We start from the raw sequence: 50,124 nt of genomic DNA on the forward strand, positions 1-50,124 counted from the left end.
CATGGCCATTCCTTCACGGCTTCCTGCCACAGCCAGGCCAGCAGCGGCGCCTCGCCCACGGCGCGGGCGCGCGGGTCGCGGGTGTAGGGGTAGCCGCTGGCGTGGTCCATGGGGTCGTTCAGGCTGAAGTCCTTGGGCGCGCCGTCGGGCTCGTGGAACAGCGCGGAGTTGAAGCCGCGCGCGTGCACCTTGCCGCTGGTGGCGCGCGCCACGATGAACTCGGCCAGCGCGGTGCCCAGCAGGCGGCCGGCGGCGCTGTCCACCGGGTAGTGCACGCCGGCCACGGTGCGGTTGACGGCGATGCGCGCGGCCAGGCGCTGCAGCTGCTCGCGGCTTTCCTGGCCATTGCCGGGGTGGCGGGCGGTGGCGGGCATGCCGGCGTCCAGCAGGGCCTGCAGCAGGTTCGCGGCCAGGAAGGCCTCGGTGGCGTGTCCGCTGGGCCAGGCGCCGTGCCCCGGGGTGGGGATCATGGGTTGGATCTGCGGCGAGAACTCCACCGGGCGGGTGGTGGAGAACATGAACTTGAAGCGCTGGATGACGCTGGACGTGAGGTTCAAACCGACCTCCAGCAACTGCAGCGTGTACTTGTGCCGGTGCGCGGTGAGGCCCACGACCGAGCCCCAGAACGGGATGGGATAGCCCATCTGCTCGGTGATCTCCAGCGAGCGGTCGCTGCGCAGGTCGGCGTAGGCGGCGACGAGCGAGAGCTGCTTCTTCAGCAGGGCTTCGTCCGGCCCTTTGAGCGTCACCAGCGGCTGCGGGCGGCCCTGGCGGGCGTATGTCAGTTCGGCGCGGTACTGGCGCGCATTCGTATCGAAGCTCAAGCCCTCCATGAGCTCCGAGCCGATGGCTTGCACGCGTGGGCCGTTGTCCCAGCGCTTGAGGTTGGCCGGGTCGTTGAACGCCGGCCATTTGATGCGCAGCACCGGGCCTTCGTAGGGGCCGACGATGGCGGCGCGCGAGAGGGTGAGGGCGTCGGCGGACGCCAGGGCGCCTGGGGCGTTGCCCCCGAAGCCGCCGCTGAACCCGCCGCTGAACCCGCCGCTAAAGCCGCCGCTGAATCCTCCGCTGAATCCTCCACTCATTGCTTCTCTCCTTCCTGCTGGTTAATTGAGGCCTAAGGCTGACAAAACTTTTGCCGTGCGCTGACGAGTCGGGCTCACAGTTCCCGTCTGCAGATACGTGGCCAGCGTGAGCGACGGCTGAAGCTGTTTGACCAGCCCGAACATCTCGCGCGCCCGCTCGATCTGGCCCAATTCGTAGTGCGCGGTCATCAGCGTACGAATGGTCGGCAGGTGGTATCTGTTCTTCTTCAGCGAGCGTTCGCCATGCTGGATGGACTTCTCCAGCTCTCCCGCGCCCAGGTGGCTGGCGGCCAGCATCATTTCGAAGTAGTAGCGCTGTGGGTCCAGTGGAGACAACTCCAATGCCCGGGAGGCCTCGGGAATGGCATCCGCCGTATTGCCCCACATCGTTGACCAGACGCACCGGTACAGCCAGGCCATGGGGTCGTTGGGATTGGCGTCTGTGGCGGAGAAGAGCAATCGCTGGGATTCGCCTATGTTTTCGCCCAGGTGACACAGCGCGTGGCCCTTGATGGCCATGGCCAGCGAGCTGTGCGGTTCCAGATCGAGTGCGCGGTCGGCCACGCTGACCGCCTCGCGAAAGGCATGGGCGGGCTCCGCCGTCAGGCCCTGCACCACCTGCATGATGTGCCACTTGGACAGCCAGGCCCAGGGCGTGGCGACGCGCTTGTGGCGGTCCACCACGGCCTCCAGCAACTGCTGGCTGCGCTGCAGGTCGCGCGGCGTGGAGCGGTGCATCAGCGTGATGCCGCCCAGCATCAGCGCGTTGCTGTCGAGCTGCGGCACCGGCAGCACCAGGGTGCGCTGCACCATGTGGTGCAGCAAGGCCTCGGAGCAGGCCTCACTCAGCTGGTGGATCAGTTGGCTCTCGGTCTGCAGCAGGTCCATCACCTCGCCGGCCAGGCGATCGGCCCAGACCACCTCGCCGCGGCGGTTGTCGCAGAGCTCGGCGTTGATCACCACCTTGTCGCCGTAGCTCACGTAGCTGCCGCTGAGCGTGTACGCGGCCTCCAGTCGCTGGCCGACCTCGGCCGCCGTGGCCTGGCGGCCGCGGAAGGCGCTGGTGGACAGGCGCGAGATCACCCGCAGGTCGGGGCTGCGCGAGAGCTGGGTGATCACGCCGTCGGCCAGCAGGTCACCGATGACGAACTGTTCGGCGACGTGGCTGCGCGTCTCGAAGGGCACCACCGCGATGCTGGGACGGAAGTCGCTGGTGGCGGCCTCGGGCGCGGGCATGCGCGGCACCGCGCCCTGGGCGGCAACGGGCGTCACCGTCCAGGTGCGCACCGGCTCGGGCCAGTGCTTGAGGTAGCTCTCGCCGCGGTCCTGCACGTCGGCGTCGATGCCGACCACGATGGCGTCGTACACGCTGGCGGTGACCACGGTCTCGCCTGGTGCGGCCAGGTCGGCCACACGCGCCGCCAGGTTCACGCCCTGGCCGTAGATGTCGTTGTCGTCGATGTAGAGCTGGGTGGCGTTGAGTCCGGCGCGCAGGTGCAACTGCTGGGCCGCCGGCAGGTTCTGGTTGGCGCTGTCGAAATGGCGGTGCAGCGCCATCGCGGCGCGCACCGCCTGGGCCGGGTGCTCGAACTCCGCCAGCAGGCCGTCGCCCAGGCTCTTGACCAGGCGGCCACCGTGCGGGGGTAACACCTCGGTGGTGGCGTGGTGCACGAAGCCGCGCCACAGCCGCACCACCTGCTCCTCGTTGTGCGCCATCAGCCGCACCGATTCCACCAGGTCGATGACGAGCACGGTCTTGTGTTGCACCGGCGGCAGCTCGACGGCCTGGCCATGGGGTGGCGAGGCAGGCTCGGGGGAGGAGGGCGCGGGCGAGGGGACCATGCAAGCGGATGTGACAAACAATTCAGTTTCGCACAATCGAATTCGTGCGATGGAGCCAATGCCCGATGAACGAGCAGAAACGACAAAGCCGACGGGACGTCGGCTTTGTCGGGTTCACCGCCGTGTCACGGGCGGTTGGGGGATCACTTGAGGTGATCGTTGACCAGTTTGGTCATCTCGAACATGGACGCCTGGGCCTTCTTGAAGATCTCCTTCAGCTTGGCGTCGGCGTTGATCATGCGCTTGTTGACCGAGTCCTGGAGCTTGTTCTTCTTGATGTAGTCCCAGACCTTCTTGGTCACTTCGGTGCGCGGCAGCGGGTTGGCGCCCACGATGGCGGCCAGGGCGGCGCTGGGGGTCAGGGCCTTCATGAAGGCGGCGTTGGGGGTGCGCTTCTTGGCGGGGGCCTTCTTCGCCGGGGCCTTTTTGGCCGGGGCGGCTTTCTTCGCCGGAGCGGCCTTCTTGGCCGGGGCGGCCTTCTTCGCCGGAGCGGCTTTCTTGGCCGGGGCGGCCTTCTTCGCCGGAGCGGCTTTCTTGGCCGGAGCGGCCTTCTTCGCCGGGGCCTTCTTCGCGGCGGCTTTCTTCGCAGTTGCCATGGTGGATGTCCTTCTAGAAGTTGATGTGTTCGCTTGCGGAAAACGCGCTCTCACACAAGCGACATGATGCTAATGGAGTTGCACGCGGCTTCCAAGGAGGAAGACGCGGTTTTGCGAGGGGTGTCCAGGGGGAAACCGCGCTTTTTGGCGCGGAAAACAACACTCCTCGGGGGTGTGCGGCCCGTGGGGCGTTCCAGTGGGGCGCCCAGGCGCGCGCCCGGTGGGTTTGTCTCGACAATGCGCGCGAGTCGAAACCCCTCTGTGCGGAGCCCGCCATGAACACGCCTTCCCCCGCCACCTGCGATCTTTGCGACGCCCACAAGTCGGACGACAGCGGCGCCTTTCGGGTGCTGCCGCCGGTGTGGCGGCACTTCGGCGCGCGCCGCCGCTTCCACGGGCCGGTGAGCACGGTGCAGTGCTTCGAGGACAACTCGCTGGTGAAGGCGGCGGTGGAAAGCGCGGGCGAGGGACGGGTGCTGGTGGTGGACGGCGGCGGCTCGCTGCGCCGTGCGCTGCTGGGCGGCAACCTCGGCGCGGCGGCGGCGCGCAATGGCTGGGCGGGGGTGGTGATCGACGGCTGCGTGCGCGACGTGGCCGAGCTGGCCGGCAGCGAGGTGGGCATCTGCGCGCTGGCGCCGGTGCCGCTGCCGACGCAGCGTCGGGGCGAGGGGCAGCGCGACGTCGCCGTGCGGGTGCAGGGCGTGTGGGTGCGCCCGGGGGACTGGCTCTACGCGGACGAGGACGGGATCGTGGTGGCCGCGACCGCGCTTTAAGCGGCCAGGCCCTTCCAGAGCATGTACGCCGCGAGCGCGTACAGGATGCCCGCGAACACCCGCCGCAGCGTGGCGATGGGCAGCGCGTGCGCCGCCCGCACGCCCAGCGGTGCCATCAGCACGCTGGCACTGGCGATGACCACCAGCGCCGGCGCGTAGATGTAGCCCACCGAACCGGCCGGCAGCCCGCTCACGCCCTGGCCCGAGACCACGTAGCCCAGTGCGTTGGCCAAGGCGATCGGAAAGCCCAGCGCGGCGCTCGTGGCCACCGCGTTGTGGATGGGCACGTTGCACCAGGTCATGAAGGGCACCGAGACGAAGCCACCGCCCGCGCCCACCAGGCCGGACAGAAAGCCGATGACCCCGCCCGCACCCAGCTGGCCGGCCGTGCCCGGCATGGTGCGCGTCGGCTGGGGCTTGCGGTCGAGCAGCATCTGTGTGGCCGAAAAGCCCACGAAGAGCGAGAAGAACAGCGCCAGCCACGAGCCCTTGAGCAGCGCGAACACGCCCAGGCTGGCCAGCGCCGCGCCCAGCACGATGCCCGGTGCCAGCCGCTTCACGATGTCCCAGCGCACGGCGCCGCGCTTGTGGTGCGCGCGCACGCTGGAGATGCTGGTGAAGATGATGGTCGCCATCGAGGTGGCGATGGCCATCTTGACGGCCAGGTCGGGCGCGACGCCGCGGCCGTTGAGGATGAGGGTGATGAACGGGACCATCAGCATTCCGCCGCCGATGCCGAGCAGGCCCGCGAGGAATCCGGTCCCCACGCCGAGCAGCGCGAGCTCGGCGATCAACAGGGGTTCAAGTGGCATGAAAAGGTGTCTGCAAGTGAGCGCCGGGTCGTTGGCCTGAACCGGGGTTCAGGTGGGCAAGGGCAGCGCGGCGTCGGGTTCGTCTGACGCGAGACGCTCGCACCAGCCGCGCAATGTACCAAGCCCGGGCTCAATGAGCATTGGTTCAAGGACATGAGAACCCGGCACACACTGCAGACAGGGTTGATTCTAGAAGCACCGGGAAAGCCCTGCGGACCATCGGTCGGTGTGGCCGCGCGCGCTGATGGGCGGCGGCGGATTCACGCGGCGTTCGTCAGAGCAGCCGGCCGTCCTTGTCGAGCGTCTGATCGAGCCGGCGCATGAGGTCTTCGACGCGCGAGAGCGTCTGCGGATCGATGGCGTCCTGCTCGAAGCTGCCACCGGCCTCGGCGAAGGCGCTGCCTTCGGCCTGCGCGAAGGACGAGGCCTGGAACTGCTGCTGCTCGGCCTCGCGCTCGGCCTCCTTGCGCTCCAGTTGCGACAGCTCGAACGCCAGGTTCAGCGAGGCCAGCACGGCGATGCGGTCGCGCGCCTTGACCTTGCCCGCGTCGCGGATGCGGCACATGGCGGTGTCCACGCGCTCCACGGCGTCGAGCAGCGCGGTCTCGCCACCGTCGGGGCAGGACAGCAGGTAGCTCTGTCCCATGATCTGCACCTCGATCTGCTTGAAGCCGGGCCGGTTCATGTGCGCTCCTTGCGTTCTTCGGCGCTGGCGCCGGGCAGCCGCTCCAGCAGCGCGTCGATGCGCGCGCGCGCCGCCATCAGGCGCGACTTGAGCGAGTCGCGCTCGGCCTGCAGCGCATGCACCTGCTCGACGAGCAAGGCATTGGTGCGTTGCAGCTCCTCGTGGCGCAGCAACAGCCGCTCCACCTTGTCGGTGATCTGGTCGATGGGCGAGGGCGCGGCCATGGTCTTTGCGTGGCGAAGGGCGTGGGGCATTGTAGGCGTCACCAAAGGCTTTGCTTAGAATCACGGGCGTTGGTGCTCGCGGCGTGGTTCACGCGCCGCGGTTAAACGGGAAGCAGGAGGGCGCGCTGCCAGCGGCGGCGAACCTAACCTGCGCTGCCCCCGCAACGGTAAGCAGACGAGATGGCCGGCGGCCCCAAGCCGCCGGATGCTCTGCCACCCTCACACCGCCACTGGCCGGCGCCCCGCGCGCCGGCTGGGAAGGCGAGGGTGGTTGGTCTGCCAGCCCGGATACCGGCCAGCGAGGTGGCGGTGCGTCTTTGGGCGTGCCGCCGTGATGCCCATGCACCGTCGGGGAAGGCGGTGAGGGCGTGCCACCGCTTGTTCACCATGAAAATCCCCGCCCCGCGCGCGCCCCAGGCCGCGCTCCCGCTGGCCCTGCTGGCCGCCTTCGGCGTGTCCGCGTCCCACGCCCAGACCGCTCCCGACGCCACCCTCAAGGAAACCGTGGTCACCGCCACGAGGGTCGAGACCCGCAGCGATGAGCTGCTCAGCGACGTTGTCGTCATCGACGCCCAGGCCCTCGAGCAGGCCGCCGGCCGCACGCTGTCCGAGGTGCTGGTGCGCCAGGCCGGCCTGCAGATGAGCGCCAACGGCGGCCGCGGCAAGCAGACCGGCCTGTTCGTGCGCGGCACCGAAACGCGCCATGTGCTGCTGCTGGTCGACGGTGTGCGCTACGGCTCGTCCACGTCCGGCACGCCCAACTGGGACAACATCCCGCTCGGCCTGATCGACCGCATCGAGGTGCTCAAAGGCCCGGCCTCGGCGCTCTACGGCAGCGACGCCGTGGGCGGCGTGGTGCAGATCTTCACCAAGGGCGGCGTCAAGGGCTTCCACCCCGACGCCCGGATCACCGTCGGCAGCGAAGGGCACCGCGAGCTGGCCGCCGGCCTGCGCGGCGGCACCGACAGCTTCACCTACAGCCTGGGCCTGAGTTCCCTGAGCGAAGACGGCTTCTCCTCCACCAACCCGCGCATCGGCGCCAACTACAACCCCGACCGCGATGGCGTAAAGCAGGACAGCGTCTCGGGCTCGCTGCGCTGGCGCCTCGGCGAAGGCTGGTCCACCGACCTGAACTTCACCCAGGCCGACGGCGTCAGCCGCTTCGATCAGGGGCCAGGGACCTTCGATGCCCGTTCCAAGGCGACGACGCGCGTGCTCGGCTGGGGCCTGGAGCGCCAATGGTCCACCGACTCGCGCACGCGCCTGAACGTCTCGCGCAGCGACGACGACACCGACAGCTTCGGCGCCCCCGGCGCGCCCTCGGTGTTCGACACCTCGCAGACCCAGATCACGCTGCAGCACGACTGGAGCACCCGCCTCGGCACGCTGCTCGTGGGCGCGGAGTCGATCAAGGAAGCGGTGTCGGGCACGCAGGCCTACGCGGTGAACTCGCGCACCACCGACGCCGTCTTCCTGGGCCTGACCGGCGGCGTCGGCCAGCACCTGTGGCAGGCCAACCTGCGGCGCGATCAGAACTCGCAGTTCGGCGGCGCCACCACCGGCTTCGCCAGCTACGGCTACCAGCTCACGCCGAACTGGCGCCCGCACATCGCCTACGGCACCTCGTTCAAGATGCCGTCGTTCAACACGCTGTACTACGTGTCGCCGTTCTTCACCGGCAACCCGACCACGCAGCCCGAGCGCGGCAAGAACAGCGAGATCGGCCTGACCTACACCCAGGGCCTGCACGAGGTGAAGCTGACCCGCTTCGACAACCGCGTGCGCGGCTTCATCACCCTGCAGCCAGCGGTGGCCAACGTGCCGCAGGCGCGCATGCAGGGCTGGTCGCTGGGCTACACCGGCGAGGCCGGGGCCTGGTCGTGGTTCACGCAGCTGGAGCTGCTCGACGCCCGCAACGTCCGCACGCGCCAGAAGCTGCAGCGCCGCGCCGACGAGACCCTCAGCGCCGGCCTGGACCACCGCTTCGGCGCCTGGCGTTGGGGCGCCTCGCTGCAGTTGGTGGGGGAGCGGTTCGAGAACGCCGCCAACACCATCCGCCTGCCCGGCTTCGGCACGCTGGACCTGTACACGCGCTACGCCATCAACAAAGACTGGTCGCTCGCCCTGCGCCTGAACAACGTGGGCGACAAGGACTACCAGACCGCCAACGGCTACAACCAGCCGGGCCGCGCGGCCTACCTCACCCTGCAGTGGGCGCCCCAGCGATGAGGCACCAGGCAGCGGCCATCCTCGTGGCGGCCCCGGCCTCGGGCCAGGGCAAGACCACCGTGGCCGCGGCCGTGGCGCGGCTGCACGCGCGCGCCGGGCGGCGCGTGCGCGCCTTCAAGTGCGGGCCCGATTTCCTGGACCCGCACTGGCTCGCGCTGGCCAGCGGCCACCCGGTGCACAACCTGGACCTCTGGATGACCGGCGAGGACGACGCCCGCGCCCGCCTGCACGAGGCGGCGGGGCAGGCCGACCTGATCGTGGTCGAGGGCGTGATGGGCCTGTTCGACGGCGAGCCCAGCGCGGCCGAGCTCGCGCGGCGCTTCGGCCTGCCGGTGTTGGCGGTGATCGACGCCTCGGCCATGGCCGGCACCTTCGGCGCCCTGGCCTTCGGCCTGCGCCACTTTCGCGCCGGCCTGCCCTGGGCCGGCGTGCTGGCCAACCGCGTGGCGGGCGAGCGCCATGCCCAGCTGCTGCAGGACGCCCTGGGCGAGGACCGCGACAGCTGGCTGGGCGCGGTGAACCGCGACGCCGCCTTCTCGCTGCCCGAGCGCCACCTGGGCCTGACCGTCGCGTCCGAACTGCCCGACGCCCTGGCCCGGCTCGACGCCGCCGCCGACGCGCTGGCGGCCACGCCCCTGGGCGGCATGGACCGCGCCGCGCTGGCGCGCTGGACCGTCTCCTTCGAGGCCCCCGCGCCGCGCCCCGACCCGGGCCGCCCGCTGGCCGGCCGCACCGTCGCCGTCGCGCGCGACGCGGCCTTCTGCTTCATCTACCCGGCCAACCTGGACACGCTGCGCGGGCTGGGCGCCGAGCTGGCCTTCTTCTCGCCGCTGGCCGACGAGCCCTTGCCGCCCTGCGACGCCGTCTGGCTGCCCGGCGGCTACCCCGAACTGCACGCGGCCGAACTGGCCGCGAGCCAGCGCTGCCGCGCCGGCCTGGCCGCGCACCTGCAAGCGGGCCGGCCGGTGTGGGCGGAGTGCGGTGGCATGCTGTTGCTCATGGACGAACTGCGCACGCACGAGGGCGGCGCCCATGCGATGTGGGGCCTGCTGCCCGGACAGGCCGCGATGCAGCCGCGCCTGGTCGCGCTCGGGCCGCAGCGGCTGGACCTGCCGGCCGGCGCGCTGCGCGGCCACACCTTCCACCACTCGCGCACCGAATCGCCGCTCACGCCGATCGGCCGCACGGTGCCCCAGCGCGGCGGCGCGGGCGAGGCCCTGTACCAGGCCGGTGGCCTGCGCGCGAGCTACTTCCACGCCTGGTTCCCTTCCAGCCCGGCGGCCACCGCCTCGCTGTTCCTGCCGGAGGCTTCTGCATGAACACCGCCCGACCGCCCGAAGGGGCTCGCAGCGCTGCGAGCCGCGCGGAGGTGTTCCTGTGACCACCGCCACGCTCGGCCCGCAGCGCATCGTCTGCCTCACCGAAGAAACCACCGAATGGCTCTACCTGCTGGGGCAGGAGGCGCGCATCGTGGGCATCTCGGGCTACACCGTGCGCCCGCGCCGCGCGCGCGAGGAAAAGCCCAAGGTCAGCGCCTTCCTGAACGCCAAGATCGACAAGATCCTGGCGCTGGAGCCCGACTGCGTGTTCGGCTTTTCCGACCTGCAGGCCGACATCGCCTCGGCGCTGATCCGCGCGGGTGTGCAGGTCACCGTCTTCAACCAGCGCAGCGTGGCGCAGATCTTCGACATGCTCTACCAGGTGGCCGCGGTGGTGGGCCAGGCCGAGCAGGGCCTGGCCTGGATTGCGCGCACCCGGGCGCGGCTGGCGGCCATCGCCGAGGCGGGGCGCGCCCTGCCGAGCCGACCGCGCGTGTACTTCGAGGAGTGGGACGAGCCCTGCATCAGCGGCATCCGCTGGGTGTCGGAGCTGGTCGGCATCGCCGGCGGCGACGACTGTTTTCCCGAACTGGCCCTCATGCCGCTGGGCAAGGACCGCATCATCGGCGAGCCCCAGCGCATCGTCGATCGCGCGCCCGACATGGTCGTCGGCTCCTGGTGCGGCAAGAAGTTCCGGCCCGAGCGCGTGGCCGCTCGGCCCGGCTGGCAGGCCGTGCCCGCCGTGCGCGACGGCGAACTGCACGAGATCAAGTCGGCCGACATCCTGCAGCCCGGCCCGGCCGCGCTCACCGACGGCGTGGAGCGGCTGCACCGTCTCGTGATGGACTGGAGCGCGCGCCATGGCTGAGACCATCGCCCGCAGCGAATTCATCCTCGGCGGCCAGCGCAGCGGCAAGTCGCGCCGCGCCGAATCGCTGGCGCGCCGGTGGCTGGACGCCGGCGCCGGCCGCGGCGCCGTGCTGATCGCCACCGGCCAGCCCTGGGACGAGGAGATGCGCGCGCGCATCGCGCAGCACCAGCGGGAGCGCGCCGAGCGCGTGCCCGGCATGGCCACGGTGGAGGCGCCGCTGGCGCTGGCCGAGGCACTGGGTGAACACGCGTCGCCCGACACCTTGGTGGTGGTGGACTGCCTCACCCTGTGGCTGACCAACCTGCTGATGCCGGCCCAGGGCGGGGCCGCCGACCCCCAGGCGCCCACGCAGGCCCTGCTGGACGCCATCGCGGGCGCGCGCGGCCCCGTGGTGCTGGTGGGCAACGAGATCGGCCTGGGCGTGATCCCTCTGGGCCGCGAGACCCGCGCCTTCGTGGACGCATTGGGTCGCCTGAACCAGGCGGTGGCCGGCGCCTGCGAACGCGTGACCCTGATGGCGGCGGGCCTGCCGCTGACCTTGAAAGCCCCGCGATGAAGCGTCTCGCCTTGCCCTTGCTGCTGGCCCTGTGGCTGGCCCTGGCCAGCGCCGCTGCCCCGGCGCACGCCAGCGAGATCCGGGTCGTCGACGACCGCGGCGTGGCCGTGAGCCTGCCGCGCTCGCCGCAGCGCATCGTCTCGCTGCTGCCCTCGCTCACCGAAACCGTGTGCGAGCTGGGCCAATGCCACCGCCTGGTGGGCGTGGACCGCTACTCCAACTACCCGGCCTCGGTGCGCGCGCTGCCGCAAACGGGGGGCGGCATCGACCCGAACATCGAGGCCATCGTCGCGCTGCGGCCCGACCTGGTGCTGGCGGCCACGTCCTCGCGCGGCGTGCCGCGCCTGGAGTCCTTCGGCCTCAAGGTGCTGGCCCTGGAGCCGCGCACCGCGGCCGGCGCGCAGCGCGTGATGGGCGTGCTGGGCCAGGTGCTGGAGGTGCCCGACGCCGAGCGCGTCTGGCGCGCCATCGACGCCGGCGTGTCGGCGGCGGCGTCCTCGCTGCCGCCGCCGGCGCGCGGCCTGCGCGTGTACTACGAGGTCAGCACCGGCGGCTACGCGGCCGGGCCGGGCTCCTTCATCGGCGAGCTCATGGACCGCCTGGGCGCGCGCAACATCGTGGGGCGCGAGCTGGGCCCGTTCCCGCGCATCAACCCCGAGTACGTGGTGCGCGCCAACCCGGACCTGATCATGATCGGCCAGCGCAACGTCGCCGGCCTGGCGCAGCGCCCCGGCTGGCAGGGCATGCGCGCCTTGCGCGAAGGCCGCGTCTGCGTGTTCAGCGCCGACGAATCCGACGTGCTGGTGCGCCCCGGCCCGCGCATGGCCGAGGCGGCGCGCATCATGGCGCGCTGCATGGCCGAGAAAGGCGGGAAATGATCCACCCCCGCCGCGCTTTGCGCGACCCCCTCAGGGGGGCGACACCTGCGGCCCGGCACAGCCGGTTCCGCGGTGTCCCTGGCTTGGGGGGGGCTCTGCTGCTGGCGGCGCTGTTGCTGTTGCTGCTGGGCGCGGGCGTGGGCAGCACCGGCTTCGACAGCGTGCTCAACGCGCGCCACGACGCGGTGGCCTGGCAGATCCTGTGGGACATCCGCCTGCCGCGCACCCTGGGCGCCTGGGTCGCGGGCGCGCTGCTGGGCCTGGCGGGCGCGGTGGCGCAGGGCCTGTTCCGCAACCCGCTGGCCGACCCCTACCTGCTGGGCAGCGCCTCGGGCGCCGCGCTGGGCGTGGCCATCGCGCTCGCGCTGTTCGGCGCCTCCACCCTGGCCACGCCCTGGCTGGTGCGACTGGGCCTCACCGGCGCGGCCTTCCTGGGCGCGGTGCTGGGCGTGGCGCTCACGCTCATGCTGGCCAAGGGCGTTCAACAGACGCTGCGCCTGCTGCTGGCCGGCGTCATCGTGGGCGTGGTGCTGGGTGCGGCGCGCGACCTCATCACCATCGCCGAGCCCGACGTGCTGCAGGCCATGCAGGGTTTCATGCTGGGCAGCACGGGCTTCGTGGGCTGGTCCGCCTGCGGCGTGATGGCGGCCATGCTGCTGCTGGCGCTGGGGGTGTCCGCCGCGCTGGGCCGCGTGCTGGACGGCCTGGCCCTGGGCGAGGCCACGGCCCTGAGCCTGGGCCTGCCGCTGGGCGCCGTGCGCGTGGTGCTGGTGGCCGTGCTGGCCCTGGCCACCGGCGCGGCCGTGGCGCAGACCGGCCTGATTGCCTTCGTGGGCCTGGCCGCGCCGCACCTGGTGCGCTCGCTGGTCAAGACCACGCACGCGCGCCTGGTGGTGTTGAGCGCCTTCATGGGCGGGCTGCTGCTGATGGCGGCCGACGTGCTCGCGCGCTGGGTTATCGCGCCGCAGGAACTGCCCGTGGGCGTGCTCACCGCGGTGCTGGGCGGCAGCTACCTGCTGTGGCTGATGCACCGGCGCCGCCGGCCGGGGGGAGGGCTGTGAGCCCCCTCGCTCCACCGCTGCGCGGGTCGCTGCCCCCCGAGGGGGCTGATCCGGCTTGGGGCGGCCGGGCGCCGGATGGTGTGAGCGCCGCGCTGCAAGCCAAAAACATCGGCGTGTCGCTGGGCGGCGTCGAGGTCCTGCATGGCATTGAGCTGAGCCTGCCCGCCGGGCGCTGGACCAGCGTGGTCGGCCCCAACGGCGCGGGCAAATCGACCCTGCTCAAGGCCCTGGCCGGGCTGCTGCCGCACAGCGGCCAGGCCGAGCTGCTGGGCCGGCCTTTCGCCAGCTGGCGCGGCCGAGAACGCGCCCGCCGCCTGGCCTGGCTGGGGCAGGGCGAAACCGGCGCCGAGGACCTGAGCGTGTGGGACGTGGCCATGCTCGGCCGCCTGCCGCACCAGCCCTGGCTGGCCGCGCCGTCCGAGGCCGACTGCGCCGCCGTGGAGCAGTCCCTGCGCGCCACCCAGGCCTGGGACTGGCGCGAGCGCGCGCTCGGCGCGCTGTCCGGCGGCGAGCGCCAGCGCGTGCTGCTGGCGCGCCTGCTGGCGGTGAACGCCGACGTGCTGCTCATGGACGAGCCCCTGGCCAACCTGGACCCGCCGCACCAGGCCGACTGGATGCAGCTCGTGCGCGGTCTCGTGGCCCAGGGCAAGACCGTGGTGAGCGTGCTGCACGAAATCGGCGTGGCCCTGCACGCCGACCAGATGGTGATCGTGGCCGCCGGCCGCGTGCGCCACCAGGGCGCCTGCGACGCCGCCGCCACCCACCGCGCGCTGGAAGCCGTGTTCGACCAGCGCATCGCCATCCACCCGCTGGGCGACCAGTGGGTGGCCTTGCCCCGTTGATTGTTTCCTGGAGAAGCCGATGCAGATCGAAGCCCCCCCCGTCGACCGCGACACCCCCAAGCCGCAAGGCGAACGCCGGGGCCTGGTCATCGTGCACACCGGCAACGGCAAGGGCAAGAGCACGGCCGCCTTCGGCCTGGCGCTGCGCGCGCACGGGCGCGGCAAGGCGGTGAAGGTGTACCAGTTCATGAAGGTGCCGTCGGCGCGCTTCGGCGAGCACCGGCTGTTCGAGCAGCTGGGCGTTCCCATCGAAGGCCTGGGCGACGGCTTCAGCTGGAAGAGCCGAGACCTGGAGCACTCGGCCGAGCTCGCGCGCGCGGGCTGGGCCAAGGCCGAAGCCAGCATCCGCTCGGGCGAGCTTTTCATGGTGGTGCTCGACGAAATCATGTACCCGCTGCGCTACGGCTGGGTGCCGCTGGACGCGGTGCTGACCTGCCTGCGCGAGCGCCCGGCCGCGGTGCACGTGGTGCTGACCGGGCGCGGCGCGCCGGCCGAGCTGGTGGAGCTGGCCGACACGGTGACCGAGATGGCGCTGGTCAAGCACCACTTCCAGGCCGGCGTGCCGGCGCAGCGTGGCATCGAGGACTGATGAAGCGCGCCGAATGACCACCACCACCGAACTCATCGTCTGCACCACCTGCCGCCCGCCCGGCGCGTCGCGCGAGGGGCTCGCCGCGGGCGAAGAGCTGCTGGACGCCGTGTGCTGGGCCCAGGCGGACGGGCCCGCGAGCGCCATGGCCAGCGTGCGCGTGCGCGGCGTGGCCTGCCTCGGTGGCTGCTCGCGCGCCTGCACCGTGGCCCTGCAGGCACCCGGCAAGGCGAGCTACCTGTTCGGCGACCTGGCGCCCGACGCCGAGACCGCGCGCCAGGTGCTGCAGTGCGCCGCCCTGCACGCCGCCACCGCCGACGGTCAACTGCCCCGCCAGGCCCGGCCCGAGCGGCTGCGCGGCGGATTGCTGGCGCGGCTGCCCGCCCCGCTGGCGGCGAGCGAGGCATGAGGGCGCGCGCGGAGGGCGCCGGGTGATGGTGGTGTTCGGCCCGTTTCCCGCGCTGGTCATTCCCCTGGCGCTGCTGCTGGCGCTGGCGCTGGACCGCGCGCTGGGCGAGCCGCCCGCGCGCTGGCACCCGGTGGTGGGCATGGGGCACTACCTCGGCTTCATGGGCCGGCGCATGGCGCCGCGGGTGGGCGCGCCGCCCCGGCCGGCGCGGGCCTTCGTCGGCGGCGCGCTGGCCTGGTGCCTGGGCGCGCTGGGGGTGTTGGCCCTGACGCTCGCGCTGAACCGGCTGGTGGCTGGCTGGGCGGCTTGGGCGCAGGCGCTGGCGCTGGGCGCGCTGCTCAAGCCCCTGCTGTCGTGGCGCATGCTGCGCGACGAGGTGGCGGCGGTGGAGGGCGCCCTGGGCGAATCGCTGGCCGCCGGCCGCGCGCGCCTGGCCTGGCTGGTGAGCCGCGACGTCACCACGCTCGACGCCTCGCAGGTGCGCGAAAGCGCGATCGAGTCGCTGGCCGAGAACCTGAACGACTCGGTGGTCGCGCCGCTGTTCTGGTTCGCGCTGGCGGGCCTGCCGGGCGCCGCGCTCTACCGCTTCGCCAACACCGCCGACGCCATGTGGGGCTACCGCGGCGAGCGCCAGGGCCGCGACTGGACCTGGGCCGGCAAGTGGGCCGCGCGCGCGGACGACGCGCTGTCCTGGCTGCCGGCGCGCCTCACGGCCCTGCTGCTGAGCCCGCTGCGCCTGTGGCCGGCGCTGGCGGGCGAGGCCGCCCGCACGCCATCGCCCAACAGCGGCTGGCCCATGGCGGCCATGGCGCTGGCCCTGGGCGTGCGGCTGCGCAAGCCCGGCGTGTACGCGCTCAACGCCGACGGGCGCGGGCCCGAGGCCGCCGACACCCGGCGCGCGCTGCGCCGCGCCGGCCGCGCGCTGGCCGGGCTGGTGGCGCTCGCGCTGCTGTGGGCCTTGTTCGAATGGAGCCCCTGGGCATGAGCCTCGCAACACCCGCCGCGCATGGTGGACCCGACGCGCTGGGCGCGCCCGCGCACGACTTCTCCACCAACGCCAACGCCCTCGGGCCCTGTCCCCTGGCGCTGCTGGCCATCGCGCGGGCCGACGCCTCGCGCTACCCCGATCCCGCCAGCACGCGCCTGAAGGCCGCGCTGGCCGACTTCCACCGCGTGGCCCCCGAGCGGCTGCTGCTGCTGGCCAGCGCGAGCGAGGGCATCCAGCGCTTCTCGGCCTGGGCCGCGCGAACGGCGGGCGCCTGCGTGTGGCTGCCGCCGCACCACTACGGCGACCTCTCCCGCGCCGCCCAGGCCTGGGGCCTGGCGCGCACACCGGAAGCGGGCAGGGCGCGGCTGCTCTGGGCCTGCGAGCCCTCGTCGCCGCTGGGCCAGGCCGAGGCCGGCCTGGCCGAACGGCTGGCCGGCCTGCGGGTCGAGCAGGCCCTGGTGCTCGACCAGGCCTACGCGCCGCTGCGCCTGAGCGGCGCGCCCTCGCTGGAGGGCGCCGCGCTGGACCGCGTGTGGCGCCTGGTCTCGCCCAACAAGGCCCTGGGCCTCACGGGCGTGCGCGGCGCTTACGCCATCGCCCCGCTGGCCGCGCGCCAGGCGGTGGCCGAGCTGGAGGCCCTGGCGCCGTCCTGGCCGCTGGGCGCGCACGCCGAGGCCATGCTGATGGCCTGGGCCGCGCCCGACACCCAGTGCTGGCTGGCCGACAGCCTGGACACGCTGCGCGACTGGAAGGCCCGGCAGATCGCGCTCTGCGAATCGCTGGGCTGGACCGTGCTGCCCAGCGAGGCCAACTACTTCGTCGCCCGACTGCCGGCGCCGCGCGACACCGACGCGTTGCCCGCGCTGCGCCGCGAGCGCGGCGTGAAGCTGCGCGACGCCACCTCCTTCGGCCTGCCGGGCCACGTGCGCCTGGGGGTGCGTTCACCCGAGGATCAAGCCGCCCTGCGCGCCGCCTGGCCGCGCGGGCGCGGCGGCGACAATTCCCCGCGGTGACGGCCCCCGCCACCGCCCCGAGAGCGTTTGAGAGAAACCCACCATGCAAGACACCACCGAACAGACCATCCGCCTCATGCCGCGCCCCGGCGCGGCGCCGTCCGCGCCGTCCACCGAGCGCTGGAGCGTCGAGGTCATCGAGGCCCTGTTCGATCTGCCCTTCGCCGACCTCATGCACCGCGCCCAGAGCGTGCACCGCGAGCACCACGACCCGCGCGAGGTGGAGTTGGCCACGCTGCTGTCCGTCAAGACCGGTGGCTGCCCGGAAGACTGCGGCTACTGCCCGCAGTCGGTGCACTTCGACACCGGCGTGCAGGCCGGCAAGCTGATGGCCGTGGACGCCGTGCGCGAGGCCGCGCAACGCGCCAAGGCCGCCGGCGCCACGCGCTTCTGCATGGGCGCGGCCTGGCGCGCACCCAAGGACCGCGACGTGCAGGCCGTGGCCGAACTGGTGCGCGCCGTCAAGGCCGAGGGCCTGGAGGCCTGCGCCACCCTGGGCATGCTGGACGAGGGCCACGCCGAGCAGCTGCGCGACGCGGGCCTGGACTACTACAACCACAACCTCGACAGCGACCCCGACTTCTACGGCGACATCATCTCCACGCGCGACTACCAGGACCGCCTGGACACCCTGCAGCGCGTGCGCGGCGCGGGCGTGAAGGTCTGCTGCGGCGGCATCGTGGGCCTGGGCGAGTCGCGCCGCCAGCGCGCCGGCCTGGTCGCGCAGCTGGCCAACCTGTCGCCCGATTACCCCGAGTCGGTGCCCATCAACCACCTGGTGAAGGTGGCCGGCACGCCGCTGGCCGATCAGCCCGACCTCGACCCGCTGGAGTTCGTGCGCACCATCGCGGTGGCGCGCATCACCATGCCGCGCGCGCGGGTGCGCCTGTCGGCCGGGCGCCAGCAGATGGGCGAGGCCGTGCAGGCCCTGTGCTTCCTGGCCGGGGCCAACAGCATCTTCTACGGCGACAAGCTGCTCACCACCGGCAACCCCGACGTGGCGGCCGACCAGGCGCTGCTGGACAAGCTGGGCCTGCGCGCCCGCCAACAATGAATCACCCCCGCCGCGCTTCGCGCGACCCCCTCGAGGGGGCGACACCTGCGGCCCGGCCAAGCCGGTTCCGCGGTGTCTCCCGCTGGCGGTTCGTCGCGCGCAAGGCCTCGCGGGAGCAGGGAGTACCGATATGACAGCGGTTTGCGTGATGGTGCTGGGCACCAGCAGCGGGGCGGGCAAGAGCTGGATCGCCACCGCCCTGTGCCGCCACTACGCGCGCCAGGGCCTCAAGGTGGCGCCGTTCAAGTCGCAGAACATGAGCAACAACGCGCGCGTGGTGGCCGGGCCCGGCGGCGCCTGGGGCGAGATCGGCAGCGCGCAGTACTTCCAGGCCCTGGCCGCGCGCGCCGAGCCCGACGTGCGCATGAACCCGGTGCTGCTCAAGCCCGAGGCCGACACCCACAGCCAGTTCGTGCTGCTGGGCCAGGTCGACGAGGCCATCACGCGCCTGCCCTGGCCGCAGCGCGGCGCCAAGGCCTGGCCGGCGGTGGCCGAGTCGCTGCGCGCGCTGCGCGCCGAGAACGACGTGGTGGTGATCGAGGGCGCGGGCTCGCCGGCCGAGATCAACCTCATGCGCCACGACATCGTGAACCTGCGCATCGCGCGCGAGGCCGAGGCGCGCTGCTGGCTGGTCACCGACATCGACCGCGGCGGCGCCTTCGCCCACCTCTACGGCACCTGGGCGCTGCTGCCGCGCGCCGACCGCGCGCGCCTGCGCGGCTTCGTGCTCAACAAGTTCCGAGGCGACGAGGCCCTGCTTGATCCCGCGCCGCGGCGGCTGCAGACGCTCACCGGCGTGCCCACCGTCGGCGTGATCCCCATGCAGTGGCACCACGGCCTGCCCGAGGAAGACGGCGTCTTCGACGACCGCTCGCGCGCCGCCGGCGAGGTGCACACCCGCATCGCGGTGATCGCCTGGCCGCGCATCAGCAACCTCGACGAGTTCCAGCCGCTGAAGAACCTGCCCGGTGTGCGCCTGCAATGGGTGCGCTCGCCGGCCGACGGCGCCGGGGCCGACGTGATCGTGCTGCCCGGCAGCAAGGCCACCGCGGCCGACCTGGCCTGGCTGCGCGGGCAGGGCCTGGACCGCTGGGTGGCCGAGCACGCCGCGCGCGGCGGCCGCGTGCTGGGCGTGTGCGGCGGCCTGCAGGTGCTGGGCGAGGCGCTCATCGACACCGAAGGCATCGACGGCAACGCGCCCGGCCTGGGCCTGCTGCCGCTGGTCACCACCTTCGAGCGCGACAAGACCGTGCGCCGCACCGAGGCGCGCTTCGGCGCGCTGCACGGGCCCTGGTCCGCGCTCTCGGGCGTGCCGGTGCGCGGCTACGAAATCCACCACGGCCAGACCGCGCCGCACCCGGCCCTGCAGGCCGCCGGACAGACGGCGCACGAGGCCATGCCCGGCCTGGCCTGGCAAAACCGCGAAGGCAACGTGCTGGGCCTGTACCTGCACGGCCTGTTCGAGGACGATCGCGTGCTTCAGGCCCTGTTCGGTGCCCGCGTCCCCACGCTGGAAACGGTGTTCGAGGGCCTGGCCGACACCCTGCAGGCCCACGTGGCCCCGGGCGCGCTGGACGCGCTCATCGCTTCATGAGCAACACCATGCCCCACACCACCGCTTCTCCTTTCCGCGTGCCGGAGGTCGCCGACCTGCACGACGCCGCGCTGACCGCCGCGCTGCAGTCCGCCATCGACGGCAAGACCAAGCCCCTGGGCTCGCTCGGGCGCATCGAGTGGCTGGCGCAGCGCATCGGCGCCGTGCTGGGCACGGCCACGCCCGAGCTGCGCGAGCCGCAGATGCTGGTCTGCGCGGCCGACCACGGCCTGGCCGCGCGCGGTGTGTCGGCCTACCCGAGCGAGGTCACCCACCAGATGGTGCGCAACTTCGTCGCCGGCGGGGCGGCGGTGAGCGTGCTGGCGCGCCAGCACGGCATCGCCCTCACCGTGGTGGACTGCGGCGTGCGCGAGGCCGTGCCCGAGCAGCCCGGCCTGCTGTCGCGCCGCCTGGGCCCGGGCACGCAGGACGCGCTGGACGGCCCGGCCATGAGCGCCGAGCAGTGCGAGCAGGCCCTGGCCCACGGCGCCGATGTGGTGCGCGGCCTGCCGGGCAACGCGCTGCTGCTCGGCGAGATGGGCATTGGCAACACCTCGGCCGCCTCGCTGCTGCTGGCGCGCCTGGGCGGCCTCGAGGTGGGCGACGTCACCGGTGCCGGCACCGGCCTGAACGCCGATGCCGTGCTGCGCAAGATCGGCGTGCTGCGCGCGGTGCTGCAGCGCCACGCGCAGGCGCGCGAACCCCTGGCCGCGCTGGCGGCCTTCGGCGGCTTCGAGATCGCCACGCTCGCGGGCGCGGCGCTGCAGGCCGCGGCCGAGCGGCGCGTCATCCTGGTCGACGGCTTCATCGCCAGCAGCGCGGTGCTGGTGGCCAGCAAGCTGCGCCCGCACCTGCTGCAGCGCTGCGTGTTCGCGCACCGCTCGGGCGAGCGTGGTCACGCGCTCATGCTGGCGCACCTGCGGGCCGACCCCTTGCTCGACCTTGGCCTGCGCCTGGGCGAAGGCTCGGGCGCGGCCCTGGCCTGGCCGCTGCTGCAAAGCGCCTGCGCGCTGCTCAATCAGATGGCCAGCTTCGCCAGCGCGGGCGTGTCGCAGTCGGCCATCGACGCGGCGCCCGCCGCGCGGGCCGAGCCCGAGCTCACGGCGGCCGACGCCTCGCGCAAGCCCGCGCGATGAGCCGTTTCCTCCGGCACTACCTGCTGGCCCTGCAGTTCTTCACGCGCGTGCCCGTCACCGGCCGCCTGGCCGCCTGGGTGGGCTACAGCCCGGCCATGCTGCGCGCCAGCGCGGCGCATTTCCCGGGCGTGGGCTGGCTGGTGGGCCTGTGGGTGGCGGCGGTGTTCGCCGCCTTGCTGTGGGCCTTGCCCGCGCTGCCCGCCGCGCCCTGGGTGGCGGCGCTGGGCGCCACCGTGGCCGGCGTGCTCATGACCGGTGCCTTCCACGAGGACGGGCTGGCGGACCTGGCCGACGGCCTGGGCGGCAGCGCGGACCGCGCGCGGGCGCTGGAGATCATGAAGGACTCGCGCATCGGCAGCTTCGGCGCCATCGCGCTGGTGCTGGCGCTGTCGTGCAAGGTGGCCTTGCTCGCGCTGCTGGCGCAGGGGGACCCGGCGCGCGCGGTGGCGGCGTTGTTCCTGGCGCAGGTGGTGTCGCGCGCGGCGCCGCTGGCGGTCATCTACACGCAGCCGCACGTGGGCGACGTGGCCGGCTCCAAGAGCAAACCGCTGGCCGATGGCCTGACGCTGGCCGCGCTCCTGGCCGGCCTGTCGTGGATGGCGCTGGCGCTGCTGCTGGTGGTGGCGCGTTTTCCCGGCATGGGCTGGTGGGCCGGCGTGCTCGGCGCGGCGCTGGGCACCGCCTGGATGGCGCGCCTGCTGTGGCGCCGCCTGCGGGGCTTCACCGGTGACGGCCTGGGTGCCACGCAGCAGGTGGCCGAGCTGCTGTTCTACCTGGGCCTGGCCGTCGCCTGGTCTGTCGAGGGACCCACCGCATGAAGCTCTGGTTGATTCGCCATGCCGCCGTCGCCTTGCCGCCGGGCCTGTGCTACGGCACCACCGACGCGCCCGCCCTCGCCGACGCCACGCTGGCGGCGGCCGAGGCCGTGGCCGCCACGCTGCCGCGGCATGTGCCGCTGTGGGTGTCGGGCCTGACCCGCGCGCAGCAGCTGGCGGCCGCGCTGCAGCGACTGCGGCCCGACCTGGGCGCCGCGCGCGTGGAGCCGCGCCTGAACGAGATGGACTTCGGCCGCTGGGAGATGCAGGCCTGGGAGGCCATCCCGCGCGCGGCCTTCGACGACTGGATGGCCGATTTCTCGCACCACCGCTTCGGCGGCGAGGAAAGCACGCAGCAGGTGATCGACCGTGTGGCCGAGGTCGTGCTGGAGTTGCACGCGGCCGGCATCCGCGAGGCGGCCTGGGTCACGCATGCAGGGGTGGTGCGCGCGGCGCTGTACCTGCGCGAGCACGGGCGGCGGGTCATCGAGGGCGCGCATGAGTGGCCTGAACGCGTGATCGAGCCGGGGGGCTGCGTCGAGCTGGTGTTCTGAGGGGGCGTTTCGTGGGTGGTGTTTCGCGCGTCTGCTTCTTCTTGGGCCGGCGGTGTTGACGCCAACCGTGATGGAGAACCCGGGCAGTCGTCCGCGAGCAGGCCGGAGAACGCGGACCCCGCCACCCGTCCATGCGAGGTCCACGAGCGAAATCAGCGAGAACACCCAGAGAGCAAACCCAGAGAGAAAACCCAGCTGAGCTAAGCTGAACCGTCACCCCGATCCGGGTGGCGATTCAACACAACGGAGCACGCGCATGGGCTGGTTTTCCAAGGCACCCACCGGTTTCTTTCTCAGCACCACCACGCCGCCTGGCGTGGAACGCGGCCAGATGCTGGGCGTGGTGCATGGCGAAGCCATCATCGGCGCCAACATCTTCCGCGACATGTTTTCCTCCATCCGCGACGTCGTCGGCGGGCGCGCCGGTGGCTACGAGCGCGCGCTCTCCGGAGCGCGCGACGCGGCGGTGGAAGACCTCATCGAATCGGCCCGCGAACTCGGCGCCAACGGCGTCATCGGCATCGACTTCGACTACGAAGTCCTGGGCGAGGCCAACGGGATGATGATGGTCGCGGTGAGCGGCACGGCGGTGAAGCTCTAGCCTGCGCTCAGTCGCGCACCAGCTGCCGCGACAAAAAGCCGCAGGATGCGATCAGCAGGCGGGCGATTTCGGCCACGTTGTCCTGCAGCCGGTGCTGCGGCCCGGCCACCGCCACCGCCAGCGACTCGTGGTGGGCCGTCAGAAAGGCCGCCACCGCCCACACGTCGCCCACGTTCTCGCCGCGCGTCACGAAATAGCCCAGCTTGCGGCTTTCCAGCACGTCGGCGATCAACACCTCCGGGTCGGTCAGGGTGTTCGAGGTCACGGCCGGCAGTTCGCGCGCCTTGAGCCACTCGCGCATCTCGGCCTCTTTCAGGCTGCCCAGCAGCGCCTTGCCGATGGAGCTGGAGTGCAGGGGCTTGAACTCGCCGGGCTTGGAGGTGTAGCGGATCGCGTGCAGGCCCTCGATCACCTGCAGGTAGATCACCGAGTCGCCCTGGCGCTTGCCCAGGATGACGGTCTCGCGCGTGGCGTCGCGCAAGCGCTCCAGCACCGGCGTGGCGCGCTCGATCAGCGGGTCCTTGGCGGCGATGTCGCGCGCCACGTCGAACATGCGCCGGGTGGGGTAGAGCGCGCGCGGCCGCGTCAGCGTGTAGAGGTAGCCGCGCGCCACCAGGGTGTTGACGATGGCATGGCAGGTGCTCTTGGGGATGCCCACCGTCTCGGCCAGGTCGGTCAGGGACATGGGGCGCTGGCTGGCCTGGAAGGCTTCGAAGATGTCGATCACTCGGTCGATGGCGGGCACGCTGCTCATGCGGGTCTCCGGATTGGGAAGTAAAGCAAACGGTTGTTCGGTATATTGAACAAGTCCGTCTGGCGACGGCTTGGCGGCCCGTTTTGGCCGCATTTGTTCGGCGTATTGAACAACAGTTCTTGATTGAGAAGAAGTCTGTTCCTAGCATGACCCCAAGGTCAGACAAAGGAGACAGACCATCGTGTCCAGCCAGGAAGACATCGCGGTGCGGGAAGGCGCTCAGGGCGCCGTCTGGATCACCATCGACAGGGCCTCGAAACACAACGCGCTCGGCCGTCAGGTGCTGGCCGGCTTGAGCCGCGCGGTGAACGAATACGGCCGGCGACCGGACACCCGCCTGCTGGTGTTGCAGGGCGCGGGCGAGCGCTACTTCGCGGCCGGCGGGGACCTGAAGGAACTGGCCGACGTGCGCGACGAACGCGCCACGCATGAGATGGCCGACCGCTCCCGCGCCGCCCTGGACGCGGTGCGCCACTGCCCGGTGCCGGTGCTGGCCTACCTGAACGGCGACGCCATCGGCGGCGGCGCGGAGCTGGCCCTGGCCTGCGACCTGCGCCTGCAGGCCCACCACGCGCGCATCGGCTTCATCCAGGCCAAGCTGGCCATCAGCTCGGCCTGGGGCGGCGGGCCGGACCTGTTCCAGCTGGTGGGCAGCGCGCGCGCACTGCGCATGATGGCCCGCTGCGAACTGGTGGACGCCCAACAGGCCCTGCAGTGGGGCCTGGCCGACGCCGTCATCGGCGACGGCCCCGAGGGCGAGGACATGAGCGCCTTCCTGGCGCCCATGCTGGCCTGCCCGTCGCAGGTGCTGCGCGGCATGAAGACCCAGGCACGCGCCTGGCGCGAGGGCGAGGCCCTGGCGCAGCGGCGCGACACCGAGCGCAGCCAGGTGATCAGCACCTGGCTGCACGACGACCACTGGCGCGCGGCCGAGCGCGTCCTCACCAAGAGCGCCCGATGAAGCGAGACCAACTTCCCAACGCCGCGCGCGCGGCGGAGCCCCGGCTGCGCGCCGTGAGCCCGAGCGGCATCGAGGTGCCGACCCAGGTGGACGCCTCGGCCGTCGATGCCTCGCGCATCGGCAAGCCCGGCGAATACCCGTTCACGCGCGGCATCTTCGAGGACGGCTACGCCGGCCGCCTGTGGACCATCCGCCAGTACTCGGGCTTCGGCACGGCCGAGGAATCCAACGAGCGCTACAAATTCCTGCTCGCCAAGGGCCAGACCGGCCTGTCGGTGGCGCTGGACCTGCCCACGCAGTGCGGCCTGGACCCGACGCACCCCATGGCCCGGCCCGAGATCGGCAAGGTGGGGGTGTCGCTGTCCAACCTCAGCGAAGCCGAGATCCTGTTCCGCGACCTGGACCTGTCGAAGATCTCCACCTCCTTCACCATCAACGGCACGGCCGCCATCGTCTACGCCATGTACCTGGCGGTGGCGGACAAGCAGGGCGTGCGCCGTGACCAGCTCACCGGCACGATCCAGAACGACATCCTCAAGGAGTACGTGGCGCGCGGCACCTGGATCTTCCCGGTGCGCCCCTCGATGCGGCTGATCGCGGACTCCATCCTCTACTCGAACGAGACCTCGCCGCGCTTCAACCCGATCAGCATCGCCGGCGCCCACGTGCGCGACGCCGGCGCCACGGCGGCCGAGGAGATGGCCTATACGCTGGCCAACGGCCTGGCCTATGTGGACGAGCTGCAGGCGCGCGGCGGCGACGTGGAGAAGTTCGCCAAGCGCCTGTCCTTCTTCTTCTACGTGCACATGGACTTCTTCGACGAGATCGCGAAGTTCCGCGCGGGCCGCCGCCTCTGGGCGCGCTTCATGAAGGAGCGCTACGGCGCCAGGGACCCCAAGGCCCAGCACTTCCGCTTCGGCGTGGTCTGCGGCGGCTCGTCCCTGGTGGCGCCGCAGCCCTACAACAACGTGGTGCGCGTGGCGGTGGAGACCATGGCCGCGGTGTTCGGCGGCGCGCAATCCGTCTTCACCTGCGCCTTCGACGAGGCTTTCCAGATCCCGACCGAGTTCTCGGCCGAGCTGGCCGTGCGCACGCAGCAGATCCTGGCCTACGAGAGCGGCATCGGCCGCAGCGTGGACCCGCTGGGCGGCAGCTACATGCTGGAACAGCACACCGACCGCATGGAGGAGCAGATCCAGCGGGTCATGACCGAGATCGATGCCTACGGCGGCGTGGTGCGCGCCATCGAGGACGGCTGGATCCAGATGCGCCTGGCCGAGCGCGGGCTGCAGCGCAAGCTGGACAACGACAGCGGCCTGAGCGTGGTGGTGGGCCAGAACCATTTCAAGAAAGAGGACGAGGAGGTGCGCGTCGGCGAGGTCTTCACCCTGGACCCGACCGTCGCCAGCCGCGCGCTGGAGAAGTTCCAGCGCGTGATGGACACGCGCGACAACGCCGCCGTGCAGCGCTCGCTGGAGCGCCTGTCGCGGGCGGCGGCGCAGGACCGCGAGAACGTCATGCCCTACCTGGTGGACTGCTGCCATGCCTACGCCACCGTTGGCGAAATGGTCGCCAGCCTGAAGCAGCAGTGGGGCGAATTCAAGGAGCCGGTGAACCTATGAGCACACAAGCGAGCACCGCCGCGCTGGCCTCGCGGCGCATCCTGATCGGCAAGCCCGGTCTCGATGGCCACGACATCGGCGCCAAGATCATCGCCCTGACCCTGCGCAACGCCGGGGCCGAGGTGATCTACACCGGCCTGCGGCGCAGCCCGCAGCAGATCGCCCAGGTGGCGGTGGACGAGGGCGTCGATGCCGTCGGCCTGAGCATCCTCTCGGGCAGCCACAAGGAGCTGGTGGCCGACGTGATCGTGCAGCTGCGGGCCATGAAGGCCGAGGGGGTGAAGGTTTTCGTCGGCGGCACCATCCCGGCGGAAGACCACGCCCACCTGCGCGGGCTGGGCGTGAGCGCGGTCTTCACCGCCGACATGCCGCTCGAGCGCGTCGTGGCCGAACTGGCCGAGAGCCTGGCATGACGGCGCCGCTGGCGGGCATCCGCGTGATCGAGGTCGGCCACATGCTGGCCGGCCCCTACTGCGGCCTGATGCTGGCCGACATGGGTGCCGAGGTCATCAAGGTCGAGACGCCCGAGGGCGACATCGCGCGCAGCGTCAGCCCGCATTTCGTGGGCCCGCACAACGCCTACTTCGCCAGCCTGAACCGCAACAAGAAGAGCGTGGTGCTGGACCTGGCCTCGCCCGAAGGCCGCGCCGACCTGCTGCAGCTGGCCGCTTCCGCGAACGCCCTGGTCACCAACCTGCGGCCCTCGGCGATCCGCAAGCTCGGCCTGACCTACGAATCCCTGCGCGTGGCCAACGAGCGCCTGGTCTGCGTGGCCCTCACGGGCTATGGCTTGGACGGCGCGCACGCCGACAACCCGGCCTACGACTACGTCATCCAGGCCCTGACTGGCGTGATGGCGCTCACCGGCGACCCCGAGGCGCCGCCCACCAAGGCCGGCTACTCGGCGGTGGACAACTCGGCCGGACTGGTCGCGGCCCTGGGCCTGCTGGCCAAGATCGTCGAAGGCAAGGGTGGCCAGGTCGACGTCTCCATGTACGACGTGATGCTCTCGCAGCTCAACTACCTGGCGGGCGCCGCGCTCAACGCCGGCGAGACGGTGGAGCGCCAGCCGCATTCGTCCCACCCCTACGTGGTGCCGGCCCAGGTGTTCGCCACTTCGCAGGGCTGGCTCACGCTGTTTATCACGCACGACCGTTTCTGGAAGGTCTTCTGCGAGGAGATCGGCCAGCCCGGCTGGATCGCAGATCCGCGCTTCGCCACCATGGCCGCGCGGCGCGCCAACCGGGCGCAGGTGGTGGCCGCCATTGGCGCCGTGCTGCGCCAGGCGAGCGCGGACGAGTGGGTGCGCCGCCTCGCGCCGCGCGGCCTGGTGGTGGCCGCCGTGGGGTCGCTCAACGACGCGCTGGAAGGCGACATTGCCCGCGACCGCGGCCTGGTGGTCACGCTGGGCGATGGCGGCGTGGCGTTGCGCGCGGTGGCCAGCCCGCTGCGCTTCAGCGGCTACGTGCCGCGCTACGGCCTGCCGCCGCTGCTCAACGAGCACGCGGAAACGGTCCTGCGCAAGGACTTGGTGTGAACACGCGCGCCGCCGCCCAGCTGGACCGCTGGGCCCTGAGCCGGGCCCTGACGCGGCTGGCCAACGCCGACCCGATGGCGCTGGCGGACGCGCAGGCTGAAGTGCCGGGCACGCGCGCCCGCCGCATCGGCCTGACCGGTGCGCCGGGCGCGGGCAAAAGCTCGCTTGGCGGGCACCTGGCGCGGCTGCGCCTGGCCAGCGGGCAGCGCCTGGGCGTGCTGGCGGTGGACCCGAGCAGCCCGCGCACGGGCGGCGCCATCCTGGGCGACCGCGTGCGCATGGACGATCTGGTGGACGACGAGCGCCTGTACATCCGCTCGCTGGGCTCGCGACGCACCGGCGACGGCCTGGCCGACAACCTGCCCGAGATGCTGGACCTGATGGACGGCTTCGGCTTCGACGAGGTGCTGCTGGAGACGGTGGGCGTGGGCCAGGCCGAGCACGCGGTGCGCGCCCAGGTGGACACCGTGGTGCTGGTGCTGCTGCCCGACAGCGGCGACGCGGTGCAGGCCATGAAGGCCGGCATCATGGAGATGGCCGACATCTTCGTGGTCCACAAGTGCGACCTGCCGGGCGCCCAGCGCGCGGCCACCGACCTGCGGCGAGTGGCCGCGCTGCAGCCGCCCGCGGCACAGGACTGGGTGCCGCCCATCCTGCTGACCAGTTGCGCGCATCCCGAGAGCATCGCCGCGCTGTCGCAGGCCATCGACCAGCACCAGGCCTGGCGCGCGCAGCACGCGCCCGAGGCCGGCCTGGCGCGCGCGCGCTACCGGCTGCGCCGACTCATTGAACGGCGCGTCGCCCGCTTCGTGGCGGCGCAGGACGCGCCCTTCTTCCAGAAAAGCCTGTCGGCGCAAGCCGACGCGGCGCTGCGCGCGGCCCTGCCGCGCGAGGAGGCCTAGGCGGTCCCGCGGCGGACCGGCGATGGCGTGGAGTGGCATGGCCCCGCCGACAGGCGATGGGGCGTTCAGCGGCGCAGGCGCCCTCGGGGGGGCCGCGGGCGCCGGACTTCAAACGAGGAGACACACATGAGCATGGTTTGGAACAAGCGCAAGCAGCGCAAGCAAGGATCGGCGAAGCACTGGCGGACTTTCTCGGCCGTGGCCCTGGCCTGGGCGGCCCTCAGCGCGGGCGCGCAGACGCCCTCGGCCCCGATCCGCATCGGCGTGATGGCCGACATGAGCGGCCTGTACTCCGACATGGGCGGGCCGGGTCTGGTGGAGGCGGTGCGCATGGCCGTGGCCGACGCGGGCGGCCAGATCAACGGCCGGCGCGTCGAGGTCCTGCAGGCCAACCACTCGGCCAAGCCGGACATCGCGGCCACCAAGGCGCGCGAGTGGTTCGACACCGACGGCGTGGACATGATCATCAGCGGCCCCAGCTCGGGCACCAGCCTGGCCATCGCCAAGGTGGCGACGGACAAGAAGAAGGTGATCATGGTCACCGGCGGCGTGGCCGCGCAGCTGACCAACGAGGACTGCTCGCCCTACATCGTCCATTACCTGTACGACACGGTGGCCCTGGCGCGCGGCACCGGCGCGGCGGTCACGAAACAAGGCGGCAAGAGCTGGTATTTCCTGACGGTGGACTACGCCTTCGGCGATTCGCTGGAGAAGGAAACCACCAAGGTCGTCAAGGCCAACGGCGGCGAGGTGATCGGCAGCGTGCGCCACCCTCTGTCGGCGACCGACTTCTCCTCCTTCCTGCTGCAGGCCAAGGCCTCCAAGGCGCAGGTGCTGGGCCTGGCCAATGGCGGCGGCGACACCATCAACGCCATCAAGGGCGCGCGCGAGTTCGGTGTCAGCTCGTCCATGAAGATCGCCGGGCTGATGCTCTTCATTACCGACGTGCACGCCCTGGGTCTGCCCATCACGCAGGGCATCCAGCTGACCGAGGCCTGGTACTGGGACAGCAACGAGCGCTCGCGCCAGTGGGCCACCCGCTTCAACGAGAAGATGAAGAAGATGCCCACCAGCATGCAGGCCGCCAGCTACTCGGCCGCCGCGTCCTACCTCAAGGCCGTGGGCAGCGCCAAGACCAGCGACTCCGACGCGGTCATGGCCGAGCTGAGAAAACTCAAGATCGACGACATGTACACGGCCAACGGCCGCATCCGCGGCGACGGCCGCATGGTGCACGACCTGCAGCTCATGGAGATCAAGAAACCGTCCGAGTCCAAGGGTCCCTGGGACTACTACAAGACGCTGCAAACCATCCCCGGCGATCAGGCCTTCGCCTCGCAGGCCGAATCCCGTTGCAAAAGCTGGAACTGAGTCCAGACCGCTTTCCCTTTCCATAGGAGACATCGCCATGACCACCAAGAACCCGCGCAACCAGCCCCCCACCGTCGAGCCGTCCGCCGCCGTGCGCCGCGCCATCGCCGAGGCCAAGGAACTGCCGCTGCTCGACGTCGGCCCGCTGCTGGCCGGCCAGCCCGGCGCGCTGGAGCAGCTCGCGGCCGACGTGAAGCTGATCCAGGAAAACCTGGGCTTCTTCGCCATCGTCAACCACGGCATCCCGGCCTCGCTGATCGAGCGCTCCTTCGAGCAGGTCGCCCAGCTGTTCGACATCTCCATGGACGAGAAGCTCAAGCACCGCGTGGGCTTCCACCACCAGGGTTACCTGCCGCCCAAGTCGTCCATCCTGCAATCCACCGCGATCAAGGACAAGATCGCGCTGAACACCAAGAAGGACACCAACGCGGCCTGGTTGTTCATGCGCAACCGCGACGCCGATGACCCCAAGGTCAAGGCCAAGGTGCGCCACCGCGGCCTGAACCAGTGGCCCGAGAGCCTGCCCGAGTTCAAGAAGACCCTGTACGAGTACCAGACCTCGATGGAGAAGCTGGCGATCCGCCTGCTGCCCATCTACGCGCGCGCCCTGGGCCTGAAGGCCGAGCACTTCGATTCGATGTTCAAGGCGCCCGAGTACTACCAGCGCTGCGCCTACTATCACCCCGAGAAGCAGCTGGAGGAGGGCCAGTACGCGCTGGCCCCGCATTCGGACGGCAGCTTCCTCACCCTGTTGCCGATGACGCCGGTGCCGGGCCTGGAGGTGATGACGCCGGAGAAGAAGTGGCTCAAGGTGAGCTACGTGAAGGACGCGCTGATCGTCAACACCGGGCAGGTGCTCAACCGCATGTCCAACGACCACTTCATCGCCACGCCGCACCGCGTCGTCAACCCGCCGATGAAGCGGTACGCGCTGACTTTCTTCTTCTACCCGGACGACGATGCCAGCGTGGGCCCCATCCCCGAGTGCATGGCCCCGGGGGAAGCGCCCAAGTACGACGAGCGCTCGTTCTACGACTTCTTCGTGCCCTACCTGGACGACCTGTACCACTACAACGACAAGGAGTTCATGAAGGAAGTCGAGCCCGAAGGCGCGGCGTCGACGAACTGAGGCGGGCGGGCGCGGCCGGCCGTTGCGGCCGCGCCCGCGCCTGCGCTCGACAACAAGGAACCCTGCATGGACTTCAGGCATTTGATCGACGGGCAGTGGCTGGATTCGCTGGATGGCCAGCGCATCGAGGTGCTGGACCCCTGCACGGCCCGCCCCTTCGCCACCCTGGCCCGGGGCGGCGCGAAAGAGGTGGACCTGGCGGTGCGCGCGGCGCGCCGCGCGCTGGAAGGCCCCTGGGGCCGCATGACCGCCACCGAGCGCGGCCGCATCCTGCAGCGCCTGGCGCAGCTGATCGTGGCGCGCGGCGACGAACTGGCTGCGCTGGAGGCGCGCGACACCGGCAAGCCGATGTCCGTCGCGCGCGCCGACGCGGCCGCCGTGGCGCGCTACTTCGAGTTCTATGGCGGTGCCGCCGACAAGGTGCACGGCCAGACCATTCCCTACCTGAACGGCTACGACGTGCGCGTGGTGCGCATCCCGCACGGCGTCACCGCGCACATCATTCCCTGGAACTACCCGGCCCAGATGATGGGCCGCACCCTGGCGCCCGCGCTGGCCATGGGCAACGCGGCGGTGGTCAAGCCTTCGGAGGACGCCTGCCTGAGCGCGCTCAAGCTGGGCGAACTGGCCATGGAAGCCGGCCTGCCGCCGGGCGCGCTGAACATCGTCACCGGCTTCGGCGCGGAGGCGGGCGCCGCGCTCACCGGCCACCCGGGCATCAACTTCGCCACCTTCACCGGCTCGCCGGAGGTGGGCATCCAGGTCCAGCAGTCGACGGCGCGCCACCAGGTGCCCTGCGTGCTGGAGCTGGGCGGCAAGTCGCCGCAGATCGTGTTCGACGACGCCGACCTGGACAAGGCCGTGCCCATCATCGTGAAAGCGATCGCGCAGAACGCGGGCCAGACCTGCTCGGCGGGCAGCCGCCTGCTGGTGCAGCGCGGCATCTACGAGCGCTGCGCCCAGGCCATCGCCGCGCGCTTCGCGGCCCTGCGCGTGGGCACGCCCGAGATGGACCTGGATTGCGGCCCGCTCATCAACGCCCGCCAGCGCGCGCGCGTGCGCGCCTTCATCGACGAGTCGCGCCAGCAGGGCGTGCCGGTGCTGGCCGAAGGCGCGCTGGCGCCAGGGCTGGACGGGCAGGGCTTTTTCGTGGCGCCGGTGCTGTTCGGCCCGGTGCCGCGCGAGCACCGCCTGGCCTGCCAGGAGGTCTTCGGCCCGGTGCTCTCCGTGCTGCCCTTCGAGGACGAGGACGACGCCGTGCGCCTGGCCAATGCCACCGACTACGGCCTGGTCGCGGGCGTCTGGACCGAGAACGGCAGCCGCCAGTCGCGGATGGCCGCGCGCCTGGACAGCGGCCAGGTCTTCATCAACTGCTATGGCGCCGGCGGTGGGGTGGAGCTGCCCTTCGGTGGCGTCAAGCGCAGCGGCTACGGCCGCGAAAAGGGTTTCGTCGCGCTTGAGGAAATGAGCACCACCAAGACCATCGTCCAGCACCACGCCTGACCCGAAAACATTCCACAGCAACAGGAGACAAAGACATGAGCGCATTGAAGAACAAGGTCGCCATCGTGACCGGCGCCGGCAGCGGCTTCGGCGCGGCCATCGCGCGCGCCTACATCGAGCAGGGCGCCAAGGTCGTGCTCGCCGACCTGCGCGAGGACGCGGCGCGCGCCGTCGCGTCCGAGCTCGGGCCCAACGCCAGCCCCGTGAAATGCGACGTGAGCCGCTTCGACGACGTGCAGGCCATGGCCAGGCATTGCGTGAGCACCTTCGGCGCGCCGCAGATCCTGGTCAACAACGCCGGCACCACCCACCGCAACCAGTCGATGCTGGAGGTGGACGAGGACACCTTCGACCGCGTGTTCGCGGTGAACGTGAAGTCGATCTTCCACACCACGCGCGCCATCGCGCCGCTGATGAAGCCCGGCAAGGACGGCGTCATCCTCAACGTCGGCTCGGTCGGCGGCATCCGCCCGCGCCCCGGGCTCACCTGGTACAACAGCTCGAAGGGCGCGGTGAAGGTGATGACCAAGTCCATGGCGGTGGAGCTGGCCAACGACGGCATCCGCGTCAACCTGATCGCGCCGGTGATGGCCGCCACCGGTCTGCTGGGCGAGTTCATGGGCGTGCCCGACACGGCCGAGAACCGCGCCCGCTTCGTCTCCACCATTCCGCTGGGCCGCATGTGTGCGCCCGAGGACGTGGCCAACGCGGCCGTGTTCCTGGCCAGCGACGCGGCGCGTTTCCTGACCGGCATCGAGATGCCGGTGGACGGCGGCCGCTCCATCTGACCGACCGGCGAGCGTGGCGGCGGCGGCCCGAGAGGGCCGCCCGCAAGTCCGCGCGCGCCGCCACCGCTCCCATCCCATGAGTCCCATCATTCTCGAGACCCGGGCGTTGACCAAGGCGTTCAAGGGCTTCACGGCCGTCAGCCAGGTCGACCTGAAGGTGGCGCGCGGGTCCATCCACGCCCTGATCGGACCCAATGGTGCGGGCAAGACCACCTGCTTCAACCTGCTGACCAAGTTTCTGGAGCCGAGTTCGGGCGCGATCCTGTTCAACGGCCAGGACATCACGCGCGAGCGGCCGGCGCAGATCGCGCGGCGCGGGGTCATCCGCTCCTTCCAGATCTCGTCGGTGTTCCCGCACCTCACGGTGCTGGAGAACGTGCGCCTGGGGCTGCAGCGCCGCCTGGGCATCAGCTACCACTTCTGGCGCAGCGAAGGGGCGCTGCGCTCGCTGCACGCACGGGCCGCGGCGCTGCTGGCCGAGGTGGGCCTGGAGGACCTGGCCGGCGAGCTGGCGGTGAACCTGCCCTATGGCCGCAAGCGCGCGCTGGAGATCGCCACCACGCTGGCCATGGAGCCCGAGCTCATGCTGCTGGACGAGCCCACGCAGGGCATGGGCCACGAGGACGTGCACCTGGTGGCGCAGCTCATCAAGCGCGTGTCGGCGGGGCGCACGGTGCTGATGGTGGAACACAACATGGGCGTGGTCTCCGCCATCGCCGACAGCATCACGGTGCTGCAGCGCGGCGCCGTGCTGGCCGAAGGCCCCTACGCCGAGGTCTCGGCCAACCCGCAGGTGATGGAGGCCTACATGGGCACCACCGAAGGCCGCTTGCAGGGGGCCCACTGACATGGCGTCTCCCGCTCTCGATATCCGCGACCTGCACGCCTGGTACGGCGAGTCGCACGTGCTGCACGGCGTCGACATGGTGGTGCACCCCGGCGAGGTTGTCACGCTGCTGGGCCGCAATGGCGCGGGCCGCACGAGCACGCTGCGCGCCGTGATGGGCCTGACCGGCGCGCGGCGCGGCAGCATCCGCGTGAACGGGCAGGAAACCATCGGGCTGCCGCGCCACCGCATCGCGCACACCGGCATCGGCTACTGCCCGGAGGAACGCGGCATCTTCGCCAGCCTGTCGACCGAGGAGAACCTGCTGCTGCCGCCCGTGCTCAAGGGCCAGGGGCCCGGCATGGGCCTGGCGGAGATCTACGCCCTGTTCCCCAACCTCGCGGAGCGCCGGCACAGCCCGGGCACGCGCCTGTCCGGCGGCGAGCAGCAGATGCTGGCTCTGGCGCGCATCCTGCGCACCGGCGCCAAGCTGCTGCTGCTCGACGAAATATCGGAAGGGCTGGCGCCGGTGATCGTGCAGGCGCTGGGGCGCGCGATCGGGCTGCTGCGCGACAGCGGCCACACGGTGGTGCTGGTGGAGCAGAACTTCCATTTCGCGGCGCCGCTGTCCGATCGCTTCTACGTCATGGAACACGGCCGCATCGTCGAGCACTTCGGCGCTCGCGAACTGCAGGCCAAGGCCGCGGCATTGGCTGAACTGCTGGGGGTCTGATGGATATCTTCGGAGCAGGCCTGCCTGCCTTGCTGAGCCAGTTGCTGATCGGCCTGGTCAACGGTTCGTTCTACGCCATCCTGAGCCTGGGCCTGGCGGTGATCTTCGGCCTGCTCAACGTCATCAACTTCGCGCATGGCGCGCTGTTCATGCTGGGGGCGGTGCTGAGCTGGATCGCCATGAGCCGCTGGGGCCTGGGCTACTGGCCCATGCTGCTGCTGGCGCCGCTGGTCGTGGGGCTGTTCGGCATGCTGATCGAGCGTCTGCTGCTGCGCCGCATCTACCAGCTGGACCACCTCTATGGCCTGCTGCTCACGCTCGGCCTGGCGCTGCTGATCGAAGGCGGGTTCCGTTCGGTCTATGGCGTGTCGGGCCTGCCCTACGACCCGCCCGAGGCGCTCATGGGCGCCACCGACCTGGGCTTCATGGTGCTGCCCAACTACCGGGCCTGGGTGGTGGTGGCTTCGCTGGCGGTGTGCCTGGCCACCTGGTATGTGATCGAGAAGACGCCGCTGGGCGCGCTGCTGCGCGCCGGCACCGAGAACCCGCGCCTGGTGGAGGCCTTCGGCATCAACGTGCCGCTGATGATCACGCTGACCTATGGCTTCGGCGTGGCGCTGGCGGCCTTCGCCGGTGTGCTGGCGGCGCCGGTGTACCAGGTGTCTCCGTTGATGGGGCAGAACCTGATCATCGTGGTCTTCGCCGTGGTGGTGATCGGTGGCATGGGCTCCATCCTGGGCTCCATCCTCACCGGTCTGGGGCTGGGCGTGATCGAAGGGCTCACCAAGGTGTTCTACCCCGAGGCCTCGTCCACCGTGGTGTTCGTGATCATGGCCATCGTGCTGCTGGTGCGGCCCGCCGGCCTGTTCGGCAAAGACAGCTGAGGAGACTTTCCATGAACCGCCGGCTGTCCCTCTCGCTGTACCTCTTGCTGTTGCTGGGCCTGGTGCTGGCGCCCTTTCTGGGCGCCTACCCGGTCTTCGTCATGAAGCTGCTGTGCTTCGCGCTGTTCGCCAGCGCCTTCAACCTGCTGCTGGGCTACACCGGCCTGCTGTCCTTCGGCCACGCGGCCTTCCTGGGCGGCTCGGCCTATGTGGCCGGGCACGTCATGAAGGTCTGGGGCCTGACGCCGGAACTCGGGCTGCTGGTGGGCACGCTCACCGGCGCCGCGCTGGGTTGGCTGTTCGGCCTGCTGGCCATCCGCCGCCAGGGCATCTACTTCGCGATGATCACGCTGGCCTTCGCGCAGATGGTGTTCTTCCTGGCCGTGCAACTGAAGTTCACCGGGGGCGAGGATGGCCTGCAGGGCGTGCCGCGCGGCCGGCTGTTCGGCCTGATCGATCTGCGCAGCGAACTGGCCATGTACTACTTCACGCTGGTGGTCTGTGTGCTGGGCTTCCTGTTGATCGTGCGCACCACGCGCTCGCCTTTCGGCCAGGTGCTCAAGGGCATCAAGGAGAACGAGGCGCGCGCTCTTTCGCTGGGCTACGACACGCAGCGCTTCAAGCTGCTGGCCTTCGTGATCTCGGCCGCGCTCTCGGGCCTGGCGGGTTCGCTCAAGACCCTGGTGCTTGGGTTTGCCTCGCTCAGTGACGTGCACTGGAGCACCTCGGGCCAGGTCATCCTGATGAGCCTGGTCGGCGGGCTGGGCACGCTGTCCGGCCCGCTGGCGGGTGCCGCCATCGTGGTATGGCTGGAAAACCGCATCGGCGAGCTGGGCCAGTGGCTGGCGCGCCTGAGCTCGGTCGACTGGTTCGGCACGCTGGGCGAATCGGTGTCCATGGTGATGGGCTTGATCTTCCTGGTCTGCGTGCTGAGTTTCCGCCGGGGCCTCATGGGCGAGGTTATTGCCTTCGTGCAGCGGCGCTGGCGCTGAGAAGACGTGAACCGATCCGTCGCCTGGCTGGCCCTGTGCCAGGGCCTGCTGCTCACCAACAACGTGGTCTTCATCGCGGTCAATGGGCTGGTGGGGCTGGCCCTGGCGCCCTGGCCGTGGATGGCCACCTTGCCGGTGATGGGCTACGTGGTGGGGGGTGCCTTGGCCACGCCGCTGGTGGCGACGGCGCAGCGGCGCTGGGGGCGGCACACCGCGTTTCAGCTGGGTCTGTTGGTGGCGCTGCTGTCGGCGGCGCTGTGCGCGGTGGCCGCCTATGCGCAGCAGTTCGTCCTGCTGTGTGCCTCGACCGTGATCGCGGGCTACTACAACGCCAATGGCCAGCTCTATCGGTTCGCCGCGGCCGAACTGGTGGGCGCGTCGCAGCGGGAGCGCGCGATCTCCCTGGTGCTGGCCGGCGGGCTGTTGGGCGCGGTGCTGGGGCCGGCGCTGGCCAGCCATGCCAGGGGCTGGTTCGCCACGCCGTTCCTGGGCGTCTACGTGGCGCTGATGGGGGTGGCGCTGCTGGGCCTTGCGTGCATGAGCCGTGTGCGGTTTCCGCAGAGGCCGCAGGAGGAGGGGGCTTGCGGCGCGGCGTCTTCGCGCACGGTCGCACGCTTGCTGGCGCAGCCGGGCTTTGCCGTGGCCGCCTTGTGCGCCTCGGTGAGCTACGGCGTGATGAACCTGCTGATGGCCGCCACGCCCCTGGCGATGCAGGTCTGCGGCCACGACTTCACCGCCACGGCCGAGGTGCTGCAGTGGCATGTGGTGGGCATGTTCGCACCGGGTTTCGTCACCGGGCACCTGATCAAGCGCATGGGCGTGCTGCCCATCATGGGCCTGGGCGTGGCGATCAACCTCGCCTGTGTGGGGGTGGCGCTGTCGGGGCAATCGGTCATGCATTTCCTGTGGGCCATGGCCCTGCTGGGCCTGGGCTGGAACTTCCTCTTCACCGGCAGCACCAGCCTGGTCATGCGGTACTACCGTCCCGAGGAGCGGGACCGGGCCGAGGCGGCCATGAACTTCTGCGTGTTTGCCGTCATGGCCGCGACTTCCCTGGCGTCGGGCGCACTGGCCACCAGCGGCGGCTGGGACTGGCTGAACTGGGGCTCGCTGCTGGCGTTGATCCTCACCGCGTGGGCGCTGGTCGGGCTGGCGCGGCGCGGGCTCTGAGCGCGCGCCGCTGAGCGGCTCGATCAGGCGTCGATCCGCATCGCCGGGCGCGCCTGCACCCGCGCCAGCCAGGCCAGTACGTGGGGGTGCTGGTCCACCGGCGCGCCGATGTAGGCGCTGTAGCCGATCACCGAACCCACCGACAGGTCCACCAGCGAGTAGGCCTCGCCCAGCATCCAGGGCCGCTTCGCCAGGTGCGCGTCGAGCAGGGCCAGCAGCTGGTCCATGCCCTCGCGGCCCGCGCGGCCGTGCGCATCGTCGGGTGTGCCCATGTCGCGCGCGGCCTGCAGGCGCACCAGCTGCGCGCCGTAGGTGACGTAGGCCCAGGTGCACCAGGAAAAGGCCTGCAGCTGCGCGGGCGTGCCGGGCGCCGGCCACAGGCCGCGCTCCACGCCGTGGCGTTCGCCCAGCCACAGCTCCATGGCCAGGGCCTCGAACATGGGGGCGCCGTCCACCGTCAGGGTGGGCACCTTGCCATTGGGGTTGAGCGCCAGGAACGCGGGGCGGCGCTGCTCGCCGGTGGTGATGTCGACCTTCACGCGTTCGTGCGGCAGGCCCAGTTCGGCGAGGGCGCAGGCGATGGGCGTGGCGCTGGACATGGGGTGCCAGTAGAGAACGATGGACATGGCGTGCTCCTGAATGAATGGGGGTGAAACCGGTCCGGCACCGCGCCGATCCGTGCCGCGAACTGTCGCAGCCATTGCGGACAGATTCCGCCCTCGATCAGAGATAGAGTGCGACCCATGCTCAGTTCCTCTTCCCGGCTGCTGCGGGTGCTCTCCTTGCTGCAGGCGCGCCGCCACTGGGCGGGCGCCGAACTGGCCGAGCGCCTGGGCGTGCACCCGCGAACGCTGCGCCGCGACATCGATCGCCTGCGTGAGCTGGGCTACCCCATCCACGCCAGCAGCGGCGTGGCCGGCGGCTACGCTTTTCGGGCCGGGCAGGCCCTGCCACCGCTGCTGCTGGACGACGAGGAGGCGCAGGCCGTGGCCATCGCCCTGCAGACCGCGGCCGCCGGCACCGTGAGTGGGGTGGAGGAGGGCTCGCTGCGCGCCCTGGTGAAGCTGGAACAGGTGATGCCCGCGCGCCTGCGCCGGCGCGTCGATGCCCTGCGCTCGGCCATCCTGCCGCTGGCGAGCCTGCGCCCCACGGTGGACGCGGGTGCGCTGGCCAGCCTGGCCGTGGCCTGCCGCGACCAGCTGCGCCTGGCCTTCGCCTACCGCGACAGCCGTGGCCAGGACACGGCGCGCACGGTGGAGCCGCAGGGCCTGGTGCACACCGGCAGCCGCTGGTACCTGGTGGCCTGGGACCTGGCGCGCGATGACTGGCGCACTTTCCGCCTGGACCGCATCGACGGCGCGCCCGCCCTGGGCGCGCACTTCGCGCCGCGCGCGGGCCCCGAGGGCGGCGACTTGCGCGCCTACGTGTCGCGCTCGATCGGGGTTTCGGCCTACACCGAGCAGGCCCGCGTGGTGCTGCACCAGTCGCTGGAGGCGATGGCCCGGCAGATTCCGCCCACGGTGGCGCGGCTGGAGGCCCTCGACGGCGAGCGCTGCGTGATGCACAGCGGCGCGAACCACCTGGAGTCGCTGGCCTACTGGCTGCTGGCGCTGGACGTGGAGTTCGAGGTGCTGGAGCCGCCCACGCTCAAGGCGCTGCTGCGCCAGGCGAACGAGCGCGTGGCGCGCGCGCTGGCGCGCTCGGGCGGTGGCGCCTGACGCCGGCGCGCCGCCTCAGCCCCCGCGCAGCGCCTTCAGCAGCTTCTGACCGGCGCGGCCATTGGCTTCCCAGCCCAGGCGCGTCTGCTCGGCGCGCACGGCGCTGCGGGTCTTCTCGCCGAGCAGACCGTCGACCTCGCCGATGTCGTGGCCGCGCGCGAGCAGCAGGGTCTGCAGCTCGCGGCGTTCGGCGCGCGTGAGGCCCAGGTCGTCGGTGGGCCAGGGCGTCACGAACGGCCCGCCGCCGCGCAGACGGTCGGCCAGGTGGGCGATGGCCAAGCCATAGCTTTCGGCGGCGTTGTAGCTGTAGATGGCGTCGAAGTTGCGCGTGACGAGGAAGGCCGGGCCCTGCGCACCGGCCGGCGCCAGCAGGCCCAGGCTCATGTCCGCCGGCACCGGCGTGCCGTCGACGCGCTGGACGCCGCGCGCGGTCCATTCGCTGCCGGGGCGCTTGGTGCGCCGGCCTTCGCCGAGCACGGAAAAGCCCTCGGGCAGCTTCACCTCGAAGCCCCAGGGCAGTTCCTGGCGCCAGCCCGCGCGCTGCAGGAAGTTGGCGGTGGAGGCGAGCGCGTCGGGCACGCTGTCGATGAGGTCGGCGCGGCCGTCGCCGTCGAAGTCCACCGCCAGGCGCTCATAGGTGCTGGGCATGAACTGCGTGTGGCCGAAGGCGCCGGCCCAGGAGCCCTGCAGCCGTTCGGGCGGGAAGTGCCCGGCCTGCAGCAGGCGCAGCGCGGAGTAGAACTCGGTGCGGAAGTAGGCCTGGCGCCGGCCGTAGCACGACAGCGTGGCCAGCGACTGCACGATGGGCGTCTTGCCGAAGCCCTGGCCGTAGTTGCTCTCCACGCCCCACACGGCCACCACCGTGGCCGGGTCCACGCCGAAGCGCTGCTGCACGCGCTGCAGCAGCTCGGCGTTCTGCTGCAGCCGCTGCGCGCCTTCTTCCACGCGCTGCGGGTCGACCAGCACGGTGAGGTAGTCCCAGATCGGGGTCTTGAATTCGGGCTGCGCGTCCAGGTTGCCGATGACCGACATCAGCGGTTGCAGGCTGTCGGTGTGGGCGCGGAAGGTGGTCTCGTTGACGCCGTTGGCACGGGCCGTGGGGCGCAGGCCGTCCAGGCACTGCTGGAAGCTGGCGTCCTGGGCGAGGGCGGGAGCGGCGAGCGTGGCCGCGAGGCAGAGGGTGGTGAGTCGTTGCATGGCCATGGGGTCGCCCGGGGGCGGAAAAGTTCAGGCCGGACCGCCGCGGGGCGGGCCGGTTCAGGCGGGCCAGGTGCTGCCGTGCTCCGGCACCAGCGCGGGCCAGCCCAGTTCGTTTTCGATGCGCAGGCGCAGCGCGTCGGCGGCGTCCATGTCGCCGTGGGTGACGAAGGTGCGCCGCGGCGCCTTGGGCAGGCCGCGCAGCCAGGCCATGAGCTGCTCGGCGTCGGCGTGCGCCGATCCGGCGGTGAGTTGCACCACCTCGGCGCGAACGGGCCATTGCTGGCCGAAGATGCGCAGGCTGGCCTGGCCGGCGGCCAGTTGCGCGCCGCGCGTGCCCGGCGCCTGGTAGCCCGCCAGCACGACCATGGCCCGGTGGTCGCCGAGGTGGTGCGTGAGGTGGTGCAGCACGCGCCCGCCCGTGGCCATGCCACTGGCCGACAGGATGACCTTGGGCCCATGCCGCTGCGCGATGGCCTTGGACTCTTCCACGCTGGTGACCATTTGCGCGGTGCGCTCCATCTCGCGGCACTGGGCGGCGTCGAGGCGGTGTTGGCCCAGGTGGCGTTCGTACAGCTCGGTGGTCGCCACGGCCATGGGGCTGTCCAGGTACACGGGCAGGGCGCGCGGCAGCTCGCCCCGCGCCTTGAGCCGCGCGATGGCCAGCAGCACGGCCTGCGCGCGGCCCACCGCGAACACCGGCACCACCACCGTGCCGCCGCGCGCGGCGGCGCGAGACAGCGCGGCGCCCAGTTCGGCGAGCAGGTCCTCCTTGGGGTGCAGGCGGTTGCCGTAGGTGGACTCGCACAGCACCACGTCGGCCGCGGGCGGTGGCTCGGGCGGCAGCATGAGCGCGTCGTCCGGGCGGCCCAGGTCGCCCGAGAACAGCAGACGCCGCCCCCCCACTTCCAGCAGCACGCTGGCCGCGCCGAGGATGTGGCCGGCGCCGCTGAAGCTCGCGCTCCAGCCGGGCAGCGGCTCGAAGCGCTCGTGCAGGCGCGCGGTGTGCAGGCGCTTGAGGCTACGGCGCGCGTCTTCCACGGTGTAGAGGGGCAGGGCGGGCTGGTGCTTGCCGAAGCCCTTGCGGTTGGCGTACTCGGCCTCTTCTTCCTGCAGGTGGCCGCTGTCGGGCAGCATCACGTGCAGCAGGTCGCGCGTGGCGGGCGTGCACCAGGCGCGGCCCGTGAAGCCCTCGCGCGCCAGCAGCGGAAAGTAGCCGCTGTGGTCGATGTGCGCGTGCGTGAACAGAACCGCGCCGATCTGGTCGGGCGCCACGGGCAACGGCTCGCGGTTGCGCAGGCGCAGCTGCTTGTAGCCCTGGAACAGGCCGCAGTCCACCAGCAGCCGCTGGCCACCGTAGTCGATGAGGTACTTGGAGCCGGTGACGGTACCGGTGCCGCCGAGGAAACGGATGCTGACGCCCATGCGGAGCATCTTAGCCGTGCGCGCGGGCACGGCCCGTTCAGGCCAGGGCGCTGTCCAGCCAGACCATGAAGATGAAGCCCGCCAGCAGCGTGGCGCTGGCCGCGCCTTCGAAGCCGTCGCGGTGCGTCTCCGGGATGATCTCGTGGCTCACCACGAAGATCATGGCGCCGGCCGCCAGGGCGAGGCCCAGCGGGTAGAACACCGGGGCGCTGCCCAGCACCACCACGCCCAGCAGGGCGCCCAGGGGCTCGGCCAGGCCGGTGAGGGCGGCCACGCCCCAGGCCCGTCCGGCGCCCAGGCCCAGGGTGCGCAGGGCCATGGCCACGATCAGGCCCTCGGGCATGTTCTGCAGTCCGATGGCCAGGGCGACGGCGGCGCCGTCGTGCACCGCGTCCTCGCCCGACGGGCCGGCATAGGCCGCGCCCACGGCCAGGCCTTCGGGCAGGTTGTGGATCATCAGCGCCAGCACCATCAGCCAGGCGCGCTGCGCGGCCGGCTCGCGCGGCAGCCAGGCGCTGGTGTGGGTGTGCGCGGCCGGCGGCAGCACGGCGTGTTCGTGCGGCAGGGCGCGGTCGATGGCCAGCATCAGCCCCATGCCCAGCGCCAGTCCGGCGCCCGAGAGCAGGGCGCTGGCGCCGCCCTCGCCTACCAGGGCGCGGCTGGCCTCCAGCGAGGGCAGCAGCAGCGCGAACACGGCGGCCGCCAGCATCACCCCGGCCGAGAACGCCATGAAGGCCGACTCCTGCCGCTTGCTCACCCGCTGCACCACGAACACCGGCAAGGCGCCCACGGCGGTGGCGATGGCCGCCAGCAGCGAGGCCTGCACGCCCGCGACGAGGGCGCTGCCGCCTTCCACGGCCAGCCACCAGGCGCGGGTGGGCGCCCAGAAGGTGGAGCCGGCGGCGATGCCCGCCATCACCAGCACGCCCGCGGCCAGCGCCAGCAAGGCCTTGCGCAGGGCGTGGGCTGGCACGGGCCACTCCAGCCGCTGGAGCTGGGCCCAGGCGGGTGGGATCTGGCGGAGGAGGGTAGACATGCTTGGGCTGCGATCGATGTTGACCCATAGCTTGTCAAAAACGATCAAATAAGGCCAATCGATGCTGCTTATGGTGGCGATAGGGGCACCGCTGGCGGCGCACGCGCCAGGCACCGAGGGAGCGCGAATGGCCCCAAAAAAAAGCGACGCCGTGGCGTCGCTTTTTTTTGGGGGGAGCGTCTGGCTCAGCTGAAGAAGTCCTTCGCCTTCTCGAACCAGCCCTTGTCGTTCGGGCTGTGCTTGTGGCCGCCTTTTTTGAAGGACTCGTCCAGTTCCTTGAGCAGCTTGCGCTGGTGCTCGGTGAGCTTGACCGGCGTTTCCACCGCCACGTGGCAGTACAGGTCGCCCGGGTAGCTGGAGCGCACGCCCTTGATGCCCTTGCCGCGCAGGCGGAAGGTCTTGCCGCTCTGCGTGCCCTCGGGCAGGTCGATGGTGGCCTTGCCCTGCAGCGTGGGCACGTCGATCTCGCCGCCCAGGGCGGCGGTGGTCATGCTCACCGGCACCTGGCAGTGCAGGTCGTCGCCGTCGCGCTCGAAGATGTCGTGCTTGCGCAGGCGGATCTCGATATAGAGGTCGCCCGCCGGGCCGCCGTTCTGGCCGGGCTCGCCGTTGCCGGTGGAGCGGATGCGCTGGCCGTCGTCGATGCCGGCCGGGATCTTGATCTCCAGCGTCTTCTGGCGCTTGATCTTGCCCTGGCCGTGGCAGGTGGTGCAGGGCTCGGGAATGACCTTGCCGCGGCCCTGGCAGGTGGGGCAGGTCTGCTGCACGCTGAAGAAGCCCTGGCGCATCTGCACCACGCCCTGGCCGTGGCAGGTGCCGCAGGTCTTGGCGCTGGTGCCGGGCTTGGCGCCGCTGCCGTGGCAGGTGTCGCAGTCGTCCCAGCTGGGGATGCGGATCTGCGTTTCCTTGCCGTTGGCGGCTTCCTCCAGCGTGATCTCCATGGCGTAGGACAGGTCCGCGCCGCGGTACACCTGCCGCCCGCCGCCCGCGCCGCGGCGCGCGCCGCCGAAGATGTCGCCAAAAATGTCGCCGAAGGCGTCACCGAAGCCGCCGAAGCCTTCGGCGCCGCCCGGGCCGCCGCGCATGTTCGGGTCCACGCCGGCGTGGCCGTACTGGTCGTAGGCGGCCTTCTTCTGCGCGTCGGAGAGCATCTCGTAGGCCTCCTTGGCCTCTTTGAATTTCTCTTCGGCACCCTTGGCCGCATCGCCCTGGTTGCGGTCGGGGTGGTACTTCATCGCGAGCTTGCGGTACGCCTTCTTGATCTCCTCGTCGGAGGCGTTCTTCGGCACGCCGAGCACTTCGTAAAAGTCGCGTTTGGCCATGGTTTCTCTGGCTGGTGTTTGAACACGAACGCCGCGTCAGGTTGCCCGGACGCGGCGGTGTGGCGGACGTCGCGGCGCGATCAGCCCTTCTTGACTTCCTTCACCTCGGCGTCGACGACGTCGTCGTCGGCCGCCTTGGACGCTTGCTGCGGCTGGGCGTCGGCGGCCCCCGCCTCGGCACCGGCCTGTTCGGCCTGCTGCGCGGCGTAGACCTTCTCGCCCAGCTTCTGGCTGGCGGTCATGAGCTCGGTGGTCTTGGCCTCGATCGCGTCCTTGTCCTCGCCCTTGGCGGCTTCTTCCAGGGACTTGATCGCGTCCTCGATGGCCGACTTCTCGCCCGCCTCCAGCTTGTCGCCGTGCTCGCTCAAGCTCTTCTTCACGCTGTGCACCATGGCCTCGGCCTGGTTGCGCGCCTGCACGAGCTCGACCTTTTTCTTGTCCTCGGCCGCGTTGAGTTCGGCGTCCTTCACCATCTGCTGGATCTCGGCTTCGGACAGGCCCGAGTTCGCCTTGATGGTGATCTTGTTTTCCTTGCCGGTGCCCTTGTCCTTGGCGCCCACGTGCAGGATGCCGTTGGCGTCGATGTCGAAGGTCACCTCGATCTGCGGCAGGCCGCGCGGCGCGGCGGGAATGCCTTCCAGGTTGAACTCACCCAGCAGCTTGTTGCCGGCGGCGATCTCGCGCTCGCCCTGGAACACCTTGATGGTCACGGCCGGCTGGTTGTCGTCCGCGGTGGAGAACACCTGCGAGAACTTGGTCGGGATGGTGGTGTTCTTGGCGATCATCTTGGTCATGACGCCGCCCATGGTCTCGATGCCGAGCGACAGCGGGGTCACGTCCAGCAGCAGCACGTCCTTGCGGTCACCCGAGAGCACCTGGCCCTGGATGGCGGCGCCGACGGCCACGGCCTCGTCGGGGTTGACGTCCTTGCGCGGCTCCTTGCCGAAGAACTCCTTGACCTTCTCCTGTACCTTGGGCATGCGGGTCATGCCGCCGACCAGGATCACGTCGTGGATGTCGCCCACGCTCACGCCGGCGTCCTTGATGGCGGTGCGGCAGGGCGCGATGGTGCGCTCGATCAGTTCTTCCACCAGGGCCTCGAGCTTGGCGCGCGTGAGCTTGATGTTCAGGTGCTTGGGACCCGAGGCATCGGCCGTGATGTAGGGCAGGTTGATGTCGGTGGCGGCCGAGGACGACAGCTCGATCTTGGCCTTCTCGGCCGCTTCCTTCAGGCGCTGCAGGGCCAGCACGTCCTTGCTGAGGTCGACGCCCTGGTCCTTTTTGAACTCGGAAATGATGTAGTCGATGATGCGCTGGTCGAAGTCTTCGCCGCCCAGGAAGGTGTCACCGTTGGTGGACAGCACTTCGAACTGCTTCTCGCCGTCGACGTCGGCGATCTCGATGATGGACACGTCGAAGGTGCCGCCGCCGAGGTCGTACACGGCGATCTTGCGGTCGCCCTTGTCCTGCTTGTCCAGGCCGAAGGCCAGGGCCGCGGCGGTGGGCTCGTTGATGATGCGCTTGACGTCGAGGCCGGCGATGCGCCCGGCGTCTTTGGTGGCCTGGCGCTGCGCGTCGTTGAAGTACGCGGGCACGGTGATGACGGCCTCGGTCACGGGCTCGCCCAGGTAGTCCTCGGCGGTTTTCTTCATCTTGCGCAGGATGTCGGCCGAGACCTGCTGGGCCGAGATCTTCTTGCCGCGCACCTCCACCCAGGCGTCGCCGTTGTCGGCGGCCACGATGGAGTAGGGCATGAGGTCGATGTCCTTCTGGACTTCCTTCTCACTGAACTTGCGGCCGATCAGTCGCTTGATCGCGTACAGCGTGTTCTTGGGGTTGGTGACGGCCTGGCGCTTGGCCGAGGCGCCGACCAGCACCTCGCCGTCTTCCTGGTAGGCCACGATCGACGGCGTGGTGCGCGCACCCTCGCTGTTCTCGATCACCTTGGTGTTGTTGCCTTCCATGACGGACACGCACGAGTTCGTGGTGCCGAGGTCGATGCCGATGATGCGTCCCATGTGAGTGACTCCGAGGATGTGGTTAAAGCTGTTGAAGAAGTGTGGATAAGCCGGGGGAATTCAAGGGGAGGGCGTGTGCACAAGTCCCTTGGCAGCCCTTACTTGGGGGCGGACACCGTGACCAGGGCCGGGCGCAGCACCCGCTCGGCGATGAGGTAGCCCTTCTGGAGCACGGTCACCACGGTGTTGGGTTCCTGCTCGGCCGGCACCATGCTGATGGCCTGGTGCTGGTGGGGGTCGAATTTGGTGCCGGCGGGCGGCGCGATCTGCACGACCTTGTGGCGCTCCAGCGCGCTCAGCAGCTGTTTGAGCGTGGCCTCGGTGCCCTCGCGCAGCTGTTCGCGCGTGGCCTCCTGCACGGCCAGGCCGGCCTCCAGGCTGTCGGCCACGGCCAGCAGGCTCTCGGCGAAGCTCTCCACCGCGAACTTGCGGGCCTTGGACATTTCCTCTTCGGCGCGGCGGCGGGCGTTTTCGGCCTCGGCCTTGGCGCGCAGGTACTGGTCGGCCAGGTCGGTGTTCTGGGCCTTCAGGGTGGCCAGTTCGGCCTGCTGGGCGGCCTGGGCCTCGGCCTCGCTGGCCGCCCGGGCGGCTTCGGCCTCTTCGGGGCTCAAGGGCGCGCTGTTGTCCTGGGGTGGCGGGGCGTTGGGGGGCGTCTGGCTCATCGTGGCGAGTCTGTGGATAAGGTGAAACGGGGGCGGTTGTGGTGGGCGGTTTGCCCGACAAGTCGGGCAGCTGGGGCCGCCGCGGCGGATTTCAAGGCCCGGCCGGGACCGGGTGGCCCCAGGCGGCAGAATCGGCGGTTTTCACCACCACCGAAGCCCAGCATGAAACTGATCCGCCACGGCCTGCCCGGCGCCGAACAACCCGGTCTGATCGACGCCAGCGGCACGCCGCGTGACCTCTCCGGGGTGCTGGCCGACATCGCGCCGGCCACGCTGGGCCCGGATTCTATGGCGCGCCTGGCCGCGCTCGACCCCTTGACGTTGCCGCCCGTGCCCAGCGGCACCCGCCTGGGCCCCTGCGTGGGCCAGGTCGGCAACGTCATCGGCATCGGCCTGAACTACGCCGACCACGCCGCCGAGGCCGGCCTGAAGGTGCCGGGCCAGCCCATCGTGTTCAACAAGCACGTCAGTGCCATCAACGGGCCGAACGACGAGGTCTGGCTGCCGCCGGGCTCGCGCAAGCTCGACTGGGAGGTGGAGCTGGGCGTGGTGATCGGCCAGCGCGCCTTCCACGTGGGCGAGGACCAGGCCCTGTCGCACGTGGCCGGCTATTGCCTGCTCAACGACGTGTCCGAGCGCGCCCACCAGATCGAATATGAAGGCCAGTGGGTCAAAGGCAAGAGCTACCCCACGCACTGCCCCCTGGGCCCCTGGCTGGTGACGCCCGACGAGCTGGGCGATCCACAGGACGTGGCGCTGTGGCTGGAGGTGAATGGCCAGCGCCGCCAGAACGGCAGCACGCGCACCATGGTGTTCGGCGTGGCCACGCTGGTGAGCTACCTGAGCCGCTTCATGGCCCTGCAGCCGGGCGACGTGATCGCCACCGGCACGCCGCCCGGCGTGGGCATGGGCCACCAGCCGCCGCTGTACCTGAAGGCGGGCGACGTGATGACCCTGGGCGGGCGCGGCCTGGGCGAGCAGCGCCAGGTGGTGGTGGACAGCCCGGTGGGCTGAGGCGCGGGGGAGCGGCGTCAGGCGGCTGCGGCCTGGGCGGCGCGCAGCCAGCCCAGTCCGGCCGAGGTGCCCCCGGGCACCGCGCCGCGGCTGGGGCGGTACTCGCAGCCGATCCAGCCGTCCCACTGGCCGGCGGCCATGAGCTCGTCGATCACGCCGAACAGGTAGGGGTGGTTCAGCTCGCCCAGGTCGGGCTCGTGGCGCTGCGGCACGCCGGCGATCTGCAGGTGACCGACGCGCCCCGTGGGCAGGTACTGCCGCAGCTTGGTGGCGACGTCGCCCTCGACGATCTGGCAGTGGTACAGGTCCATCTGCACCTTCAGGTTGGGCGCGCCGACCGCGTCGAGGACCTGGTGCGCGTGGTCCTGCCGGTTGAGGAAGAAGCCGGGGATGTCGCGCGGGTTGATCGGCTCGATGAGGATGTCGCGCCCGGCGCGGGCGGCCTGTTCGGCGGCCCAGCGCAGGTTGCCCAGGTAGGTGGCCTGCATGTCCTCGCGCCGCAGGCCCGGGGACACCAGGCCGGCCATGGCGTGCAGGCGGGGGCAGTCCAGGGCGTCGGCGTAGCGCAGGGCCAGTTGGACCGCCTCGCGGAACTCGGCCTCGCGGCCGGGCAGGGCGGCCAGGCCGCGCTCGCCGGCGTCCCATTGGCCGGGTGGCAGGTTGAACAGCACCTGGCGCAGGCCATTGGCCTGGAGGCGGGCGGCGAGCTCGTGCGCCGGGTAGGCGTAGGGGAAGAGGAATTCGACGGCCTCGAAGCCGTCGCGCGCGGCGGCCTCGAAACGGTCCAGGAAGTCGAGCTCGGGGTAGAGCATCGACAGGTTGGCGGCAAAACGGGGCATGGCAGGGGTCCGGTGGTCAGTGCGCGGCCGCGGGGCGGTGCGCGCCGTCGGGGGTCGGGGTGGTCAGCGAGAAGGCCCGGGTGAAGAAGTCCTCGCCGCCGAAATTGCCCGATTTGAGCGCCAGCCAGAGCGGCGCGCCAGCCGCGGCGGCGGCCGTGGCGTGGCACCAGGGCACGCCGGGGTCGATCTGCGGGCCGATCTGCAGCCGGGCGATGCCCAGCGCCTGCACGCAGGCGCCCGAGGTCTCGCCACCGGCCACGATGAGCCGGCGCACGCCGGCCCGCACCAGGCCGCTGGCGATGGCGGCGATGCAGCGCTCGACCAGTTCGCCCGCCTGCGCGCCGCCCAGTTGGGTCTGCGCGGCGCTGACCGCCTGCGGCGGCGCGGTGGAGTACAGCAGCACGGGCCCGCCGGCCAGGTGCGGCGCCGCCCAGGCCAGGGCCTCGGCGACCACGTCCTCGCCGGCGGCGATGCGCAGCGGGTCGAGCTGGAACGCCGGCCGGCCGCTGGCGATGAAGTGCGCCACCTGCTGGTTGGTGGCCAGCGAGCAGCTGCCCGAGACAATGGCCTGCGCGCCCGCCACCGGTGGCAGCGCGCTGGCCCGTGCCGAGGGCGCCAGGCCGGCGTTGGCCGGCAGCGCGATGGCCACGCCGGAGCCGGCCGTGAGCAGGGGCAGGTCGGCCAGGGCCGGGCCCAGGCGCAGCAGGTCGTCGTTGGACAGGGCGTCGACCACGGCGATGCCCACGCCCTGCTGCCGCAGCGCCTGGATGCGTTCGCGCACCGCCGCGGCGCCCGCGGCCACCACGCGGTAGTCGATCAGCCCCACGCGGCGGCGGCACTGGGCCTGCAGCACGCGCACCAGGTTGGCGTCGGTCATGGGCGTGAGCGGGTGGTCCTTCATGCCGCTTTCGTTGAGCGGCACGTCGCCCACGAACAGGTGGCCCTTGAAGACGGTGCGGCCGTTGTCCGGGAAGGCCGGCGTGGCGATGGTGAAGTCGATGCCCATGGCGTCCATGAGCGCCTCGGTCACCGGGCCGATGTTGCCGGCGGGTGTGCTGTCGAAGGTCGAGCAGTACTTGAAGTAGATCTGGCGCGCGCCCTGCCCGCGCAGCCAGTGCCAGGCGGCCAGCGATTGCTCGACGGCCTCGGCCGCCGGGACGGTGCGCGACTTGAGCGCGACCACCACCGCGTCGAT

The 50,124-nt window shown here is 71.2% G+C and carries 50 protein-coding genes and 1 riboswitch; of the genes, 34 read left to right on the forward strand and 16 right to left on the reverse strand.

Annotated features, from left to right (window positions below):
• From BGO22_RS18825 to BGO22_RS18835, 3 genes are all read right to left on the reverse strand, one after another.
• Positions 1 to 1,085: phosphatase PAP2 family protein (locus tag BGO22_RS18825; protein ID WP_070397842.1), on the reverse strand; the 1,085-nt coding region annotated here is incomplete at its 3' end.
• A 21-nt stretch (positions 1,086 to 1,106) separates the two neighbouring features.
• Positions 1,107 to 2,852 (reverse strand): adenylate/guanylate cyclase domain-containing protein, encoded by a 1,746-nt coding sequence (locus tag BGO22_RS18830; protein ID WP_286852217.1) that lies wholly within the window; start codon positions 2,850 to 2,852, stop codon positions 1,107 to 1,109.
• A gap of 218 nt (positions 2,853 to 3,070) precedes the next feature.
• Positions 3,071 to 3,523, reverse strand: coding sequence for an SWIB/MDM2 domain-containing protein (locus BGO22_RS18835; RefSeq protein WP_070397840.1), 453 nt, complete (start codon positions 3,521 to 3,523; stop codon positions 3,071 to 3,073).
• A gap of 275 nt (positions 3,524 to 3,798) precedes the next feature.
• Here BGO22_RS18835 and rraA point away from each other — a divergent pair, with 275 nt between their 5' ends.
• The gene (gene rraA, locus BGO22_RS18840) at positions 3,799 to 4,296 is read left to right on the forward strand and encodes a ribonuclease E activity regulator RraA (protein WP_070397839.1); all 498 of its coding nucleotides are present in this window, start codon (positions 3,799 to 3,801) and stop codon (positions 4,294 to 4,296) included.
• Here the strand turns inward: rraA and BGO22_RS18845 are convergent.
• From BGO22_RS18845 to BGO22_RS18855, 3 genes are all read right to left on the reverse strand, one after another.
• Positions 4,293 to 5,108, reverse strand: a complete 816-nt coding sequence (locus BGO22_RS18845; protein WP_070397838.1) for a sulfite exporter TauE/SafE family protein — start codon at positions 5,106 to 5,108, stop codon at positions 4,293 to 4,295. The two genes, rraA and BGO22_RS18845, sit on opposite strands and share 4 nt — an antisense overlap.
• Positions 5,109 to 5,382: 274 nt before the next feature.
• A complete protein-coding gene (locus BGO22_RS18850; RefSeq protein ID WP_070397837.1) occupies positions 5,383 to 5,793 on the reverse strand; it encodes a cell division protein ZapA in 411 nt (136 codons plus the stop codon).
• Complete coding sequence (locus BGO22_RS18855; RefSeq protein ID WP_070397836.1) at positions 5,790 to 6,017, reverse strand: DUF904 domain-containing protein; 228 nt, start codon at positions 6,015 to 6,017, stop codon at positions 5,790 to 5,792. The genes BGO22_RS18850 and BGO22_RS18855 overlap by 4 nt, the downstream gene beginning before the upstream one ends.
• Before the next feature lie 53 nt (positions 6,018 to 6,070).
• Positions 6,071 to 6,330, forward strand: a riboswitch (cobalamin riboswitch).
• Between the two features lie 74 nt (positions 6,331 to 6,404).
• Between BGO22_RS18855 and BGO22_RS18860 the strand changes: the two genes are divergently transcribed.
• From BGO22_RS18860 to BGO22_RS18940, 17 genes are all read left to right on the forward strand, one after another.
• Positions 6,405 to 8,246, forward strand: coding sequence for a TonB-dependent receptor domain-containing protein (locus tag BGO22_RS18860; RefSeq protein ID WP_139146941.1), 1,842 nt, complete (start codon positions 6,405 to 6,407; stop codon positions 8,244 to 8,246).
• The gene (locus BGO22_RS18865) at positions 8,243 to 9,565 is read left to right on the forward strand and encodes a cobyrinic acid a,c-diamide synthase CobB (RefSeq protein ID WP_070397835.1); all 1,323 of its coding nucleotides are present in this window, start codon (positions 8,243 to 8,245) and stop codon (positions 9,563 to 9,565) included. Before BGO22_RS18860 ends, BGO22_RS18865 begins: the two co-directional genes overlap by 4 nt.
• 58 nt (positions 9,566 to 9,623) lie before the next feature.
• The gene (locus tag BGO22_RS18870) at positions 9,624 to 10,433 is read left to right on the forward strand and encodes an ABC transporter substrate-binding protein (RefSeq protein WP_070397834.1); all 810 of its coding nucleotides are present in this window, start codon (positions 9,624 to 9,626) and stop codon (positions 10,431 to 10,433) included.
• Positions 10,426 to 10,992 carry a bifunctional adenosylcobinamide kinase/adenosylcobinamide-phosphate guanylyltransferase gene (cobU, locus tag BGO22_RS18875; RefSeq protein ID WP_070397833.1) on the forward strand — a complete coding sequence of 189 codons (567 nt, stop codon included), beginning with the start codon at positions 10,426 to 10,428 and terminating at the stop codon, positions 10,990 to 10,992. Before BGO22_RS18870 ends, cobU begins: the two co-directional genes overlap by 8 nt.
• A complete protein-coding gene (locus BGO22_RS18880; RefSeq protein WP_070397832.1) occupies positions 10,989 to 11,870 on the forward strand; it encodes an ABC transporter substrate-binding protein in 882 nt (293 codons plus the stop codon). Before cobU ends, BGO22_RS18880 begins: the two co-directional genes overlap by 4 nt.
• Positions 11,867 to 12,931 (forward strand): iron ABC transporter permease, encoded by a 1,065-nt coding sequence (locus BGO22_RS18885; protein ID WP_083292889.1) that lies wholly within the window; start codon positions 11,867 to 11,869, stop codon positions 12,929 to 12,931. The genes BGO22_RS18880 and BGO22_RS18885 overlap by 4 nt, the downstream gene beginning before the upstream one ends.
• 80 nt (positions 12,932 to 13,011) lie before the next feature.
• The gene (locus BGO22_RS18890; protein ID WP_070397830.1) at positions 13,012 to 13,773 is read left to right on the forward strand and encodes an ABC transporter ATP-binding protein; all 762 of its coding nucleotides are present in this window, start codon (positions 13,012 to 13,014) and stop codon (positions 13,771 to 13,773) included.
• 19 nt (positions 13,774 to 13,792) lie between these two features.
• Positions 13,793 to 14,362 carry a cob(I)yrinic acid a,c-diamide adenosyltransferase gene (gene cobO / locus BGO22_RS18895; protein WP_070397829.1) on the forward strand — a complete coding sequence of 190 codons (570 nt, stop codon included), beginning with the start codon at positions 13,793 to 13,795 and terminating at the stop codon, positions 14,360 to 14,362.
• A gap of 13 nt (positions 14,363 to 14,375) precedes the next feature.
• Entirely contained in the window at positions 14,376 to 14,771 is a 396-nt protein-coding gene (locus BGO22_RS18900) for a DUF1636 family protein (RefSeq protein ID WP_070397828.1), read from the forward strand.
• Positions 14,772 to 14,796: 25 nt separating this feature from the next.
• Positions 14,797 to 15,756 (forward strand): adenosylcobinamide-phosphate synthase CbiB, encoded by a 960-nt coding sequence (gene cbiB, locus BGO22_RS18905; RefSeq protein ID WP_070397827.1) that lies wholly within the window; start codon positions 14,797 to 14,799, stop codon positions 15,754 to 15,756.
• Positions 15,753 to 16,772 carry an aminotransferase class I/II-fold pyridoxal phosphate-dependent enzyme gene (locus tag BGO22_RS18910; protein ID WP_139146940.1) on the forward strand — a complete coding sequence of 340 codons (1,020 nt, stop codon included), beginning with the start codon at positions 15,753 to 15,755 and terminating at the stop codon, positions 16,770 to 16,772. The genes cbiB and BGO22_RS18910 overlap by 4 nt, the downstream gene beginning before the upstream one ends.
• Before the next feature lie 43 nt (positions 16,773 to 16,815).
• The gene (gene bioB / locus BGO22_RS18915) at positions 16,816 to 17,826 is read left to right on the forward strand and encodes a biotin synthase BioB (RefSeq protein ID WP_083292887.1); all 1,011 of its coding nucleotides are present in this window, start codon (positions 16,816 to 16,818) and stop codon (positions 17,824 to 17,826) included.
• Between the two features lie 130 nt (positions 17,827 to 17,956).
• Positions 17,957 to 19,420, forward strand: a complete 1,464-nt coding sequence (locus tag BGO22_RS18920) for a cobyric acid synthase (protein ID WP_070397825.1) — start codon at positions 17,957 to 17,959, stop codon at positions 19,418 to 19,420.
• Between the two features lie 8 nt (positions 19,421 to 19,428).
• Entirely contained in the window at positions 19,429 to 20,556 is a 1,128-nt protein-coding gene (gene cobT / locus BGO22_RS18925) for a nicotinate-nucleotide--dimethylbenzimidazole phosphoribosyltransferase (RefSeq protein WP_070398229.1), read from the forward strand.
• The gene (locus tag BGO22_RS18930) at positions 20,553 to 21,374 is read left to right on the forward strand and encodes an adenosylcobinamide-GDP ribazoletransferase (protein WP_070397824.1); all 822 of its coding nucleotides are present in this window, start codon (positions 20,553 to 20,555) and stop codon (positions 21,372 to 21,374) included. Before cobT ends, BGO22_RS18930 begins: the two co-directional genes overlap by 4 nt.
• Positions 21,371 to 21,925 carry a histidine phosphatase family protein gene (locus tag BGO22_RS18935; protein ID WP_070397823.1) on the forward strand — a complete coding sequence of 185 codons (555 nt, stop codon included), beginning with the start codon at positions 21,371 to 21,373 and terminating at the stop codon, positions 21,923 to 21,925. The genes BGO22_RS18930 and BGO22_RS18935 overlap by 4 nt, the downstream gene beginning before the upstream one ends.
• A 256-nt stretch (positions 21,926 to 22,181) precedes the next feature.
• Positions 22,182 to 22,526 carry a heavy metal-binding domain-containing protein gene (locus BGO22_RS18940; protein ID WP_083292885.1) on the forward strand — a complete coding sequence of 115 codons (345 nt, stop codon included), beginning with the start codon at positions 22,182 to 22,184 and terminating at the stop codon, positions 22,524 to 22,526.
• Between the two features lie 7 nt (positions 22,527 to 22,533).
• Here the strand turns inward: BGO22_RS18940 and BGO22_RS18945 are convergent, their stop codons facing one another.
• The gene (locus tag BGO22_RS18945) at positions 22,534 to 23,280 is read right to left on the reverse strand and encodes an IclR family transcriptional regulator (protein WP_070397822.1); all 747 of its coding nucleotides are present in this window, start codon (positions 23,278 to 23,280) and stop codon (positions 22,534 to 22,536) included.
• Between the two features lie 181 nt (positions 23,281 to 23,461).
• Between BGO22_RS18945 and BGO22_RS18950 the strand changes: the two genes are divergently transcribed.
• From BGO22_RS18950 to BGO22_RS19015, 14 genes are all read left to right on the forward strand, one after another.
• Entirely contained in the window at positions 23,462 to 24,241 is a 780-nt protein-coding gene (locus BGO22_RS18950) for an enoyl-CoA hydratase/isomerase family protein (protein ID WP_070397821.1), read from the forward strand.
• Positions 24,238 to 25,863, forward strand: a complete 1,626-nt coding sequence (locus BGO22_RS18955; protein ID WP_070397820.1) for an acyl-CoA mutase large subunit family protein — start codon at positions 24,238 to 24,240, stop codon at positions 25,861 to 25,863. The genes BGO22_RS18950 and BGO22_RS18955 overlap by 4 nt, the downstream gene beginning before the upstream one ends.
• Positions 25,860 to 26,276, forward strand: coding sequence for a cobalamin-dependent protein (locus BGO22_RS18960; RefSeq protein WP_070397819.1), 417 nt, complete (start codon positions 25,860 to 25,862; stop codon positions 26,274 to 26,276). The genes BGO22_RS18955 and BGO22_RS18960 overlap by 4 nt, the downstream gene beginning before the upstream one ends.
• Positions 26,273 to 27,400, forward strand: coding sequence for a CaiB/BaiF CoA transferase family protein (locus BGO22_RS18965; RefSeq protein WP_070397818.1), 1,128 nt, complete (start codon positions 26,273 to 26,275; stop codon positions 27,398 to 27,400). Before BGO22_RS18960 ends, BGO22_RS18965 begins: the two co-directional genes overlap by 4 nt.
• Positions 27,397 to 28,302 (forward strand): ArgK/MeaB family GTPase, encoded by a 906-nt coding sequence (locus BGO22_RS18970; RefSeq protein WP_070397817.1) that lies wholly within the window; start codon positions 27,397 to 27,399, stop codon positions 28,300 to 28,302. Before BGO22_RS18965 ends, BGO22_RS18970 begins: the two co-directional genes overlap by 4 nt.
• 132 nt (positions 28,303 to 28,434) lie before the next feature.
• Entirely contained in the window at positions 28,435 to 29,673 is a 1,239-nt protein-coding gene (locus BGO22_RS18975) for an ABC transporter substrate-binding protein (RefSeq protein ID WP_286852234.1), read from the forward strand.
• A gap of 37 nt (positions 29,674 to 29,710) precedes the next feature.
• On the forward strand, positions 29,711 to 30,802 hold the full coding sequence (locus BGO22_RS18980; RefSeq protein WP_070397816.1) for an isopenicillin N synthase family dioxygenase: 1,092 nt from the start codon (positions 29,711 to 29,713) through the stop codon (positions 30,800 to 30,802).
• Between the two features lie 66 nt (positions 30,803 to 30,868).
• Positions 30,869 to 32,305 carry an aldehyde dehydrogenase family protein gene (locus BGO22_RS18985; protein WP_070397815.1) on the forward strand — a complete coding sequence of 479 codons (1,437 nt, stop codon included), beginning with the start codon at positions 30,869 to 30,871 and terminating at the stop codon, positions 32,303 to 32,305.
• 35 nt (positions 32,306 to 32,340) lie between these two features.
• On the forward strand, positions 32,341 to 33,093 hold the full coding sequence (locus BGO22_RS18990; RefSeq protein WP_070397814.1) for an SDR family oxidoreductase: 753 nt from the start codon (positions 32,341 to 32,343) through the stop codon (positions 33,091 to 33,093).
• Between the two features lie 76 nt (positions 33,094 to 33,169).
• The gene (locus tag BGO22_RS18995; RefSeq protein WP_070397813.1) at positions 33,170 to 33,940 is read left to right on the forward strand and encodes an ABC transporter ATP-binding protein; all 771 of its coding nucleotides are present in this window, start codon (positions 33,170 to 33,172) and stop codon (positions 33,938 to 33,940) included.
• Between the two features lies 1 nt (position 33,941).
• Positions 33,942 to 34,652 carry an ABC transporter ATP-binding protein gene (locus BGO22_RS19000; protein WP_070397812.1) on the forward strand — a complete coding sequence of 237 codons (711 nt, stop codon included), beginning with the start codon at positions 33,942 to 33,944 and terminating at the stop codon, positions 34,650 to 34,652.
• Entirely contained in the window at positions 34,652 to 35,536 is an 885-nt protein-coding gene (locus BGO22_RS19005) for a branched-chain amino acid ABC transporter permease (RefSeq protein ID WP_070397811.1), read from the forward strand. Before BGO22_RS19000 ends, BGO22_RS19005 begins: the two co-directional genes overlap by 1 nt.
• Positions 35,537 to 35,547: 11 nt before the next feature.
• Positions 35,548 to 36,528, forward strand: coding sequence for a branched-chain amino acid ABC transporter permease (locus BGO22_RS19010; RefSeq protein ID WP_070397810.1), 981 nt, complete (start codon positions 35,548 to 35,550; stop codon positions 36,526 to 36,528).
• 6 nt (positions 36,529 to 36,534) lie between these two features.
• A complete protein-coding gene (locus tag BGO22_RS19015) occupies positions 36,535 to 37,698 on the forward strand; it encodes an MFS transporter (RefSeq protein ID WP_070397809.1) in 1,164 nt (387 codons plus the stop codon).
• 23 nt (positions 37,699 to 37,721) lie between these two features.
• On the opposite strand, the gene BGO22_RS19020 is transcribed toward BGO22_RS19015, so the two are convergent.
• The gene (locus BGO22_RS19020; RefSeq protein ID WP_070397808.1) at positions 37,722 to 38,324 is read right to left on the reverse strand and encodes a glutathione S-transferase family protein; all 603 of its coding nucleotides are present in this window, start codon (positions 38,322 to 38,324) and stop codon (positions 37,722 to 37,724) included.
• A gap of 117 nt (positions 38,325 to 38,441) precedes the next feature.
• Here BGO22_RS19020 and BGO22_RS19025 point away from each other — a divergent pair, with 117 nt between their 5' ends.
• Complete coding sequence (locus BGO22_RS19025) at positions 38,442 to 39,416, forward strand: helix-turn-helix transcriptional regulator (protein WP_070397807.1); 975 nt, start codon at positions 38,442 to 38,444, stop codon at positions 39,414 to 39,416.
• Positions 39,417 to 39,431: 15 nt separating this feature from the next.
• Here BGO22_RS19025 and BGO22_RS19030 read toward each other — a convergent pair whose 3' ends face one another.
• The 6 genes from BGO22_RS19030 to grpE all read right to left on the reverse strand — a co-directional run bounded on the left by BGO22_RS19030 (position 39,432) and on the right by grpE (position 47,076).
• Positions 39,432 to 40,613, reverse strand: a complete 1,182-nt coding sequence (locus BGO22_RS19030; RefSeq protein ID WP_070398226.1) for a lytic murein transglycosylase — start codon at positions 40,611 to 40,613, stop codon at positions 39,432 to 39,434.
• 60 nt (positions 40,614 to 40,673) lie between these two features.
• Positions 40,674 to 42,038 (reverse strand): MBL fold metallo-hydrolase, encoded by a 1,365-nt coding sequence (locus BGO22_RS19035; RefSeq protein WP_070397806.1) that lies wholly within the window; start codon positions 42,036 to 42,038, stop codon positions 40,674 to 40,676.
• Between the two features lie 37 nt (positions 42,039 to 42,075).
• A complete protein-coding gene (locus BGO22_RS19040; protein ID WP_070397805.1) occupies positions 42,076 to 43,074 on the reverse strand; it encodes a ZIP family metal transporter in 999 nt (332 codons plus the stop codon).
• A gap of 185 nt (positions 43,075 to 43,259) precedes the next feature.
• Complete coding sequence (gene dnaJ / locus BGO22_RS19045) at positions 43,260 to 44,396, reverse strand: molecular chaperone DnaJ (RefSeq protein WP_070397804.1); 1,137 nt, start codon at positions 44,394 to 44,396, stop codon at positions 43,260 to 43,262.
• A gap of 80 nt (positions 44,397 to 44,476) precedes the next feature.
• Positions 44,477 to 46,414 (reverse strand): molecular chaperone DnaK, encoded by a 1,938-nt coding sequence (gene dnaK, locus BGO22_RS19050; protein ID WP_070397803.1) that lies wholly within the window; start codon positions 46,412 to 46,414, stop codon positions 44,477 to 44,479.
• 98 nt (positions 46,415 to 46,512) lie between these two features.
• On the reverse strand, positions 46,513 to 47,076 hold the full coding sequence (gene grpE / locus BGO22_RS19055) for a nucleotide exchange factor GrpE (RefSeq protein ID WP_070397802.1): 564 nt from the start codon (positions 47,074 to 47,076) through the stop codon (positions 46,513 to 46,515).
• Positions 47,077 to 47,238: 162 nt separating this feature from the next.
• On the opposite strand from grpE, the gene BGO22_RS19060 reads away from it, so the two are divergent.
• On the forward strand, positions 47,239 to 48,090 hold the full coding sequence (locus tag BGO22_RS19060) for a fumarylacetoacetate hydrolase family protein (protein WP_070397801.1): 852 nt from the start codon (positions 47,239 to 47,241) through the stop codon (positions 48,088 to 48,090).
• A gap of 17 nt (positions 48,091 to 48,107) precedes the next feature.
• Here BGO22_RS19060 and otnI read toward each other — a convergent pair whose 3' ends face one another.
• On the reverse strand, positions 48,108 to 48,929 hold the full coding sequence (otnI, locus tag BGO22_RS19065) for a 2-oxo-tetronate isomerase (protein ID WP_070397800.1): 822 nt from the start codon (positions 48,927 to 48,929) through the stop codon (positions 48,108 to 48,110).
• A gap of 16 nt (positions 48,930 to 48,945) precedes the next feature.
• Positions 48,946 to 50,124: 3-oxo-tetronate kinase (otnK, locus tag BGO22_RS19070; RefSeq protein ID WP_286852231.1), on the reverse strand; the 1,179-nt coding region annotated here is incomplete at its 5' end.

This window comes from Hydrogenophaga sp. 70-12, from assembly GCF_001897365.1.
In the GTDB taxonomy this organism is placed as follows: domain Bacteria; phylum Pseudomonadota; class Gammaproteobacteria; order Burkholderiales; family Burkholderiaceae_C; genus Hydrogenophaga; species Hydrogenophaga borbori.

Excerpts from the sequence above, each read along its gene's own strand:
- dnaJ (WP_070397804.1), bottom strand. The coding sequence starts at position 44,396 with ATGGCCAAACGCGACTTTTACGAAGTGCTCGGCGTGCCGAAGAACGCC.
- BGO22_RS19025 (WP_070397807.1), top strand. The coding sequence starts at position 38,442 with ATGCTCAGTTCCTCTTCCCGGCTGCTGCGGGTGCTCTCCTTGCTGCAG.
- BGO22_RS19035 (WP_070397806.1), bottom strand. The coding sequence starts at position 42,038 with ATGGGCGTCAGCATCCGTTTCCTCGGCGGCACCGGTACCGTCACCGGC.
- bioB (WP_083292887.1), top strand. The coding sequence starts at position 16,816 with ATGCAAGACACCACCGAACAGACCATCCGCCTCATGCCGCGCCCCGGC.
- BGO22_RS18965 (WP_070397818.1), top strand. The coding sequence starts at position 26,273 with ATGACGGCGCCGCTGGCGGGCATCCGCGTGATCGAGGTCGGCCACATG.
- BGO22_RS19060 (WP_070397801.1), top strand. The coding sequence starts at position 47,239 with ATGAAACTGATCCGCCACGGCCTGCCCGGCGCCGAACAACCCGGTCTG.
- cbiB (WP_070397827.1), top strand. The coding sequence starts at position 14,797 with ATGGTGGTGTTCGGCCCGTTTCCCGCGCTGGTCATTCCCCTGGCGCTG.
- BGO22_RS19005 (WP_070397811.1), top strand. The coding sequence starts at position 34,652 with ATGGATATCTTCGGAGCAGGCCTGCCTGCCTTGCTGAGCCAGTTGCTG.
- cobU (WP_070397833.1), top strand. The coding sequence starts at position 10,426 with ATGGCTGAGACCATCGCCCGCAGCGAATTCATCCTCGGCGGCCAGCGC.
- otnI (WP_070397800.1), bottom strand. The coding sequence starts at position 48,929 with ATGCCCCGTTTTGCCGCCAACCTGTCGATGCTCTACCCCGAGCTCGAC.
- BGO22_RS18990 (WP_070397814.1), top strand. The coding sequence starts at position 32,341 with ATGAGCGCATTGAAGAACAAGGTCGCCATCGTGACCGGCGCCGGCAGC.
- BGO22_RS19020 (WP_070397808.1), bottom strand. The coding sequence starts at position 38,324 with ATGTCCATCGTTCTCTACTGGCACCCCATGTCCAGCGCCACGCCCATC.
- BGO22_RS19040 (WP_070397805.1), bottom strand. The coding sequence starts at position 43,074 with ATGTCTACCCTCCTCCGCCAGATCCCACCCGCCTGGGCCCAGCTCCAG.
- BGO22_RS18960 (WP_070397819.1), top strand. The coding sequence starts at position 25,860 with ATGAGCACACAAGCGAGCACCGCCGCGCTGGCCTCGCGGCGCATCCTG.
- BGO22_RS18855 (WP_070397836.1), bottom strand. The coding sequence starts at position 6,017 with ATGGCCGCGCCCTCGCCCATCGACCAGATCACCGACAAGGTGGAGCGG.
- BGO22_RS18885 (WP_083292889.1), top strand. The coding sequence starts at position 11,867 with ATGATCCACCCCCGCCGCGCTTTGCGCGACCCCCTCAGGGGGGCGACA.
- BGO22_RS18910 (WP_139146940.1), top strand. The coding sequence starts at position 15,753 with ATGAGCCTCGCAACACCCGCCGCGCATGGTGGACCCGACGCGCTGGGC.
- BGO22_RS19010 (WP_070397810.1), top strand. The coding sequence starts at position 35,548 with ATGAACCGCCGGCTGTCCCTCTCGCTGTACCTCTTGCTGTTGCTGGGC.
- BGO22_RS18940 (WP_083292885.1), top strand. The coding sequence starts at position 22,182 with ATGGGCTGGTTTTCCAAGGCACCCACCGGTTTCTTTCTCAGCACCACC.
- BGO22_RS18935 (WP_070397823.1), top strand. The coding sequence starts at position 21,371 with ATGAAGCTCTGGTTGATTCGCCATGCCGCCGTCGCCTTGCCGCCGGGC.
- BGO22_RS18835 (WP_070397840.1), bottom strand. The coding sequence starts at position 3,523 with ATGGCAACTGCGAAGAAAGCCGCCGCGAAGAAGGCCCCGGCGAAGAAG.
- grpE (WP_070397802.1), bottom strand. The coding sequence starts at position 47,076 with ATGAGCCAGACGCCCCCCAACGCCCCGCCACCCCAGGACAACAGCGCG.
- BGO22_RS19030 (WP_070398226.1), bottom strand. The coding sequence starts at position 40,613 with ATGCAACGACTCACCACCCTCTGCCTCGCGGCCACGCTCGCCGCTCCC.
- BGO22_RS18980 (WP_070397816.1), top strand. The coding sequence starts at position 29,711 with ATGACCACCAAGAACCCGCGCAACCAGCCCCCCACCGTCGAGCCGTCC.
- dnaK (WP_070397803.1), bottom strand. The coding sequence starts at position 46,414 with ATGGGACGCATCATCGGCATCGACCTCGGCACCACGAACTCGTGCGTG.
- BGO22_RS18920 (WP_070397825.1), top strand. The coding sequence starts at position 17,957 with ATGACAGCGGTTTGCGTGATGGTGCTGGGCACCAGCAGCGGGGCGGGC.
- BGO22_RS18900 (WP_070397828.1), top strand. The coding sequence starts at position 14,376 with ATGACCACCACCACCGAACTCATCGTCTGCACCACCTGCCGCCCGCCC.
- BGO22_RS18865 (WP_070397835.1), top strand. The coding sequence starts at position 8,243 with ATGAGGCACCAGGCAGCGGCCATCCTCGTGGCGGCCCCGGCCTCGGGC.
- BGO22_RS18955 (WP_070397820.1), top strand. The coding sequence starts at position 24,238 with ATGAAGCGAGACCAACTTCCCAACGCCGCGCGCGCGGCGGAGCCCCGG.
- BGO22_RS18930 (WP_070397824.1), top strand. The coding sequence starts at position 20,553 with ATGAGCCGTTTCCTCCGGCACTACCTGCTGGCCCTGCAGTTCTTCACG.
- BGO22_RS18975 (WP_286852234.1), top strand. The coding sequence starts at position 28,435 with ATGGTTTGGAACAAGCGCAAGCAGCGCAAGCAAGGATCGGCGAAGCAC.
- BGO22_RS18860 (WP_139146941.1), top strand. The coding sequence starts at position 6,405 with ATGAAAATCCCCGCCCCGCGCGCGCCCCAGGCCGCGCTCCCGCTGGCC.
- BGO22_RS18880 (WP_070397832.1), top strand. The coding sequence starts at position 10,989 with ATGAAGCGTCTCGCCTTGCCCTTGCTGCTGGCCCTGTGGCTGGCCCTG.
- BGO22_RS19000 (WP_070397812.1), top strand. The coding sequence starts at position 33,942 with ATGGCGTCTCCCGCTCTCGATATCCGCGACCTGCACGCCTGGTACGGC.
- BGO22_RS18850 (WP_070397837.1), bottom strand. The coding sequence starts at position 5,793 with ATGAACCGGCCCGGCTTCAAGCAGATCGAGGTGCAGATCATGGGACAG.
- BGO22_RS18945 (WP_070397822.1), bottom strand. The coding sequence starts at position 23,280 with ATGAGCAGCGTGCCCGCCATCGACCGAGTGATCGACATCTTCGAAGCC.
- BGO22_RS18995 (WP_070397813.1), top strand. The coding sequence starts at position 33,170 with ATGAGTCCCATCATTCTCGAGACCCGGGCGTTGACCAAGGCGTTCAAG.
- rraA (WP_070397839.1), top strand. The coding sequence starts at position 3,799 with ATGAACACGCCTTCCCCCGCCACCTGCGATCTTTGCGACGCCCACAAG.
- BGO22_RS18985 (WP_070397815.1), top strand. The coding sequence starts at position 30,869 with ATGGACTTCAGGCATTTGATCGACGGGCAGTGGCTGGATTCGCTGGAT.
- cobT (WP_070398229.1), top strand. The coding sequence starts at position 19,429 with ATGCCCCACACCACCGCTTCTCCTTTCCGCGTGCCGGAGGTCGCCGAC.
- BGO22_RS18845 (WP_070397838.1), bottom strand. The coding sequence starts at position 5,108 with ATGCCACTTGAACCCCTGTTGATCGCCGAGCTCGCGCTGCTCGGCGTG.
- cobO (WP_070397829.1), top strand. The coding sequence starts at position 13,793 with ATGCAGATCGAAGCCCCCCCCGTCGACCGCGACACCCCCAAGCCGCAA.